Source organism: Haematospirillum sp. 15-248 (assembly GCF_012102665.1).
In the GTDB taxonomy this organism is placed as follows: Bacteria; Pseudomonadota; Alphaproteobacteria; order Rhodospirillales; family Rhodospirillaceae; genus Haematospirillum.
Genome location: NZ_JAAVTF010000003.1, coordinates 1 through 57,671, shown reverse-complemented (window position 1 = coordinate 57,671; position 57,671 = coordinate 1). Strand labels below are relative to the sequence as shown.

General features: G+C 56.7%; 48 protein-coding genes (1 of these 48 running past the window's edge). 29 read left to right on the top strand and 19 right to left on the bottom strand.

Translation table 11 applies throughout. The features are described from left to right. Together HEQ72_RS04795 and HEQ72_RS04790 are read right to left on the bottom strand one after the other, a co-directional pair. On the bottom strand, positions 1–189 hold the beginning of the coding sequence (locus HEQ72_RS04795; protein WP_245184162.1) for an SLC13 family permease. 1,623 nt of this gene lie to the left of the window's left edge; the window shows 189 of its 1,812 coding nt (coding positions 1–189); the start codon lies at positions 187–189; its stop codon lies beyond the left edge, outside the window. 54 nt (positions 190–243) lie between these two features. Continuing rightward, complete coding sequence (locus HEQ72_RS04790) at positions 244–609, bottom strand: hypothetical protein (protein WP_209316189.1); 366 nt, start codon at positions 607–609, stop codon at positions 244–246. A gap of 326 nt (positions 610–935) precedes the next feature. Between HEQ72_RS04790 and HEQ72_RS04785 the strand changes: the two genes are divergently transcribed. The 6 genes from HEQ72_RS04785 to HEQ72_RS04760 all read left to right on the top strand — a co-directional run bounded on the left by HEQ72_RS04785 (position 936) and on the right by HEQ72_RS04760 (position 8,165). Beyond that, on the top strand, positions 936–2,114 hold the full coding sequence (locus tag HEQ72_RS04785) for an ExeA family protein (protein ID WP_168020151.1): 1,179 nt from the start codon (positions 936–938) through the stop codon (positions 2,112–2,114). Beyond that, positions 2,114–3,955, top strand: coding sequence for an extracellular solute-binding protein (locus HEQ72_RS04780; RefSeq protein ID WP_168022717.1), 1,842 nt, complete (start codon positions 2,114–2,116; stop codon positions 3,953–3,955). The genes HEQ72_RS04785 and HEQ72_RS04780 overlap by 1 nt, the downstream gene beginning before the upstream one ends. 14 nt (positions 3,956–3,969) lie before the next feature. Then, a complete protein-coding gene (locus HEQ72_RS04775) occupies positions 3,970–5,025 on the top strand; it encodes a microcin C ABC transporter permease YejB (protein ID WP_168022716.1) in 1,056 nt (351 codons plus the stop codon). Next, positions 5,022–6,065 (top strand): ABC transporter permease, encoded by a 1,044-nt coding sequence (locus HEQ72_RS04770; protein ID WP_168022715.1) that lies wholly within the window; start codon positions 5,022–5,024, stop codon positions 6,063–6,065. Before HEQ72_RS04775 ends, HEQ72_RS04770 begins: the two co-directional genes overlap by 4 nt. Further along, positions 6,062–7,747 (top strand): ABC transporter ATP-binding protein, encoded by a 1,686-nt coding sequence (locus HEQ72_RS04765; protein ID WP_168022714.1) that lies wholly within the window; start codon positions 6,062–6,064, stop codon positions 7,745–7,747. Before HEQ72_RS04770 ends, HEQ72_RS04765 begins: the two co-directional genes overlap by 4 nt. A 106-nt stretch (positions 7,748–7,853) precedes the next feature. Next, the gene (locus tag HEQ72_RS04760) at positions 7,854–8,165 is read left to right on the top strand and encodes a FliM/FliN family flagellar motor switch protein (protein ID WP_066132936.1); all 312 of its coding nucleotides are present in this window, start codon (positions 7,854–7,856) and stop codon (positions 8,163–8,165) included. A 41-nt stretch (positions 8,166–8,206) separates the two neighbouring features. Here the strand turns inward: HEQ72_RS04760 and HEQ72_RS04755 are convergent, their stop codons facing one another. The 3 genes from HEQ72_RS04755 to HEQ72_RS04745 form a co-directional block, all read right to left on the bottom strand. Beyond that, on the bottom strand, positions 8,207–8,566 hold the full coding sequence (locus HEQ72_RS04755; RefSeq protein WP_066132937.1) for a MarR family winged helix-turn-helix transcriptional regulator: 360 nt from the start codon (positions 8,564–8,566) through the stop codon (positions 8,207–8,209). A gap of 172 nt (positions 8,567–8,738) precedes the next feature. Continuing rightward, the gene (locus HEQ72_RS04750) at positions 8,739–10,112 is read right to left on the bottom strand and encodes a leucyl aminopeptidase family protein (protein ID WP_168022713.1); all 1,374 of its coding nucleotides are present in this window, start codon (positions 10,110–10,112) and stop codon (positions 8,739–8,741) included. A gap of 47 nt (positions 10,113–10,159) precedes the next feature. Continuing rightward, positions 10,160–11,224: a TAXI family TRAP transporter solute-binding subunit gene (locus HEQ72_RS04745; protein ID WP_168022712.1), complete on the bottom strand. Its 1,065-nt coding sequence runs from the start codon at positions 11,222–11,224 to the stop codon at positions 10,160–10,162. A gap of 343 nt (positions 11,225–11,567) precedes the next feature. Here HEQ72_RS04745 and rpmI point away from each other — a divergent pair, with 343 nt between their 5' ends. The 4 genes from rpmI (at position 11,568) to pheT (ending at position 15,842) form a co-directional block, all read left to right on the top strand. After that, on the top strand, positions 11,568–11,762 hold the full coding sequence (gene rpmI, locus HEQ72_RS04740; RefSeq protein ID WP_082811810.1) for a 50S ribosomal protein L35: 195 nt from the start codon (positions 11,568–11,570) through the stop codon (positions 11,760–11,762). A 37-nt stretch (positions 11,763–11,799) separates the two neighbouring features. Beyond that, entirely contained in the window at positions 11,800–12,156 is a 357-nt protein-coding gene (gene rplT / locus HEQ72_RS04735; RefSeq protein WP_167805394.1) for a 50S ribosomal protein L20, read from the top strand. A gap of 210 nt (positions 12,157–12,366) precedes the next feature. Next, positions 12,367–13,443, top strand: coding sequence for a phenylalanine--tRNA ligase subunit alpha (gene pheS / locus HEQ72_RS04730; RefSeq protein WP_168020141.1), 1,077 nt, complete (start codon positions 12,367–12,369; stop codon positions 13,441–13,443). Further along, on the top strand, positions 13,440–15,842 hold the full coding sequence (gene pheT / locus HEQ72_RS04725; RefSeq protein WP_168022711.1) for a phenylalanine--tRNA ligase subunit beta: 2,403 nt from the start codon (positions 13,440–13,442) through the stop codon (positions 15,840–15,842). The genes pheS and pheT overlap by 4 nt, the downstream gene beginning before the upstream one ends. On the opposite strand, the gene fhuF is transcribed toward pheT, so the two are convergent. Genes fhuF through HEQ72_RS04710 form a run of 3 tightly spaced genes read right to left on the bottom strand, consistent with a single transcriptional unit; the run spans position 15,843 to position 18,927 of the window. Then, positions 15,843–16,640 (bottom strand): siderophore-iron reductase FhuF, encoded by a 798-nt coding sequence (fhuF, locus tag HEQ72_RS04720; protein WP_168020139.1) that lies wholly within the window; start codon positions 16,638–16,640, stop codon positions 15,843–15,845. Between the two features lie 55 nt (positions 16,641–16,695). Then, the gene (locus HEQ72_RS04715) at positions 16,696–17,172 is read right to left on the bottom strand and encodes an NUDIX hydrolase (protein ID WP_168020138.1); all 477 of its coding nucleotides are present in this window, start codon (positions 17,170–17,172) and stop codon (positions 16,696–16,698) included. A gap of 15 nt (positions 17,173–17,187) precedes the next feature. After that, complete coding sequence (locus tag HEQ72_RS04710; RefSeq protein ID WP_245184161.1) at positions 17,188–18,927, bottom strand: HD family phosphohydrolase; 1,740 nt, start codon at positions 18,925–18,927, stop codon at positions 17,188–17,190. 191 nt (positions 18,928–19,118) lie between these two features. Between HEQ72_RS04710 and HEQ72_RS04705 the strand changes: the two genes are divergently transcribed. From HEQ72_RS04705 to HEQ72_RS04685, 5 genes are all read left to right on the top strand, one after another. After that, positions 19,119–20,627 carry a UbiD family decarboxylase gene (locus HEQ72_RS04705; protein ID WP_168022709.1) on the top strand — a complete coding sequence of 503 codons (1,509 nt, stop codon included), beginning with the start codon at positions 19,119–19,121 and terminating at the stop codon, positions 20,625–20,627. A 280-nt stretch (positions 20,628–20,907) separates the two neighbouring features. After that, positions 20,908–21,927 carry a glycosyltransferase family 4 protein gene (locus tag HEQ72_RS04700; RefSeq protein WP_322099215.1) on the top strand — a complete coding sequence of 340 codons (1,020 nt, stop codon included), beginning with the start codon at positions 20,908–20,910 and terminating at the stop codon, positions 21,925–21,927. Between the two features lie 25 nt (positions 21,928–21,952). Then, positions 21,953–23,887 (top strand): polysaccharide biosynthesis protein, encoded by a 1,935-nt coding sequence (locus HEQ72_RS04695; protein ID WP_245184159.1) that lies wholly within the window; start codon positions 21,953–21,955, stop codon positions 23,885–23,887. After that, entirely contained in the window at positions 23,877–25,694 is a 1,818-nt protein-coding gene (gene recQ / locus HEQ72_RS04690) for a DNA helicase RecQ (protein ID WP_168022707.1), read from the top strand. Before HEQ72_RS04695 ends, recQ begins: the two co-directional genes overlap by 11 nt. A 110-nt stretch (positions 25,695–25,804) precedes the next feature. Further along, positions 25,805–28,213 (top strand): ATP-binding protein, encoded by a 2,409-nt coding sequence (locus HEQ72_RS04685; RefSeq protein ID WP_168020126.1) that lies wholly within the window; start codon positions 25,805–25,807, stop codon positions 28,211–28,213. Between the two features lie 178 nt (positions 28,214–28,391). Here HEQ72_RS04685 and HEQ72_RS04680 read toward each other — a convergent pair whose 3' ends face one another. Next, positions 28,392–28,964: a DUF721 domain-containing protein gene (locus HEQ72_RS04680; RefSeq protein WP_168022706.1), complete on the bottom strand. Its 573-nt coding sequence runs from the start codon at positions 28,962–28,964 to the stop codon at positions 28,392–28,394. A gap of 72 nt (positions 28,965–29,036) precedes the next feature. Between HEQ72_RS04680 and mutY the strand changes: the two genes are divergently transcribed. Continuing rightward, a complete protein-coding gene (gene mutY / locus HEQ72_RS04675) occupies positions 29,037–30,095 on the top strand; it encodes an A/G-specific adenine glycosylase (RefSeq protein ID WP_168020120.1) in 1,059 nt (352 codons plus the stop codon). A 42-nt stretch (positions 30,096–30,137) separates the two neighbouring features. On the opposite strand, the gene HEQ72_RS04670 is transcribed toward mutY, so the two are convergent. Then, on the bottom strand, positions 30,138–31,211 hold the full coding sequence (locus tag HEQ72_RS04670; protein WP_168020117.1) for a DUF3426 domain-containing protein: 1,074 nt from the start codon (positions 31,209–31,211) through the stop codon (positions 30,138–30,140). 252 nt (positions 31,212–31,463) lie between these two features. On the opposite strand from HEQ72_RS04670, the gene HEQ72_RS04665 reads away from it, so the two are divergent. From HEQ72_RS04665 to HEQ72_RS04650, 4 genes are read left to right on the top strand one after another with little or no spacing between them, the layout of a single operon-like run. After that, positions 31,464–32,162: a cell division ATP-binding protein FtsE gene (locus HEQ72_RS04665; RefSeq protein WP_322099216.1), complete on the top strand. Its 699-nt coding sequence runs from the start codon at positions 31,464–31,466 to the stop codon at positions 32,160–32,162. Then, positions 32,159–33,058 carry a cell division protein FtsX gene (locus HEQ72_RS04660; protein ID WP_168020114.1) on the top strand — a complete coding sequence of 300 codons (900 nt, stop codon included), beginning with the start codon at positions 32,159–32,161 and terminating at the stop codon, positions 33,056–33,058. Before HEQ72_RS04665 ends, HEQ72_RS04660 begins: the two co-directional genes overlap by 4 nt. A 43-nt stretch (positions 33,059–33,101) precedes the next feature. Next, positions 33,102–33,788, top strand: a complete 687-nt coding sequence (locus HEQ72_RS04655) for a YdcF family protein (RefSeq protein WP_168020113.1) — start codon at positions 33,102–33,104, stop codon at positions 33,786–33,788. Beyond that, positions 33,785–34,573, top strand: coding sequence for a lysophospholipid acyltransferase family protein (locus tag HEQ72_RS04650; RefSeq protein WP_168020112.1), 789 nt, complete (start codon positions 33,785–33,787; stop codon positions 34,571–34,573). The genes HEQ72_RS04655 and HEQ72_RS04650 overlap by 4 nt, the downstream gene beginning before the upstream one ends. 15 nt (positions 34,574–34,588) lie before the next feature. Here HEQ72_RS04650 and polA read toward each other — a convergent pair whose 3' ends face one another. Both polA and HEQ72_RS04640 read right to left on the bottom strand, forming a co-directional pair. Beyond that, a complete protein-coding gene (gene polA, locus HEQ72_RS04645) occupies positions 34,589–37,345 on the bottom strand; it encodes a DNA polymerase I (RefSeq protein WP_168022705.1) in 2,757 nt (918 codons plus the stop codon). Between the two features lie 133 nt (positions 37,346–37,478). Next, a complete protein-coding gene (locus tag HEQ72_RS04640) occupies positions 37,479–37,679 on the bottom strand; it encodes a zinc-finger domain-containing protein (protein WP_168020110.1) in 201 nt (66 codons plus the stop codon). A 113-nt stretch (positions 37,680–37,792) separates the two neighbouring features. Between HEQ72_RS04640 and HEQ72_RS04635 the strand changes: the two genes are divergently transcribed. Together HEQ72_RS04635 and HEQ72_RS04630 are read left to right on the top strand one after the other, a co-directional pair. Beyond that, on the top strand, positions 37,793–38,770 hold the full coding sequence (locus tag HEQ72_RS04635; RefSeq protein WP_168020109.1) for an ABC transporter ATP-binding protein: 978 nt from the start codon (positions 37,793–37,795) through the stop codon (positions 38,768–38,770). Between the two features lie 29 nt (positions 38,771–38,799). Further along, complete coding sequence (locus HEQ72_RS04630; protein ID WP_168022704.1) at positions 38,800–39,609, top strand: alpha/beta hydrolase; 810 nt, start codon at positions 38,800–38,802, stop codon at positions 39,607–39,609. Here the strand turns inward: HEQ72_RS04630 and HEQ72_RS11695 are convergent. Next, positions 39,606–41,096: a PAS domain-containing protein gene (locus HEQ72_RS11695; protein WP_168022703.1), complete on the bottom strand. Its 1,491-nt coding sequence runs from the start codon at positions 41,094–41,096 to the stop codon at positions 39,606–39,608. The two genes, HEQ72_RS04630 and HEQ72_RS11695, sit on opposite strands and share 4 nt — an antisense overlap. Before the next feature lie 460 nt (positions 41,097–41,556). Here HEQ72_RS11695 and HEQ72_RS04620 point away from each other — a divergent pair, with 460 nt between their 5' ends. The 6 genes from HEQ72_RS04620 to gcvPB all read left to right on the top strand — a co-directional run bounded on the left by HEQ72_RS04620 (position 41,557) and on the right by gcvPB (position 48,074). Further along, positions 41,557–42,924 (top strand): TldD/PmbA family protein, encoded by a 1,368-nt coding sequence (locus tag HEQ72_RS04620; protein WP_168022702.1) that lies wholly within the window; start codon positions 41,557–41,559, stop codon positions 42,922–42,924. Positions 42,925–43,004: 80 nt separating this feature from the next. Beyond that, positions 43,005–43,565 carry a hypothetical protein gene (locus HEQ72_RS04615; RefSeq protein WP_168020104.1) on the top strand — a complete coding sequence of 187 codons (561 nt, stop codon included), beginning with the start codon at positions 43,005–43,007 and terminating at the stop codon, positions 43,563–43,565. Positions 43,566–43,681: 116 nt separating this feature from the next. Beyond that, the gene (gcvT, locus tag HEQ72_RS04610) at positions 43,682–44,818 is read left to right on the top strand and encodes a glycine cleavage system aminomethyltransferase GcvT (RefSeq protein WP_322099479.1); all 1,137 of its coding nucleotides are present in this window, start codon (positions 43,682–43,684) and stop codon (positions 44,816–44,818) included. Positions 44,819–44,824: 6 nt separating this feature from the next. Next, on the top strand, positions 44,825–45,205 hold the full coding sequence (gcvH, locus tag HEQ72_RS04605; protein ID WP_168020103.1) for a glycine cleavage system protein GcvH: 381 nt from the start codon (positions 44,825–44,827) through the stop codon (positions 45,203–45,205). 20 nt (positions 45,206–45,225) lie between these two features. Beyond that, positions 45,226–46,572 (top strand): aminomethyl-transferring glycine dehydrogenase subunit GcvPA, encoded by a 1,347-nt coding sequence (gene gcvPA, locus HEQ72_RS04600; protein ID WP_168022701.1) that lies wholly within the window; start codon positions 45,226–45,228, stop codon positions 46,570–46,572. Continuing rightward, positions 46,569–48,074 carry an aminomethyl-transferring glycine dehydrogenase subunit GcvPB gene (gene gcvPB, locus HEQ72_RS04595; protein ID WP_168022700.1) on the top strand — a complete coding sequence of 502 codons (1,506 nt, stop codon included), beginning with the start codon at positions 46,569–46,571 and terminating at the stop codon, positions 48,072–48,074. The genes gcvPA and gcvPB overlap by 4 nt, the downstream gene beginning before the upstream one ends. A 208-nt stretch (positions 48,075–48,282) precedes the next feature. On the opposite strand, the gene HEQ72_RS04590 is transcribed toward gcvPB, so the two are convergent. Genes HEQ72_RS04590 through hemC form a run of 3 tightly spaced genes read right to left on the bottom strand, consistent with a single transcriptional unit; the run spans position 48,283 to position 52,521 of the window. After that, entirely contained in the window at positions 48,283–49,632 is a 1,350-nt protein-coding gene (locus HEQ72_RS04590; protein ID WP_168022699.1) for a heme biosynthesis HemY N-terminal domain-containing protein, read from the bottom strand. A 4-nt stretch (positions 49,633–49,636) separates the two neighbouring features. Continuing rightward, positions 49,637–51,544, bottom strand: coding sequence for a uroporphyrinogen-III synthase (locus HEQ72_RS04585; protein ID WP_168022698.1), 1,908 nt, complete (start codon positions 51,542–51,544; stop codon positions 49,637–49,639). A 32-nt stretch (positions 51,545–51,576) separates the two neighbouring features. Next, the gene (gene hemC, locus HEQ72_RS04580) at positions 51,577–52,521 is read right to left on the bottom strand and encodes a hydroxymethylbilane synthase (protein WP_168020098.1); all 945 of its coding nucleotides are present in this window, start codon (positions 52,519–52,521) and stop codon (positions 51,577–51,579) included. A gap of 54 nt (positions 52,522–52,575) precedes the next feature. Here hemC and tsaD point away from each other — a divergent pair, with 54 nt between their 5' ends. Next, the gene (gene tsaD, locus HEQ72_RS04575; protein WP_168020096.1) at positions 52,576–53,649 is read left to right on the top strand and encodes a tRNA (adenosine(37)-N6)-threonylcarbamoyltransferase complex transferase subunit TsaD; all 1,074 of its coding nucleotides are present in this window, start codon (positions 52,576–52,578) and stop codon (positions 53,647–53,649) included. A 53-nt stretch (positions 53,650–53,702) separates the two neighbouring features. Here tsaD and rfbB read toward each other — a convergent pair whose 3' ends face one another. From rfbB to rfaH, 3 genes are all read right to left on the bottom strand, one after another. Beyond that, complete coding sequence (rfbB, locus tag HEQ72_RS04570) at positions 53,703–54,767, bottom strand: dTDP-glucose 4,6-dehydratase (RefSeq protein WP_168022697.1); 1,065 nt, start codon at positions 54,765–54,767, stop codon at positions 53,703–53,705. A 28-nt stretch (positions 54,768–54,795) separates the two neighbouring features. Continuing rightward, on the bottom strand, positions 54,796–56,730 hold the full coding sequence (locus HEQ72_RS04565; RefSeq protein ID WP_168022696.1) for a polysaccharide biosynthesis protein: 1,935 nt from the start codon (positions 56,728–56,730) through the stop codon (positions 54,796–54,798). A gap of 96 nt (positions 56,731–56,826) precedes the next feature. Continuing rightward, positions 56,827–57,324 carry a transcription/translation regulatory transformer protein RfaH gene (rfaH, locus tag HEQ72_RS04560; protein ID WP_168020093.1) on the bottom strand — a complete coding sequence of 166 codons (498 nt, stop codon included), beginning with the start codon at positions 57,322–57,324 and terminating at the stop codon, positions 56,827–56,829. Positions 57,325–57,671: the final 347 nt, after the last annotated feature.

Genomic DNA, 57,671 nt, shown 5'->3' with positions numbered 1-57,671 from the left:
CGAAAAAACTTCCTTGATGGTCAGCAAATCAAGGATCAAAAGCAAAGCCACGGCCGCGACAGCAACAACATCCGGCGGCCACTTCTCCCATACGAAGGCGGCAAGCAGAAGCACCAAGAAGCCAAGAGCCACATAGGGAGCAAGGGCACCGAACCCATATAACATGCCCTTCAGCCCCCCGACAGTCATGATACCCAGGGCAGCAATGCTACCAAAGAGTGCGTTATTGGGGCAATAAAACTGTTAGCGCGAGGACCTGTCGGAAACAACAGGCTCTGCCACCAGCGCAGATCCCTCGAGATCCTTACCGGAATGGCTTGCTCCCTCACTCTGCGGCTTGACGGGAACGAACACACAACGAGGGGAACGCGCAACAGCAACAACCATGATGGTTGCCGCCACCGCACCGTAGTCCGCATTGTAAAATACCAGCGCCATCAGAGTCAGAGCCAAAGCAGGAACCATGACAGCCGGGCGCCGGATCCAGAGCGCCAACCCGGCCACCGGGATCGACAGGATGCCCAGCGCCTTGGTGTACATCAGGATGCCCAGACTGGACCGCAGGGAACATTGAAATGACACGGACCCAAGAGCACAGGCGTGGGACATTGCTTCATCCTGCAGCCAGAAATAACGCGCCGAAAGCAGCAAGATCAGGAGAAAAAAGAAAGCCGGGACAACAGGCATCCGGGCCGGATGTAACAATGCCTTCGCAAGATCTTTCCACAACATGCAAAACCTGCCACTGTGTCAATGCAATACACGCCGAACATGGACAGAGCGTTGATAACCTCATAGATCCTGGCCAAAGCTCTGAAATAAACTCGACACTTTGAACAAAAAACACGTGAAAGAGGTTATAAACGTCCAATGATACACGCGAGAAGGGTTATCGCGGTTTTGCGCTGCCATGTCAAAAGACAAAGCGGGATAGCATGAGCCTCATGAACCGGTTTGGCTTGTCCGGATCTCCTTTTCCGCTGTTCCCGGATCCACAGCGGTGGTTTCCTTTGCGATCGTCTGTGGCTACACTGGAACATTTGCAGGCTCGCTTGCATGACGGGGATAGGCTCCTGACCCTGACAGGGCCGGAAGGCATCGGTAAAAGCACACTGTGCGCCAAGCTGCTGCGTGAAGTACCCTCACCCCTCTCGGCCCTCTGCATAACCATTCCCGGCGACAACAACAGCAACAGCCTGGAACGTCTCCTTCTGGGCGCTCTGTCACACGGCGTACACCCGGAGGGTGAAGGCGAAGAACATGACATGATCATCAGGCTTCTGCTCGGCCGACGCCTTGGCCGGACACCGTGCCTGGTCATTATCGACGATGCCCATTATCTGCCATCCCGCGCCTTGCTGTTTCTGCACAGCCTTCTGGCCATGCACCGGGAAGGAGGCCCCATCCTGAGAGTTGTTCTGTGTGGTGCGGATGACCTCCTTCCACGACTGACACACCCCCTCTTCCGCGCACTGTCCTCACTCCCGACGCACTTTCTCAGCTTGCAGCCGATGAATGCAGGAGAAACAATTGCGTATATAGACCATCACCTGAACCTGGCTGTCTTGCCGGATCATCCACCAGCACGCCCTTTTTCTCCCGAAGCACTGGGCATCCTGGTTGTGGACAGTCAGGGGCTGCCAGGACGCATCAACCGGCTGTGTGACAAGGCGTTGCACGCCGCAGCACAACGCGGGGATACACTCGTCCGGCCTGAAGATCTGGGATACCAATCCGCCTTCACATCCACCCATGGTCAGAAGAAACAGGTGGGCATAACCCACGCCTCAATTCTTGCAGGATTGGGCGGTATGATTGCGGGGGCTCTGATCGCGGCACTCTTCACGGGAATAATCCCGTGGCTTGATAGCAACAGTGAACTGGAACCGATAGCCTTGGACAAGGACGGTTCCTCCCTGTTGACAGGGACCCGGGCACACCCGCCTCTTTCGATTGTACTGACCGAGAAACCAGATCCCATGGCACCACCGCCGCAGCTTGACGGTCATCAGGACGAGACCGGATCCAGCACAGCCTGCCGCGATCAGCAAGGCCGCTGGTTATGGTCATCAACAGCTTGCCCCAACAACCCCGATTCAGCAGTAAAACCCTGATGTACGCCGCCATCCGTTCATGCCTGCTCCTGCTTGCCCTTGTCACCGGGATTGCCGCACCATCCGGTGCCACAGAGCACACAAGCTCCCGAAAGGCATCCCCGACACATGCCCTTGCCATGCACGGGGCACCCAAATATCCGGAACACTTCCAGCATTTTGACTACGTCAACCCGGATGCGCCAAAAGGCGGCATCCTGCGTATGACACATGCTTATGCCTTTAACAGCCTGAACCCCTTCATCATGAAAGGGATAGCCGCACCGGGACTTGCACCGCTTGGCAGCAGCTATCTCTACGCATCCCTTATGGTCCAGAGCAAGGATGAACCCTTTACTGAATACGGATACCTGGCAGAAAGCGTCGAGCTTGCCGACGATCGCAGCTGGGTTGCCTTCAACCTGCGGCCACAGGCCACGTTCCACGATGGAACACCTGTTATGGCCGATGACGTTGTTTTCAGCTTCAACACCCTGCGCGAGAAGGGACGGCCGCTGTATCGTTCCTACTGGGGCAACATAACACGTGTGGAAGCAACCGGACCAAGACGGGTGCTGTTCACCTTTGACGGCACACGCAACCGCGAGCTTCCCTTGATTTTGGGGCAACTTCCCGTCTTCTCCAGGGCAGACTGGAATGGACACGACTTTGAACGCAGCGGCCTACGGATTCCCCTTGGGAATGGGCCCTATCGCATTGCCACGGTCGAAAGCGGGCGGCGCATCGTGTGGGAACGTGTTGAAAACTGGTGGGGACATACGGTCCCGGCCCTGCGCGGCCACTACAACTTTGATACAATCCGGGTGGATATTTATCAGGATGACACGGTAGCCAAGGAAGCCCTGAAGGCTGGAAAAGTTGACATCCGTATCGTTCGCAGCGCACGGGAATGGGCACGGGACTATCCGGAAACCGGGAAAGCAGACAGCCCACTGACCCGAATTGCTATCAAGAACCATAGCCCATCTGGTATGCAGGGGTTTGTCTTCAATACACGCCGCCCACACTTCGCTGATCCCAAGGTACGTGAAGCCCTGATCCAGGCATTTGATTTCGAATGGACCAACGCCAACCTGTCTTTCGGGCTTTACAAACGGACCCGAAGCTACTTTGGAAACTCCGACCTGGAAGCAACAGGGGAGCCAGGTCCGGAAGAACGAATCCTGCTGGAACCTTGGCGTGACCAGATCCCTGCACGTGTTTTCGGACCAGTCTGGGAACCTCCCCGCACAGACACCCCGGGTGGCCTGCGCGCCAATCTGAAACGGGCCCTGACCCTGCTGGACGAGGCCGGTTACGAGGTGCGCAACAACGTTATGGTGTCCCGCAAAACCGGACAACCACTGACCTTCGAGATTCTGCTCCACCATCCCGCTTGGGAGAAGGTAACGCGCCCCCTGCTCCAGAATCTGTCACGGCTGGGCATCCACGCCACCATGCGCACCATCGATCCGGCACAACACCTGACCAGACGAAACCAATATGATTACGACATGATTGTTGATGCCTGGTTCCAGAGCCTTTCACCCGGCAATGAGCAGTATGACTTTTTTGCCAGTCACGGGGCGGACAATCCCGGAGGACGCAACTTGGCTGGAATAAGGAATCCGGCCGTCGATGCCATGATCGGAAAAATGGTGCAGGCCAATACCCGCACCGAGCTTGTAGCCGCAAGCCGGGCCCTGGACCGGATCCTGCGCTGGAGCTTTCTGTGCATCCCGCAATGGTACAAAAATGAAACCCTGTACGTAGCAACCCGACAGATCCAAACGCCCGAGATGAATGTCCTGCACCCCGTCACCGACCCGGATATTTTCTGGTACGCCCCGCAATCCTCCTGACGGAACCAAGCACCATGGTATCCTATATTCTGCGCCGTCTAATGCTTATACCATTGACCCTGCTGGGAATCATGACGGTCAACTTCTTTGTCATCCAGACCGCACCCGGGGGACCGGTCGAACAGACACTGCTGATGATGGCCGAAGCAACCGGTGGCTTGGCTTCTGAATCCGGGGCGGGGGACACAACCCTGTACCGCGGGAAACAGGGGCTGGACAATGAACACATTGAACACATCCGCAAACAATTCGGCTTTGACCGCCCGCTTCACGAACGCTACCTGATGATGCTGGCTGACTATGCCCGCTTCGAGCTGGGTGAGAGCTTTTATCAGTCCAAACCCGTCACCGAGATGGTGATCGATGCTCTTCCGGTTTCGATCTCCCTTGGGGTGTTGTCGACCCTGATCATCTATATCATTTCCATTCCCTTGGGCATCCTGAAAGCCATTCGCAGCGGCAGCCGCCTTGATGGTATCAGCAGCTGGATTGTTGTTGTGGGTTATGCAGTTCCGTCATTTATGTTTGCGATCCTGTTTATTATCTTTCTGGCCGGTGGTCGCTTTCTGGACTGGTTTCCGATGCGAGGAATGGCTTCGGATGACTTTCATACGCTGTCATGGGCAAGACAGGTCCTGGACTGGTTATGGCACATGACCCTGCCCGTTACAGCCATGGTGATGAGCGGCTTTGCCAGCCTGACCCTTCTGACCCGCAACTCTTTTCTGGAAGAAATCAGCAAACAGTACGTCATCACCGCACGGGCCAAGGGTCTGATCGAGCGGCGGGTTCTGTACGGGCATGTCTTCCGCAATGCCATGCTGATTGTGATCGCCGGCTTCCCCGCCACGCTGATTGCCATGTTCCTGACCGGAAGCATCCTGATCGAGAGCATCTTCTCGCTCAATGGTCTTGGTCTTCTCGGCTTTGAAGCTGTTGTCCGGCGCGACTATCCGGTCGTATTCGGCAGCCTGTATATTTTTGGCCTGATCGGCCTTGTCATGAATCTGACCAGCGACATCGCCCTGCACCTGGTTGACCCGCGGATCACATTCGAGTCTGCCCCATGAGCACAATCCATCAAACACCTTGGCAAAGACGGCTGGACGCCTTCCGTGCACAAAATCGCAGCCTGTGGAGTCTGCGCATTTTGGGCATCCTGTTTCTGCTCAGTCTGTGTGCCGAGTTCCTGTCCAACGACCGCCCCCTGCTTGTTTTCTACGATGACAGGATCTATACGCCGGTGATAACCGATTACCCTGAAACAACGTTCGGCGGCTTCCTGCCCACCTACACAGATTACCACGACCCGGAGGTCGGGGGCCTGATCAATGCCAAAGGGTTTGCCCTGTGGCCTCCCCTGCGTTTTTCCTACAACACCATAGACACACGCACACACGAACCCCCACCGGTCCCTCCCGGCTGGCTTCACCCCCTGGGAACCGATGGGCAGGGGCAGGATATTCTGGCCCAGATACTGTACGGTTTCCGCAGCTCCATGCTTTTCAGCCTGACCCTGACCACCCTGTCGGTTGGCATCGCCATTATGATCGGAGCCCTGCAGGGTTTCTATGGCGGTCACATTGATCTTTTCGGCCAGCGCGCCCTGGAAATATGGAGCGGGCTTCCCCAATTGTTCATCCTGATTATCCTGGCCAGCCTGATTGCTCCCTCATTCTGGAGCATTCTTCTGGTATTGGCCCTGTTTTCCTGGACAAGTCTGGTTGGTCTGGTCCGGGCCGAGGTTCTGAAAGTGCGGGCGCAGGACTACGTGCGTGCAGCGCGCGCCCTTGGTGCCGGCAATACCCGTATTCTATGGTGTCACATCCTTCCCAACGCCCTGACAGCATCCCTGACCATGGCTCCTTTCCTGCTGGCCGGCAGCATTGTGACACTTGCCGCGCTGGATCTGATTGGCTACGGGCTGCCCTCGACATCCGCCTCTCTCGGTGCGCTGCTGAAGCAGGGAAAAGAAAGCCTGGATGCCCCTTGGATTGGCATCAGTGGCTTCATCACCCTGGCTTCCTGCCTGACCATGCTGATCTTTGTCGGAGAAGGTATCCGCGATGCCCTTGATCCAAGGCACAAGGCCGGGCAGGGTGAGCCATGAGCCTGCAGCAGAATGCCCCATCGGCCACACAGCCGATCCTGTCCATACGGGATCTCCATATTTGTACGCACGGACGGGACATCCCTGTTGACCTCGTCAGGGGACTATCACTGGACATCGCACACGGCGAGACACTGGCCCTGGTCGGGGAGTCAGGCTGCGGAAAATCCATGACCGCCTTGTCGGTCCTTCGCCTTTTGCCACCGGGCGTCCGGATACGCTCCGGGTCAATCCACCTCAAGGGACAGGATCTTGCCGGAGCAAACGACGCAAGGCTGCGCGAAATCCGCGGCAACCGGGTCGGCATGATTTTTCAGGAACCGATGAACAGCCTGAATCCGCTTCATACCATCGGACGCCAGATTGCCGAGTCCCTGCATATCCACCAGACCATAAGGCGGAATGCTATCCGGTCTCGGGTTATCGAACTGCTGGACATGGTAGGATTGCCAAACCCGCAATCACGTCTGCGGGCTTTTCCGCACGAACTGTCAGGGGGCCAGCGCCAAAGGGTCATGATCGCCATGGCGCTGGCCAATGCGCCGGATCTCCTGATTGCTGATGAGCCCACCACAGCCCTGGATGTCACAATTCAGGCGCAGATCCTGTCCCTTCTGAAAGACATGCAAAAGCAGCTGGGAATGGCGATCCTGTTCATCACGCATGATCTGGGAATTGTGCGGCGGATTGCCGATCGGGCTTGCGTCATGAAGGATGGTGAACTGGTCGAGGAACGCCCAACGCCAGACCTGTTCTCCACTCCACAGCACCCCTTCACCCGCCATCTTTTGTCCTCTGGCCCATCCGGGCACAAAGATCCGGTTGCTCCAGATGCACCGGTTGTTCTGGACGTACAGAACATGCAGGTGCGCTTTCCGCTACGGCATGGTCTTTTTGGCTTGGCCCGACACTGGAACACGGTCGTCAATGATGTTTCCCTGACTCTGCGTCAGGGCCAGACCTTGGGGATTGTCGGGGAGTCCGGATCGGGGAAAACAACATTGGCCATGGCCATACTACGGCTGGTCAAGGCGCAGGGTCGCATCGTCTGCCTGGGTCATGCACTGGACGGACTACCAGAGAAAGCCCTGCGTCCGTTCCGACGTTCGATGCAAATCGTGTTTCAAGATCCATGGGGATCACTCAGCCCACGCATGACTGTACGGGATATCATAGGCGAGGGCCTTGATATTCACTGCCCCGGCAACAAACAGGATCGTGAGGCAGCCATTCAGGCCATCCTGGACGAGGTTGGCCTGACACCGGACCATGCAGACCGTTACCCCCATGAATTTTCCGGCGGGCAACGTCAAAGGATTGGCATCGCACGTGCCTTGGTACTCAAACCCAGACTTCTGGTTCTGGATGAACCCACCAGCGCCCTGGACGTCTCTATCCAGGCACAGATTATCGCCCTTCTGCGTAATCTCCAGCAGCGCCATCACCTGTCCTGCTTGTTCATAAGCCACGATTTGCGGGCCGTTCGCGCCTTGGCAGACACCATTCTGGTCATGAAGAACGGACAGGCGGTGGAATATGGCCCAACCAACACCGTGCTGAAAGATCCACAGCACCCCTATACGCAAACCCTTCTGGCCGCTGCCTTCCTGGATCAGACACCTGAATACGGAAAAAACGACATCCGTTTTCCGGAACCTGACAATATTATAGGAGAGTCTTAACTTTCGCGGGCGATACTCGCATACTGTGCTGGATTGTATGGCAGGCCCTGTCAACCGGTACCGGTATTGACGGGCATGTCTGCTCACCTTGGCTGCGGAAAACCGGATGACCGAGCAGTTTCGCCTGAAAGATGACCCGACGCTGCAGACCGTGGGCGGTCTGCGCCCGATTACCAATGACGCTGCATTTACAGTGCAGGTAGAGATTTCGGTTATGCTGGGCAAGTCGATGCTGCGGGTGCACCAGCTGCTGAAACTGGGCCGCGGTGCCGTGGTCGAGCTGGATCAGAAGACCGATGAGCCGGTGGAAATTTATGCCAACGGCATACTGGTAGCCCGTGGCGAGGTGGTGATTACCGAAGGGGACAAGATCGGCGTGACCCTGACAGAGCTTGTCCACTCTGTCTACGCGACCTGACACACTGTCTGTAGAGAATCAACGGCAGAAATGCAGGGTGATCAAGCATTAAGCCCTTCTGCTTCCGTCGCCGCAGCGCCGATAATATCGCCGAACTCACTTAGAAACACCGACCCCTTGACCGTACGCAAAATAAGAACGCTGCGGCGGTCATGGTCGTCCATCTTGCGCTTGAGCAAGCCATAGTCAGCAAGCCGATCCACAGCCCTGGTAATGGCGGGCTTGGAAACATTCAGTTCTGCCGCAAGCCCCCGTACGGTATGAGGAGGAGGCGTCAGATAAACCGTCAGCAACAGGGCCATCTGGCGGGCAGACAAGTCCGGTGCCTCCCGACGAACACTCTCGACAATCGCACCGCGCCATAGATCAAGCGCCTCTACAGCTGAAATCTTGATATCCATTTCCCACCCGACGTTACCAGGAAACTCGACCTCATGGCCTTGCGTCTATTTTGCATGCAACGGTCACATCGGCCAACGCCCGAAAAAAGAACAGAAACATTCAGCATCCGGAACGACTGCCTTGCCAAGGCTCAACAGAATGGAGAAAAAAGACAAACATAATTGCATGCTGCTAAATACGCTGTACAAAACGATCCTGCAGTACGGAAAAGATTGCTTTCAGCGTCATGGCTTCTCCACCAACCGGACGACCGGGACGCGCTTTCTGATTCCAGGCAAATAGATCTATATGAGCCCACGGCGTGGAATCCGACACAAAAGACTGCAGGAACAGGGCTGCCGTAATGGCACCAGCCATCCCCCCCTCCGGTGCATTGTCCAGATCCGCAATACGGCTCTCGATCATGGAGCGGTAACCATCCCACAACGGCATATGCCACAAGGGATCATGCTCGCGCTGCCCCGCTGCAACAAGGTCAGCGGCCAACGTATCCTGGTTGGAAAAAAGTGCCGGAAGTTCCGGCCCCAGGGCAACACGTGCTGCGCCGGTCAGGGTAGCAAAGTCAATCATCAGCTCCGGCTTCTCACTATCCCCTTCGGCAAGGGCATCAGCAAGGATCAACCGACCTTCCGCATCTGTATTGGATATTTCAACGGTCAGCCCCTTGCGGGTTCTTAGAATATCACCCGGACGCATGGCATTGCCTGCCACGGCATTGTCCACAGCCGGTACCAGAACCCTGAGCCGAACCGGCAGCCGGGCATCCATGACCAAGCCGGCCAACGCCATGGCATGCGCGGCTCCGCCCATATCCTTCTTCATCAGGCGCATACCGGAAAAGGGCTTGAGATCAAGACCGCCCGTATCAAAGCACACCCCCTTGCCAACCAAGGTCAGCCTGGGCGCAGATGGATCACCCCACCGTATGTCAATCAGACGCGGAGCGCGCGGCGAGGCACGCCCAACCATATAAATGGCCGGATAGTTGCGATCTGACAGAGCCTCCCCCACAATAACCTCGAGAGAAGCCCCATAGCGTTGGGCCAAACCACGGGCGGCATCCTCCAGTTCGGACGGCCCCATATCCTCCGCCGGTGTATTAACCAGGTCACGAACCCACTCAATAGCCCCAACCCAGCGACCCACAGCCGCACGATCAACGCCTGCGGGCCAGACCATACGGGCAGGTACACTCTCCTCCTGACGGCGATAGCGATTGAAGCTATAAGCTCCCAAAGCCCATGCAAGACAGAACCGTACGGCATCATCTGGATCTCGCACACCATCAAGGGACCAGATTCCAGCCGGAAGAGACAAAGGGAGATCAGACAGGGCCCACGGATCAAGGCCATTGCCAAGACCTACCAAGGCACCGGATACAGATCCATCCCCGGACGGCAAGAGGCACATCTCGCCCACCCCGGCAGTAAATCCAGATGCTGCGGCAAAAGAAGGGAGATCGTCCCCCGCCAGGACCAAACGAACCGGACGAACCACAGAAGGCGCGTCTATCTCTGTTGGGCTGACAAAAACCGAAAGAGGCATTTCTATCCTGTCTGTTTAGCGTACTTCAAAAGCAACAAGACTCGCACTCAATCGCCTTTGCCCATGTCAGTGTAAGCCTTGCGTGCCCCATCATGAAGGGGAATACCAAGCCCGTCCCGGGCCGTATCCGGAGACATGGAAGCTGCCCGCGGATGCCCCTTGCTGTAAAGGATCAAGTGACTTGGATGCCACATGGACCGGGTAATGGCCTCAACAAAATCCGCAGGCGTGCGCGTGGTCGTAACCAGAAGGGCGCCGACTGTAACGGTACGTATCGGCTTGCCACCCATACCAGCATAGACATCTTCCGGTATTTCCCCTTTTGAAAAGAATGGATAACGCCCGACAAGGCGTTCCACAGCCGGTCCTTCAATTGGAACGAGGCGTGCGGATCCGCTGTCCAGCAAACGCACAATTAGCTGCGTCGGAGCCCCGGAAACAAAAAACATGGCGTCCAGGGAACCGGCGATAAGATCATCTGCATCCTCCCCTGGTTTTTTATAAATCGGCTTGATGTCACCCATACTGATCCCGAAGGCTTCAAGAATAATGTGGGAGCCCACCAAGGTACCGGATCCCTCCTCTCCGACACCTATACGCTTCCCTTTCAGTCCCGCCACCGATGTTATGCCCGAATCCGCACGCACAGCCAGATGAACGGCTTCCGGATACAGACGGGCAATCGCCCTGAGTTCGGTGACAGCCCCCTTTCCCTTGTAAAGCCCGGAGCCACTTTGAGCCCAGAAAGCGACATCTGCCTGCACAAGGGCAAAGTCAAGGTCCCCACGCGCCAGTCCTTCCACGTTCTCAACGGATCCATTTGTTGATTGTGCAACTGCAATCAATCCGGGCACCCCACAACTCCCGCCCCGGTCGCAGGGGCGCGAGCCCGGTGGGTTGGATAGTGCGTTTGCAATCAATCCCCCAACGGGAAAGTACGTTCCACCGGTTGGACCCGTACCAATACGTACAAAGCGGACATCCGCGCTTCCCTTGGCCTTGCTGTCAGACTCGCCGGCACAAGCAGGGTAGATCAAAGCCATGGCGCAGGCGAGAATCACACCAGCGACCACCAGTCCCCGCCATCCGGAAAACGCAGACACAACAAACACGATAAACCTCCGGAAGGAAAAAACGACCGGGACCAAGCACCAGGGCGAGGAGACACCCTGAAAAAACAATGACGAAACAGATAGTAATACAAACATGAGCCCATCAAAACGGCCATAGACATTTTTGGTCCACCGGGACCAGAGAATTCCCGCAAAAGTAGTTTCTCTTTGAGGGATTGTCTTTCCCCTGACAATCCTGTATAGGGATCGGCTCTGTTTGCGAGCGGCGAGGCTGTGCATCAGGCTGCGCGGCAGTCAAGGTGCCGGGCATGCCCACCCGCAGCAACAGAAGCCCGGCCCACATGTGGAACCGGGCAGGACCAGAACTGTCAAGGACTGAAAAATGCCCAAGATGAAGACCAAAAGCGCTGTCAAGAAGCGCTTCCGCCTGACCGGTACCGGCAAAGTCCGTGCCAACGTTGCCTACAAGCGTCACATGCTGCGCAACAAGCCCCAGCAGATGAAGCGTCAGGCTCGTGGCACCATGATCCTGTGCGACAGTGACGCCCGGATCGTCAAGCTGTACATGCACGGCTGACGCCGTCATTCACCGTTCAGGATAAGGAAATCGTATCATGTCTCGTGTGAAACGCGGCGTTACCTCCCATGCCCGTCACAAAAAAGTCCTGAAGCTCGCCAAGGGCTATCGGGGCCGCAATTCCACCAATTTCCGGATTGCGATTGAAAAAGTCGAAAAGGGCCTCCAGTACGCCTACCGCGATCGTCGCAACAAAAAGCGCGACTTTCGTGGACTGTGGATCCAGCGTATCAACGCCGGTGTTCGTGAGCTGGGCCTGACTTACTCCCGCTTTATCGATGGCCTGCACAAGGCCGGTATCGAGCTTGACCGCAAGGTCCTAGCTGATCTCGCCGTGAGAGAGCCGGAAGCCTTTGGCAAGCTGGTCGAAAAAGCCCGGGCTGCTCTTGGCTGATCAGAGGGCACCCATGGTGCCCTGACATGCCGGACGGTCGTCTACCATGCAGACGGCTTTTCGGTGTAGTGCCTGAGAAGGGTTGCTCGCTACGGGGCAGCCCTTTTTCTTTGTCTTTGCTGAAAACTATCCGGAAGCATAGCCCTCCGGTAGCCCGTTCGGGGCATCCGCCCCTGTTCCCCCTGACTGTTCCGGGAAGGTTCTGGATCCATGGATACTCTGGATACCCTGCGTAACGAGCTTCTGGACGCGGTCCAATCCGCCCCTGATGCCGACACTCTTGAAGCCGTGCGCGTTGCCGCGCTGGGCAAGAAAGGGCGCATTACCGATCTGATTAAAACACTCGGCCACATGACGCCCGAGGAGAGACGCAGCTTTGGCCAAGCGATCAATGCCGTCAAAGACGAGGTTGCGGCCCTTCTGGAAAGCCGTAAAGCCACTTTTGCCGAAGCCGCCCTGGAAGCACGCCTGACGTCTGAGCGGGTTGACATAACCCTGCCGGTGCGCCCTGAAACATCTGGCACCCTGCACCCGATCAGTCAGACCTGGGATGAGGTAGTCGCCATTTTCGGCCAGATGGGCTTTACCGTTGCTGAAGGCCCGGACATCGAGGATGACTTCCATAACTTCACGGCCCTGAACTTCCCGCCGGGGCATCCTGCCCGCGAGATGCATGACACGTTCTTTCTCTCCGAACAGGAAGACGGAACACGGAATCTGCTGCGCACCCATACCAGCCCGGTACAGATCCGCACCATGCTGGCACAAAAACCACCCATCCGGGTGATCATTCCCGGACGAACCTACCGGTGTGATTCCGATATGACCCACACCCCGATGTTTCATCAGATCGAGGGCTTGGTCATCGACAAGGCCGTACACATGGGGCATCTGAAAGGATGCCTGAAGGAATTTGTAGAGGCTTACTTCGAATTACCCGATGTTCCGGTCCGTTTCCGGCCCTCCTTCTTCCCGTTTACGGAACCATCTGCCGAGGTGGATATCGGATGCTCCCGCAAGGGGGGTGAGCTGAAAATTGGTGAAGGCACTGACTGGCTGGAAATTCTGGGCTGCGGCATGGTGCATCCCAATGTGCTGAAAGCCTGCGGGCTGGATCCGGAAGAGTATCAGGGCTTTGCTTTTGGCATGGGGCTGGAGCGGATTGCCATGCTGAAGTACGGCATCCCCGACCTGCGAACCTTTTTTGAATCCGACGCACGCTGGCTGAAGCACTACGGCTTTGCCCCACACGACGTACCAAGCTTGACCGGAGGGCTGACCCGATGAAATTCACCCTGTCCTGGCTGAAAGATCATCTGGAAACCGATGCCTCATTGGATGAGATCGGAAAAACCCTGACCTCGATCGGGTTGGAAGTTGAAAGCATCACAGATCCGGCCGCAACCTTGGACGGTTTTACAACAGGTCATGTCAAGACAGCAGAAAAGCATCCCGATGCGGATCGACTGCGGCTGTGTACGGTTGATATCGGGGACAAGACGCTGCAGATCGTGTGCGGTGCCCCCAATGCCCGTGCAGGGATCAAGGTTGCAGTCGCGGTTCCCGGCTGCATTATCCCGGCAACCGGCGATGTCCTGAAAAAAGGGACCGTGCGGGGCCAGGAAAGCCAGGGGATGATGTGCTCCTCCCGCGAGCTGTGCCTGGGCGAGGACCACGACGGCATCATTGAACTACCGGATGACACCCCTGTCGGACTCCCACTCGCCACAGCCTTGGACCTGGACCCTGTCCTTGACATTTCGGTAACCCCGAACCGGGCTGACTGCCTGGGTATCAGGGGCATCGCACGTGACTTGGCCGCAGCAGGACTGGGAACGCTGAAGGCGGACACGCTGGCTGTTACCGCTGTACCTGCGGCGTTTACGAGTGGCCTGTCCATCATACGTGACCTGCCTGAAGACGCCGACACCGCCTGTCCTTATTTTGCTGGGCGCCTGATCCGCGGCGTGCGCAATGGTGAAAGCCCGGCGTGGCTGAAGAACCGCCTGAACGCTATCGGGCTGCGCCCGATTTCAGCCCTGGTCGATGTCACCAATTACCTCACATTTGGCTGGAATCGCCCCCTGCACGTGTTTGATGCCGGGCGTATATCCGGCCCGCTGACCGTGCGCATGGCCAAGGAAGGAGAAAGCCTTCTGGCCCTGAACAACCGCGTTTGCACTTTGGACACCTCAATGGTTGTCATTGCAGATGCAAAGGGCGTGCAGTCTGTCGGTGGCGTCATTGGCGGCATGGAAAGCAGCTGCACGGAAGACACAACAGACGTCATCATAGAAGCAGCCCTGTTTGATCCCGCACGCATTGCCACAACCGGGCGACGCCTGAACATTGTGTCCGATGCCCGCTATCGTTTTGAACGCGGGATTGACCCTGCCTCGGTCATAGAAGGCATGGAACGAGCCACCCGCCTGATCATGGACCTGTGCGGCGGAGAACCGGGCGATATCGTCACGGTTGGCACCGCGCCTTCATGGCAGAAATCCATAACCCTGCGTCCGGAGCGGGTTGAGAAACTGGTAGGCATGACCGTTGGCATTGAACAGATGCTCAGCCTGCTCGACCGTCTGGGATGTGCACCAAAACTGGAGAACGGGGTTATTCGTGCCGCCCCCCCGTCCTGGCGGGTTGACCTGGAGGCAGAGCATGACCTTGTGGAGGAAATCGCACGCCTGCATGGCTATGACAATCTTGAGGCCATTCCTCTTCCACGAAAAAGCATGCCGGTTCGTATCCTGAGTCCACGCCAGAAAATCACACGCCTTGTGGCCCGGACACTGGCATCACGTGGCCTGCATGAAACTGTAACCTGGTCCTTCATGTCGTCTGATCACGCCCACGCTTTTGGTGGCGGCCAGGATAGCGTGCGCCTTGCCAATCCTATCTCTGCTGACCTGGATGTCATGCGCCCTTCAATCTTGCCGAACCTGATTGCGGCAGCAAGCCGCAACGCTGCACGTGGCATAACCGATCTCGGGCTGTTCGAAACAGGACCCCAATTCCAGGGTGGCATGCCGGGGCAGCAAAAGTTGATGGCAACGGGCCTGCGGACCGGCAAGACGGGTCCGCGTCACTGGGACACACGCCCACGAACAGTGGATGTCTTCGATGCGCGGGCCGATGCATTGGCCGTTCTGGAAGCTGTCGGCGTTGCAACGGTAAACCTGCAAATCACGGCCGATGCCCCGGCATGGTACCACCCAGGTCGTTCGGGATCCTTGCGCCTTGGCCCAACCCTTGTCGCGACATTCGGAGAGATACACCCACGCGTCCAGCGCATGATGGATGCCAAGGGAAGCATGGTTGGCTTTGAAGTCTTCCTGGAGGCACTCCCCCTTCCACGGAACAAGCCGGGAAAGGCTCGCCCCCTGCTGAAAGCATCTCCATTCCAGCCCCTGGAGCGGGATTTTGCCTTCGTTGTGGGCAAGGACATCTGTGCAGACACCATGCTGCGCGCTGCACGCAGCGCGGACAAAACACTAATAACAGCGGTCAGCGTCTTTGATGTCTATGAAGGGCCGAATGTACCGGAAGGTCAAAAATCAATTGCCCTGTCGGCAACCCTGCAACCGATAGACAGAACCCTGACGGACGAAGACATCGACGGTGTGTGTCACAAGATTGTTGCAGCCGTCGAAAAAGCAAGCGGTGGCACACAGCGCGCCTGATCAGGCCATCCCCCTGTCGTCACTGCATGACGGGGGGCTTTCCTTCTTCGCCCCTGAATCAAGGGAAGAGGCATTGTGCACAAAGCCGGTATCACCGGGGCATATGCTGGTGCACGTATTAAAGCCAGGCAGCCGATAACGCAAACAGCAAAGCCTGCGATGGAGTCCGCCGTTATCCAGACGCACAACGGGATGATGGAGTGGATTGTCCTGACCAGACGGCCTGTACAATTCATTGGCCAACGCTTCCCGTACCGCCTCGGCACGCCGGGGACGATAGGAACGGGCAGCAAGGCATGACAAAGCCCAGTCCCCGGCCCAGGCCGCATTGCTCCACAAAAGACGGGGCGCAATATGCACCGCTTCGGAAACAGCCATAATGAACGGTTCCATGTGATCATCAACAAGAGACCACACGTAAGCAAGTGAGCCGGGAAGCCCTGTATCAACAACCAACTCTGGCTCATCCAGACGCAAGGCGACAGGAGATCCACCATCATCAAAAACAATCGAAACCTGATCCAGCGCCGTTGCGGTGTGCCGCTCCATCACCAGCGACAAACCCAGCAGGCCTGGCAAAACAATGTCGAAATACCTCTGGGCCCACAAGGATACCAAGGAACAATCATCCGGCTGAACACCATACGAACGGGAAAAACGTTCCAATACATCACGAACCACTGCCTTGTCCTGCAGGGCAGAACCGGGAACAAAGCGGCGGGTATCATCGGGAAAGACAATCGCTTGAGACCATGTTTTCAGGGGGCCCGGGAACATTTTCTTCAATGCCGTTCTCATGAAAGCTGTCCCGCCTTATACAGACGGACCGACATCCCTGTTTCCTGAATGACAATCATACCGGTTTCTCCCGGCGCAACGTTCTGGCCATACGCCATCCCATACGCGCCAGCGAAGGAACTTGCTCACCAAGCGTTCCGCCGCCCTGCCCGATCAGGGCCGGCGTGTGGAAATCCCGAACCCGGACCCAAGCCACCTCGGCCGCATCATCTCCAGCGACTCCATCACCATCTTCCCACTGGCAGTAAACCGCATTCAGCACATAGTGATACCGCACAGCACCGGCGATATCCCGATCAATGACATCAAAGGCAGCAAAGGCCACAACCCCGCGGGCACGCACACCTGTCTCTTCGTGCAGCTCCCGTTCGGCCGCAGCCAACAGCGGCTCCCCCAGCTCCAGACGTCCCCCGGGGAATCCCCAGCTCCCGGCATCAGGGGGATGACGACGACGGACAAGGAGAACGCGGTTGGCTCTTGGGACCACAGCCAGGACAGCCGGCACCGGAAAGCGGGGATAGCGACTGTTCATAGGCTGTTCCAGCAATCATGACCTTGGCAGAAATGATGTACAGGCATGATCATCCATCTGGTCCGGGTGCAGGAAACGCTGCGCATAATTACGATAAACCCCGGCTTTCAGAAAAAGTTCAAAGACATCACGATCCAGATGCCCCGCTTCTACCATGGACTGCAGGATACGAAGACATTCGCTGATCTTCTTGGGAGTTTTGTAGGGACGATCTGCTGCCGTCAAGGCCTCGAAGACATCGGCCACAGCCATCATTTTCTCGGTTACCCCCATGTCTTCCCCCCGCAGACCCCGTGGATAGCCGGTTCCGTCAATTTTCTCATGATGATTCCCCGCGATATCAGGGACTCGTTGCATCTTGCGGGGAAATGGCATCTGGGACAGCATATCCTGCGTAACAACAATGTGGTCATTGATAACCTGGCGCTCTTCGGCCGTCAGGGTGCCGCGCTCCACCGACAGATTATAAACCTCGCCACGATTGTAGATGCCAACGTAATGATCATCTCGATCCTGCAAGAGGGTTTCAACAGCAGGAACCGGGGTACGCTCCGCCTCACTCAGACGCTGTTTCTCCTCCCACGACAGCCCCAAAGTGCGATCAAACGTACGAATAAATGTCTGGGCACCGATCGCGGCAAGACGCTGGATATCCACCGGGTCGGCTCGCTCGGCCCCAACATTCAGGCGGGCAACCAAGGCGAACTGCTCATCCAGCTCCGCACAGCGGGCTGCGAAACGCGTTTCGGACTCCTCACGCGAGAGGGTGCCATCCAGACTGGACCGCAGCATGGCAATCTCGGCATCCCGTCGCAAGACCTCGAAACGGGTACGAACCTCATGAATACGGTCGTAGATCGTTTCCAGCTTGGTTGCCTTGTCAACAACATACTCCGGCGTCGTGACCTTTCCACAGTCATGCAACCAGCCTGCCAGATGCAGCTCATACCACTGGTCCGCATCCAGACTGAAATCAGCAAAGGGGCCAGATGTTGCATCACAGGCTGCCTTGGCCAACATTTCAGCCAGAACCGGTACGCGTTCACAATGTCCCCCGGTATAAGGGGACTTGGCGTCAATAGCCCGGGCAAGCACGGTAATAAAGCTGTCCAGCAGATCCCTCTGACCCTGCAGAAGCTTCTGGTTGTCAATTGCCACAGCAGCCTGACTGGCCAAGGCTTCCACCATTGGCCTTATGGCATCACCAAATGGCACCACATGCCCTTCACTGTTCCGGGCATTGATAAGCTGCAGGACACCGATCACCTCGCGAGCCGTGTTGCGAAGGGGAAGTGTCAAAAAGGAACGGGAACGATAACCGGTCCCCGCATCAAACCGACGGGTGCCGGAGAAATCAAACCCTTTCTCGGTATACGCATCGCCGATAACAATGCTTTCCCCCGTCAAGGCAACACAGGTTGCAACATTAGCGCGGTTACCGGCCCCGGTTGCCGGATCGTACAGGGGCAACGGAGGAAAGGGGATAGAAATCCCGGTTGTCCCTCCCATGGCAATCTTGAGCGTATCGTTGCGAACAATATCAAAATGCAGGCTGCGCCCGTCTTCAGACAGCAGATACAACGTGCCACCATCTGCGTTAGCCAGATTCTTGGCCTCCACCAGAATCCTTTCGGTCAACCGGTTGTGGTCGCGCTCGGCCGACAGGGCAATGCCCAGCTCTATCAGGCGCGACAGAACCCGGTCACGGTCCGCAATACCCCGGTTGTCCTGATCAGGGTTCTCCCCACGTTCCATGCCAGTCTCCCGCATGCATTCACAGCCCTTGCCTGCCATATGCATACGAACAGGTCAAGATCAGGGAACGCCAACAGGATAGGACAAAAAGGATCTGCATCCCGGGCTGGTCCGGTGTAATGTGGCCGACTGGACCAACCAAAGGGGACCTCGACCCCCTGAATCAGACAGCCAAAGTGGAAGTCCTGCCAATGCCTTATGCTTCGCTGCGCGAGTTTATGGATGTCCTGGAAAAGAAGGGACAGCTGTACCGGGTTCACGAACCTGTGTGCACAGAACTGGAAATGACCGAGATCCAGACCCGCCTTCTTGCGGAACAGGGGCCTGCCGTCCTGTTTGAGAAGCCGGTCCGGGCTGATGGAACCCCGTATGCCATGCCCGTCCTGGTCAATCTGTTTGGAACCGTGGAGCGAGTCGCCATGGGGATGGACCGCACAGCCCATGAACTGCGGGGCGTTGGCGAAATGCTGGCCTTCCTGAAGCAACCCGAACCACCGGGAGGTTTCCGCGAGGCATGGAACATGCTGCCTCTTCTGCGCACCGTCATGGCCATGAAACCGGGAAACGTGCGCTCTGCACCGTGTCAGGACATTGTTATCTCCGGGGATCAGGTTGATCTGTCAAGCCTGCCGATCCAGTCATGCTGGCCGGGCGAACCGGCTCCGTTGATCACATGGCCCCTGGTTGTCACAAAAGGTCCGGGCAAAGAACGCGAAGATGTATTCAATCTGGGCATTTACCGCATGCAGGTAACCGGAAAGAACACAACGCTGATGCGCTGGTTGCAGCATCGTGGCGGGGCACAACATTACCGCCGCTGGGGACAGGCAAAAACAGAGCCTATGCCAGCAGCTGTTGTTCTTGGGGCTGATCCCGGCACAATTCTGGCGGCTGTCACTCCGGTCCCCGAAACACTCTCGGAGTACCAGTTTGCCGGACTGCTGCGCGGCAAAAAAGTAGACTTGGTAGACTGCAAGACCGTTCCACTGAAAGTGCCGGCCGGGGCCGAAATTGTCCTGGAAGGGCATGTCATGTTGGACGAATTCGGTGACGAAGGCCCCTATGGTGATCATACCGGATATTATAACAGCGTGGAATCCTTCCCCGTCTTCCGGGTTTCCTGCATGACCATGCGCCGGGATCCCGTTTATCTGTCTACCTTTACCGGACGCCCCCCCGATGAACCAAGCGTTCTGGGAGAAGCCCTGAATGATGTCTTTGTCCCGCTGCTATCCCAGCAATTCCCCGAAATCGTTGACTTCTGGCTACCACCGGAAGGATGCAGTTACCGTATCGCTGTCGTCAGCATCAAAAAAGCCTACCCGGGTCACGCCCGCAGGGTCATGATGGGCGTGTGGTCCTTTTTGCGTCAGTTCATGTACACCAAGTTTGTGATCGTCGTTGATGATGACATCAATATCCGTGACTGGAAGGACGTCATGTGGGCTATATCAACGCGTATGGACCCCGCACGGGATATTATGGTGGTTGATGGCACGCCGATCGATTACTTGGACTTCGCCAGCCCGGAAAGTGGACTGGGCGGAAAGCTCGGCATGGATGCCACCAACAAGATGCCGCCGGAAACCCGTCGCGAATGGGGCGAGAAAATACGCATGTCCGATGACGTCATCGAAACAGTCACACGCAAGTGGGCGCACTACGGACTGCCCGGACATGGTACACCGATCTGGAAGTAGGTGATGCGGCAGAAGCCAGGAAAGGCATCTGCCATCCACCTCAAACACCATAGTAGCACGATACCAGTCAACAAATCGCTCCATACCGGCGTCAACGGGGAATAGCCCGTATCGCGACGCAGGGCTGATATATCCGCAAAAGTCGCGGACACATCACCTGCCTGCATCGGTATCAGGTTCAGAACAGCCTTGCGACACAGACTCTCTGCGAGGGATTGCATACTGTGGCACAGAGGCTGTATTCCCTATTCAGGCTCTACACTTCTGCCCCGGAGACCCCGTGCCAACGTATCCTGATCTGACAGTTATCCTGCTTGGTCTAGGCTCCCTGGCCTTCTCTGTTGCCGGTACACGTCTTGTCCTGTTCTGGTTAAAAACCAAGGCCGTCCTGGATGTGCCCAACGAGCGCTCCAGCCATACAGAGCCAACGCCCCGTGGCGGCGGACTGGCGGTAACACTGGTTGTCATTGCCGGATGGGCAGCAGCCTTGGTCATGCTTCCCGGTAATCCTCCTGTTACGGTCTGGATCACCTTGGCCATGGCTCTCCTCTTGTACGGGCTATCGTGGATTGATGATCGGATCAACCTGAAACGACGACTACGGTTTCCTATACATGTCATCGCGGTTACGGGCGCAGCCCTGAGTTTACCAGATCATGTGCTTGTCCTGCAGGGAGAAGTGCCCCTGTGGGCAGATCGCATAGTGACTATCATCAGCTGGGTATGGTTTCTGAATTTATACAACTTCATGGACGGCATTGATGGCATTACCGGCATGCAAACAGGGTCTATCGGCCTTGGGATTGTTGTTTTATCCGGTATTGCCGGACTTGATGCCAATATACCATGGGCCGGCATGGGTATGACCCTGATTGGCGCCTCCATCGGCTTTCTGCTTTTCAACTGGCACCCGGCACGTCTTTTCCTCGGGGATGTCGGCTCCATTCCGCTGGGATTCCTGACCGGGTTCCTCCTGGTCATGCTGGCAGGAACCGGTTATCTGGCAGCGGCTTTCATTATTCCGGCATATTATCTGGTCGATGCGACCCTTACGTTACTCCGACGTATTGCAACGGCAAGACCGATTGCCCAAGCACATCGTGAACATTTTTATCAGGTTGCCGTGCACCGCGGCGGGCTCTCTCACAGCGCTGTAACGCTATACATTATGGCTGGAAACATGGCGTTGCTGGCTGCAACCATACTGTCCGTGACCAGTGGCTTGGCTGCGGGAATTCTTTTTGCGTGCATTCCGGTACTCTTTCTTCTTTTCCGTTTCACGCGACGCACGCTAGTCTAGGCGCCCTATGTCCCACGGATCTGCCATGCGTCGTCTTTTGTCTCGTCCCGATGTTGTCTATCTCCATGATTTAGTCATGGCAGCCACTGGCTTTGCGGTATCTGTCTGGCTGCGATTTGGCGACAGTGCCGCAGAAGCACTCGTGTCCGGCCCCATACTAACCGGGGGGCTGATCTTCGTCGGATTGTGCGCTGTCGTATTCCGCTGGAATAACCTGTACCGTGGGATCTGGCGTTATGCATCGGTCCGTGATCTTCTGGCCCTGTCGCGTGCTGTAAGCCTGAGCATTCTCCTTTTTCTGCCAGTCCTTTTTCTCTTCACGCGCCTTGACTCCTTCCCACGCTCACTACCCTTCATTCTGTGGTTTGTCCTGCTGATCCTTCTGGGTGGGCCTCGCTTTGCCTACAGGGCTTGGAAAGACCGCAGCTTGCACAACATCATGACATCGTCGGCTGGAACAAACCGCATCCCCGTTCTCCTGATTGGTGCCGGTGACGGGGCGGATCTGTTCATCCGTGACATGGAGCGCAAACCGGATGCCCAGTATGCTGTACTGGGCATCCTGTCCTTGCATGAAGGTCGTATTGGCCGTTACATAAGGGGTGTGGAGGTTCTCGGTACACTTGACCGGTTCACGGATGTTATCAACCAATTACAGGAAAACGGTACCCCTCCTCTGCGCCTGATTATCACAGATGACGCCATTGCTCCCAGCACACTGAAAACCCTTTTTACCCAAGCCGATGCCATAGGTATTCCCATGTCGCGGCTTCCACGGATCAGTGACCTGCGCGAGGGGATTGAAGAAAAAATTACTGTCCGACCGGTTGCCATCGAAGATCTGCTGGGCCGTCCACAGGCAACGCTGGACCGGGACGCCATGCGGAGCCTGATCCAAGGGCGCCGTGTCCTGATTACCGGAGCCGGGGGATCCATCGGCAGTGAACTGGTTCGACAGGTTGCGCTGCTTGATCCATCCCTTTTGATTCTGGGAGATCACTCCGAGTACGCGCTCTATGCCATTGATCTGGAGATGCAAGAGAAATGGCCGGCGATTCCCAGGCAGACCCATATCTTGGACGTTCGTCACCGCACACGCGTCCGCACCCTGTTTGAGCAAACAAAACCCGATATCGTGCTGCATGCTGCCGCCCTGAAACACGTTCCGATTGTCGAGCAGAATCCCTTGGACGGGATCGATACCAATACACTGGGCACATCCATTATTGCGATGGCATGCCGGGATTATAACGTATCTGTCATGGTCCAAATTTCCACTGACAAGGCCGTAAACCCGACCAATATCATGGGGGCCAGCAAGCGCATGGCTGAAATGATATGCCAGAGCATGGATCTTGAGGGATGTAACAGTGGCCGAACCCGCTTTGTAACCGTACGCTTTGGAAATGTTCTGGGATCGACAGGTTCAGTTGTTCCGCTTTTCCGCCACCAGTTGGAACGCGGGGGGCCCCTGACCGTCACACACCCGGATATGACACGCTATTTCATGACAATCCGCGAGGCTGTTGAACTGGTCCTGGAAGCCTCCGCAATTGGTTATGCTGATTCTTCCTATGGCGGTAGTATCTTTGTCTTGGACATGGGAGAACCCGTGCGCATTGTCGATCTGGCAACGCAGATGATCCGGCTGGCTGGACTGGTTCCGGGGAAGGATATCCAGATTGCCTTTACGGGAACACGCCCGGGCGAGAAGCTGTTCGAGGAAATCTTCCACGGCTCAGAGCCACCGGTTCCAACCCGCTACCAAGGACTCTTGCTTGCACGACCAAGGATCGTAAATCTTGACGAGCTGGAGGACCACATAAAGAAACTGGAAGACGCCTGCCGGGATGGTGCAGAAGGGCAGGCTCTTGATATTCTTCACACGCTGGTCCCGGAGTATACCCCGACGGGATCGGTGGAGAGTGTTTCTATTGCCCGGAAACACGATGCGCGCTGATCCGCTTCACATTCTGAAGACGGTCTTCGGCTACGAACAATTCCGCGGACATCAGCGTGCTGTCATTGACCATGTTGTCGCAGGCGGGGATGCCATGGTTCTGATGCCGACCGGGGGCGGCAAATCCTTATGCTACCAGATTCCGGCCTTGTGCCGCGATGGAATCGCGATTGTTGTCAGCCCGTTGATTGCCCTGATGCAGAACCAGGTGGAGATGCTGCGGCAACTGGGCGTAAAAGCCGCAGGCCTGCATTCCGGTATGTCCTTTTCCGAGATTGTCGAGACCGGGCGATCCATGCGGGCCGGAGAGCTTGATATGCTTTATGTCGCGCCGGAACGTTTGATGCAGCCGGCATTCCTTGATCAACTGCATCATTGCCGACTGGCCCTGTTCGCCATAGATGAAGCACATTGCGTGTCCCAGTGGGGACATGACTTCCGCCCTGAATATCTGCAACTGGCTGCCTTGGCAGAGCGATTTCCGGGGGTTCCGCGCCTGGCACTGACCGCTACGGCCGATCAACCAACGCGGCTGGAAATCCTGGAGCAACTCTGTCTTGGGAAAGGCGCCCAGTTCATCGCCGGGTTTGACCGTCCGAACATACGCTACCGGGTCAGCCTGAAGAATGCGCCGAAGAAACAGCTCTTGCACTTTATACGTACGGAGCACAGCCGTAACTCCGGTATTGTGTACTGCCTGTCACGTGCAAAGGTCGAGGAAACAGCCTCGTGGCTGCGGGAACAGGGCATCCAGGCTCTGGCCTATCATGCCGGACTGGATCGCCATGTGCGGCATGCCAACCAAGACAAGTTCCTGCGGGAAGACGGTCTTGTCATGGTCGCGACCATTGCTTTCGGGATGGGTATAGACAAACCCGACGTCCGCTTTGTCGCACACCTGGATTTACCACGGTCACTGGAAGCGTATTACCAGGAAACAGGCCGGGCAGGCCGTGATGGTCTTCCTTCGGATGCCTGGATGGTCTACGGATTGCAGGATGCGGCCAAGATTCGCCAGATGATCGAGGCATCAGACGCGTCGGAAAGCAAGAAAGCAGTTGAACGACAGAAGGTCTCGGCCCTGCTGGGATACTGCGAAACCACCTGCTGTCGACGCCAGGTCCTGCTGGGGTACTTCGGTGATTCAGCATCTCCCTGTAACAACTGCGATACGTGCCTCCAGCCGGTGGATACGTTCGATGGCCTTGAAGCAGCACAACAGGCCCTCTCCGCCATTTATCGTACAGGCCAACGCTTTGGCGTGGCCTATATTGTCGATGTCTTGCGGGGAGAGGAAAACGACAGAATCCGGGACATGGGCCACCAACACCTGTCTACATTTGGAATTGGCCGGAGTCGCTCTGCAAATGAGTGGAAATCCATTCTGAGGCAGCTGATTGCCATGGGACACGCGATAGCGGCTCCCGACCAGAATGGCGCCCTGATACTGGGACATGATGTCCTGCCGGTTCTAAGGGGAGAGGCTCGGGTCTCGTTCCGACGGGATCCTGTTGAACAAAGAAGCGCGACAGGAAAACGTGTCCTGATTGAAACGCCTGCCGAGCAAATTCTGTTTGATGCCCTGAGGGCCCGTCGACTTGAACTGGCGCGTGCACAAGGTGTGCCGCCTTATGTTATTTTTCACGATGCCACCCTTCTCGAGATGGCCCGCAGAAAGCCCGTTCACCTTGATTCCCTGTCAAAAGTCCCCGGGGTCGGATGCGGTAAACTTGGTCGTTACGGCCAAGATTTCCTGGACGTCATAATCAGGGGATCTGAACCGGATACAGGACCTGAAATCACATGAATACATACAGTAGGCAAATAAGCTGAACAAAGGCTGTGCCCTTTTACAGGAGAATATCATACTCTTCTCCGGTAGACCCTGATGCAGGCCGTTACCCGGAGTAGTGGTGCATGCAGCTGAAGACCCGTGACCGACTGACACTAAGGCAGCTGCGCTACACGCTGGCCATCGCCTTGCTGCTCGGCTTGGTGCTCAGCGCTATCCAGGTAGCAAGAGACTACGCACAACACAACCATAACACAAACCTGTCGGCCCTAAGGGCTTTGGATGCCTTTCATTATGCAGGCGTCCAGGCTGCCTATACACTTGATACAGACTTGGCCAATGATGTTGTGCGTGGCCTAGTTGCCGACGGCCCCATCGTGTCGGCCCGAATCATCAGTGACCTGGGTGACCGCTTGGCTGCTATTGAAGTGGCTCCGGACGAAGAATCGGCTCTATATGAACTTCTTTTTGATAAACCCAACGTTGTACGACGGGACCTTACCAAGGTGCAGCCCGGGGGTAGAATCGAAAGCATCGGGGTTCTGGAAGCCGAAATATCGCCCAGAAGAACGGCCGGCCCGTTCCTGGAACGGGCTGTTCTCAACCTGATCAGCGTTCTGGTCCAAACCGTTGCCTTGGCCGCCCTTCTGTCGCTGGTTTACCTGCACACCACAACACGGCCATTAACGCAGATTGTTGCCCGCCTGCATGAACCGGAAGAGAATGCCGCGTTCCTGCGCGAACTTCCCATCCCACGCGGGCATGAGAACGACGAAATCGGCTTCCTTGTCCTCTCCTTCAACCGCCTGCTCCGCTCTGCCGAAGCAGAGTTGCAGGCCAGACGCCTGGCCGAAGAGAATCTCCGCAAGTCCAACGATGCCCTTGAGTTGCGCGTTGAGGAACGCACATCCCACCTTAATCAAGAAATCATGGAACGGCGCTCGGTCGAGGAGGCATTGCGCCAAAGCGAAGAGCGTTTCAAGGACCTGACCGAGGTTTCTTCCGACTGGTTCTGGGAAACAGGCCTGGATGGTCGCATCTCCCTCGTCTCGGATCGCTTCTTCAGCGTGTCCGGTCTGGCACGGGAACGCATTGTTGGCCGACGCCTGAGCGAACTGGTTGGAAACGGAACCATATCAGACGTCAGCCAAGGAGCGGACTCCATTGAAGAAATGATGGAGCAGCGCGCACCTCTCATCCGTTATGACATGAGCATGCAGGGTATAGAGGAACGGCTCTACTTCCGCATCAATGCCAAGCCCGTTTACGACTTCAACGGCGACTTTACCGGCTACCGCGGGACAGGGCGCGATATTACCCAAAGTCGCCTGTTCGAGACACGCCTGGACGAAGCAAGGACAGAAGCTGAACGTGCCAATGCCGCGAAGTCCCACTTCCTGGCCAGCATGAGCCATGAGCTGAGAACACCTCTCAATGCCATTCTTGGCTTTGCACAGCTGTTGCGGGCCGCATCGGCGAATGCACTGACTACGGCCCAGAAAAAATACGTTCAGCACATTCTGGATGCCGGTGATCACCTGCTGCGTCTGATCAACGAAATTCTTGACCTTGCACGTATTGAAGCCGGCAAAGTTGATCTTTCGGTGGAAAATGTTGACGTCAGGCTTCTGGTAACGGAATCAACAGCCCTGCTGGAACCCTTGGCCGCAAAGCGGCAAATCACCATTCATGCAGAAGGCAGTACCGACCCCGTCTTCGTCATGGCTGACCGCTCGCGTCTGAAGCAGGTGATCATCAACCTGGGCTCCAACGCCATCAAGTACAATCGTGAAGCCGGGCATGTGTACTTCAAGATCGGCCCCGCACCGGAAGCCGGGCACGTCCGGGTTACGGTCCAAGATACCGGCATCGGCATTGCGCCGGAAATGCTCAAGAAAGTCTTTGAACCATTCAACCGACTGGGTGCTGAGGCAACCAACATCGAAGGAACCGGCATTGGCCTGACCGTCACCAGCCAGATCCTAGCACATATGAATGGTAAGATTGGAGTAGAGAGCACACAGGGTGTCGGCTCTTCGTTCTGGTTTGATCTGCCTGCCGGCGACAACACCGTCAAAGCCAAGAAAGAGGAAATCGTCGAGGAACTTCCCGCCGGAAGCGGCGAGAAACCTCTCAAGGTCCTTTATGTTGAAGACAATCCAGCAAACCGGGATCTGATGCGCGACGTCATGGACCTGCGCGAGAATGTCACCTTGGTCATGGCCGAAGACGGCGCCACCGGTATTTCAATGGCACTGTCCGAAAAACCCGATCTCATTCTTCTGGACATACACCTGCCAGACATGACCGGTATTGAAATTGCACAAAGGCTGCGTGGCGGTGTTCTGGATCGCCCCGTCCCGATCATTGCTGTCAGCGCCGGTGCCATGAAGAAAGATATCGAGCGGGCACGCGATGCCGGCATCGATGACTATATCTGCAAACCCTTCAATATAAGCCAGATGCTGACCCTGCTGGATCAGGTTGCAGATGGAAGCTACAAGTCCGGAACCCTGTCATCGGACAAGACATAGGGCTGAGCACCACATCTCTGGCAGGATTTTTATCCTCAGCATCTGTGGATAAGTTCGGTCTTTTCCTGTTGGCAGTGCTGTTCACCACAGCCGGACTGAGAGAATCACGGGGATGCCTATAAAATAGGCAAATTCCTGACGGAAGCCAGACGATAGAATCCGCATAGGCGCTACAGCACTATGCATCCGATGAACGCGCCACCACATGACGGCCCAACCGATCCAATATTGCTCGCAGCTCTGGATCGGTTACATCATCCAAGAGATCATTTAATTCCTCTTCCTCTTGATGCGAGAGCTTTCTGGGAGGAGCAACACGTGATGACCGTGGAGGAAGAGGAAGCGGAGCCTGTATGATCTTGATCCGGGCCACAGCCTGATAACCGAAATACCGATTGATTGTATCAAGAATGAACAGGCGATCGTGATCAAGCTTGAGAGCAACAGGTCCTGATGCCGCACGAATCAGCAGTTCCCCATTTGCACGCGTTCCCTTGGAAAAACGCAACTGCTCGGGCATAGTCTGTTTTGCGACAGCCTCACCGACAATGGCCGCCCAGTTGGCTATCAGACTGCCCTCGGCGAGCCCGTTTTTCCCCAGAATTGGACGTGATACCAAGTCACTGACAGCACCAACAGCCAACGGACCCCGGGCCAACCTGCGGGAGGCAGCAGCGAAAGCTGGTTTTCCAGAACCGGGCAAAGACTTGGACAAAAGACAACCATCCAACAAGAAGACACCAGAAAACATGGGACAACGCCTTGCATTTGGCAAGGCCTGCCTTCAGTGTAAGCGCCGCACAGAACCGAACAATGACCGACCATGACATCTGCATCACCGGATACCATTCTGCTTGCCTGGTATGATCGCAATCACCGACACCTCCCATGGCGCAGTCCACCGGGCATGTACGCCGATCCCTATCATGTCTGGCTGTCCGAAATCATGTTGCAGCAAACAACTGTGGCAGCCGTCCGGCCTTATTATCTGACCTTCCTCTCGCGGTGGCCAACGGTTGAAGCCCTTGCCGCAGCTGATGATGCGGACGTCATGGCTGCATGGGCGGGCCTTGGGTACTACGCACGGGCGCGTAACCTGCTGTCCTGCGCACGCATCATTGTCAGGGATCATGGCGGCCATTTTCCCGGTACAGAGCAAGCCTTGCTCATGCTCCCCGGAATCGGGGCCTATACGGCTGCGGCCATTGCGTCCATCGCTTTCGGACAGCGGGCCGTGGTTGTGGATGGCAACGTCGAACGTGTCATGGCCCGACTGCACGCGGTAACAGACCCTCTCCCCGGGGCAAAGAAACACCTGCGCACCCTTGCAGATGCCCTTACTCCACAGCAGCGCTGTGGTGATTATGCACAGGCTGTTATGGACCTGGGAGCCACGCTGTGCTCCCCACGCAGCCCGAATTGTCAGATATGCCCGTGGGTCAGTCTGTGCAAGGGGTACCACCAGGGCATAGCAGCAGAACTACCGTACAAAACGGCCAAGGCAAAGCGGCCCGGCCGCTACGGAACCGTGTTCTGGATCACCGAGCCCAAAGGCGCTGTCCTGCTGAGGCAACGCCCACCAAAAGGGCTTCTGGGCGGCATGACCGAAATTCCGTCCACTCCATGGCAGGAAACTCCATGGACACTGGAAAATGCAACATCCCACGCCCCGATACAGGGAGAGACATGGCACACAATTGCGGGAACGGTGCACCACACGTTCTCTCATTTTGACCTGGAGCTAGAGGTTATTACCGGAACAGTCGCACAGACAGGAAACATCGCCGGACGCTGGGTCAAGCCGGAACACTTTGATCAGGAAGCGCTACCCAGTGTCATGCGGAAAGTGATCCGGCACATGCAGAAACAGGACACAGGCTGAACAGACAACGCACCTCCAACCCCGGTCACAAGGACAGGGCAATCAGGGGACAGACGCGCCGGCAGGAGCGGTATCCCCCGCACCGGATGAAGAGGAGGGCATGCGGCCACGCGCCCACTCAACCTCAAAACGTCGCGCCGCAGCCGATGGATTCTGGAGCTGAACACGGAAACCCGTTGTATCACCGGCTGCCAGTTCGGTAACCGGGGCCTGCGCGGCCAGCTCCTGGACAACACGACCGGTCCCGTCAAAGAGCACAAGGCGAATAAAAGGAACAAGACGGGAACTAGAGGAGGTATTGGCCACAAAACCACGCACAACCAAGTTATCAACCCCGCCATGCAGGACACGTTCCCCGGTCACCTCGCGGAAGGTAAGACCAAGACCGGGGATATCAATCTCTATACCAACCATCCGGAACAGGGCCTCGGCATCCTCATAGGTCTTTACAATCGGCACACGCCAGAACCAGGCCGCACCAGCCATAACCCCAACAACAATGACTAGGAACAGGATCGAGGAGAACAGAGTCCGGATCCACCCGCCACCACTTGTCTTCTTGCGCACAAAGGGTGACGCAATATCATCGCCGTCGGGGAAGTCCGGAAAATCGGGAATGGCATCGTCATCGCGACTGACAAGACCAGAAAATTCCTCAAGCGCATCGTCACCATGACGCGGCGAGTCAGAATCGTCCGCTTCCAGTGGATCGAGACGAGCCAAGGCGTCATCATCTTCCGCATCATGGGCGCTGGCGGCGTCAACAGGCCCCATGGGATCAAAATCCGGATCCTCGCCGATATCACCGATGATATCAGAGGCAACCGGATCAATATCAACCTCGGCATCGTCATCAGGGGATGGCGGCGGCTCGGCCTCCATTGGAAGATCGGACACCGGTGGCAAGGGTTCCGGGGGCAAAGGATCAGGAGGGAGCGGAGCCGGCGGCTCGACAACAGGCGCAGATTCTGCAGGCGCCTGGACAGGCGCCGCAGAGGGCGGCATCTGCCGCCACAAATGGCCGCACTGCGAGCATTTCAGCCTGCGCCCGTTCGGACCGATCGCCCCTTCGGGCACGGAGAAAAGAGTCGCGCAATTGGGACAGGTAATATCCATGAACGTATCTGTCAGCCCCGGTGTATCTTGTCTCTTATAGAACGGGGTCTGCCCTGAAACAAGCATAGCGGTATCGAACAGAAAAACATGGCTGCCGATTTGACTCTCCGCTCCCTGTGGACGCAGACGACAGCCTGTGCCAATCTGCGCTCCGGCCCGCATGGAACAAAGGACAGGGTCTGCGTGACATACCTACCCAGAGGTCAGGACAAAAAAACCGTAAACGTTGCAGGTGAGCGCGGTGGCTCGGCCATCCGCCTCGAGTGCGTTGGCCTGCGCTATGGCAACGGGCCAGAAGTCCTGCAGGATATCAGCTTCAATCTCCCCCCCGGCTCCTTCCATTTCCTGTGCGGGCCTTCGGGGGCTGGAAAAACCTCGCTTCTCAGCCTGTTATACTTGGCAAGGCGCCCCTCGCGCGGGCGGCTGTCCCTGTTTGATATCGACGTTGGTGCCATCAGTCGAAAAGATCTTCCTGCCCTGCGGCGACGGATCGGCGTTGTATTCCAGGAGTTCAGGCTTATGGACCACCTATCAACTCTTGATAACGTGGCCCTCCCCCTGAGAGTTGCCGGCGTATCGGAAGCCAGCATACAACGGCATGTTCCTGAACTTCTGGAGTGGGTTGGTCTGGAAAAATACATGCACACCAAGCCGGCAATTCTTTCTGGCGGGCAAAAACAACGGGTTGCCATTGCACGGGCCGTCATCAACAGACCCGACATCCTGGTGGCTGATGAAGCGACAGGCAATGTTGACGCAGAAACAGCAACCCGGCTGATGCATTTGTTCATGGAACTAAACCGGCTTGGCACCACCATTGTCATGGCGACCCACAACGAAGAGCTTTTACGGCGTTTCCCCGCACCTTGCCTTATGCTTCAGGATGGCCACGTCAGTATTTCAGAAAGCCCTGCCACCGCGTTCATACCCGGGGGAGAATCTGTATCATGATAGCTGGATGGTTCCGTACCGATCTGCCTGTTGCAACAGACCCCGCAGGTCACTTTCTGCCTTGGCTGGTCGCTATCATGACATTTCTGGCTGCCATGGCGTTAACGGGTGCTCTGACCCTCAGCAGTCTGTCCACACGGTGGGAGAGCACGATGACCGGCACCCTGACCATACAAATCCCTGCCATGGCGGGGGATACAGGGCCGGGCAGTGCAACGCATAAACGTATCGACCACATTGCGCGGAGCCTTGAAACACTGCCGGGCGTACAACGTGCAGAGCCTATTCCAGCAGAACACGTCGCAACGCTTCTGGAGCCATGGCTTGGTGCCGGGAACTTGGCCCACGAACTCCCGCTTCCACATTTGATTGATGTATCGTTGGATGGAGGAAGTGGCAGTGACCTTGCCGTGCTGGAAAAGCACCTGCAGGCCATAGCCCCCGGAACAACAATCGATGATCACCGGGTATGGCTGTCACGGCTGATCAAGGCTTCGGTTATCCTGCGCCTTCTGGCCTGGATTATGCTCTCCCTTGTTGTGGGTGCAACAACGGCCACTGTTGTCCACGCAACCCGGGCGTCGCTGGCCGTTCATCGTCCACAGATCGAAGTGATGCATCTGGTGGGAGCAACAGACAGCTATATTGCAGGGCAGTTCGCCCGCCGGACCTGCATACATGCCGTGGCGGGCAGCCTTCTGGGGCTTGTACTGGCATGGCCTGCCCTGTGGGGTGTACGCTCCATCCTGGCCGACATCGACGGCGGCCTGATACCGGAAACATCTGTTGATGCCTTGCATGTTGTCGCATTATGCAGCCTGCCATTCCTGGCCGCCGGGCTTGCTGTCCTGACGACACGGATCACCGTACGTCGGCAGCTGGCACACATGCTCTGAACGCCCTGCTCACCTCCTGTCGCCACCAACAGGAACAACGCCCATGGTTCTGACCCGGTTTCTTCTCCGCCTTTGTGCAAGCCTGACCATAACGGGGCTGGCTTTTTTGGCTCTATGGCTTCCGGGGCTTGTCTGGTTCACAGCCACCATGCCGGACCAAGTGGAAGACAGCAGCACCCGAACCGACGCAATCGTAGTACTGACCGGTGGCAGCGAGCGGATGCAGACCGGCTTCCGACTTCTGGAACAAGGCATGGGGTCCGTGCTGTTCATTTCCGGGGCCGGGCCAGGCACCACACCGGGAGAGCTTCTGCGCGACTCCGGAACCCTGAAACCGGAAGCCCTGCGGAGTCACATAGAACTGGGGCACATTGCTGCTGATACAGTTGGGAACGCTTGGGAAACCGCCATATGGTTACGGAGTCACGGCTTGAGCTCCATGCGTCTGGTAACCGGCAGCTACCACATGCGGCGCAGTCTTCTGGAATTCCAGGCTGCCATGCCAGAAGCCACCATTATTCCACATCCTGTATTTCCCGGGCTTGTAAAGCAGGATAACTGGTGGCAATACCCTGGAACAGCAGCTCTTTTTGCCACAGAGTATACAAAGTATCTGTTGGCACGGCTCCGCTTGTCCCTTCCCGATGCACCGGGAATACCAAAACCGGTCACGGGGATACCGGTTGCAAAGCTACATATGTTTCAAAAAGACGGAGCCCATCCACAGTGATCCTGCTTGTTGTTCTGCGTTCGCTTGTCTTCAATATTTTTTATGTCGTGTGGACAGTCGCAATCGGCGTTGTGCTGATGCCTCTTTTGCTTGTACCCGGGCGACGGTCAATGCTGGCAGCACGGTGGTGGGCCTATGGCCTGGTTTTCGGCGCACGCTTCCTGTGCGGTATTCGCTGGCGTGAGGAAGGACGGGAGCACCTGCCCCAAGGGCCCTGCATTATCATGAGCAAGCACCAGTCAACATGGGAAACACTGTATTTCCCGATGGTTCTGGGAAAGCCTGTTTATGTTCTGAAGAAAGAACTGCTATCTGTTCCGATTGTTGGCTGGCATATGCGGAAATCCGGGATGATCGCCGTCGACCGCAAGGCCGGGGCAACGGCCATGAAGGTCATGCTGCGGGGTGTAGAAGAGGCCCTTGGGCGCGAATCCCAGATCATCCTGTTCCCCGAAGGAACACGCACCCAGACAACCGAATACATGCCATTCCAGCCGGGAGCAGCTGCCTTGTATTCACGCTTTGGCAAGTCTGTTCCCGTTGTTCCGGTTGCTCTCAATACCGGCATGTTCTGGGCCCGCAGTTCATTCATGCGCTATCCGGGAGAGATTGTGGTCCGCTACCTGCCACCTGTTCCGCCGGGACTGGACCGCGAAACCTTCAACAGGACGATCGAGGACGCAATCAACAACACATCCCGTACACTGTGCGGCCTGCCCCTGCCGATGGAAAGTACAGCGGGGGCAGACAGCTCAACAGACCCGACACACCTTCAGGCTTCATGAACAAGGTGACGTCCTCTAGTGCGCGCCAGCCCATGTATCCGCAACGCCCGTATCCACGATCAGCGGAACCGACAATACAGCCGCACGCTCCATGACCGATCGCACGACAGAACGGGTCTCATCGACCTGATCCCGGGGCACATCGAAAACCAGCTCGTCATGAACCTGCAACAGTAACTGTGCCCGCAGCCCTTTCTCCTCCAGAGCCAATGGCAGTGCAATCATCGCCTTCTTCAGGATATCGGCCGCACTGCCCTGTATCGGGGCATTCACAGCAGCCCGTTCGGCAAAGGCACGCTGGGCCGGGTTTTTGCTCTGGATATCCGGTGTAAAGCACTTGCGGCCGGACAAGGTTCTTACAAATCCCTGCCGGCGCGCCTGCTCGATTGTCTGCTCCATATAATCGCGAATTTCCGGGAACATGGCAAAATACGCATCGATGAACGCCTTGGCCTCTCCGTTGGAAATGCCAAGCTGACGCGCAAGGCCAAAGGCCGATATGCCGTAAATAATCCCGAAATTGATCGCCTTGGCCCGCCGGCGCAGCATCGGATCCATTCCCGCAACAGGCACCCCGAAAACACGGCTTGCCGTCATGGCATGAATATCCTGGTCGTTGTGGAAGGCGTCCCTGAGAGCGCTAACAGAAGCAACATGGGCCACCAAGCGCAGTTCGATCTGTGAATAGTCTGCCGACAGCAACACGCAGCCCGGACGCGCCACAAATGCTTGCCGGATTTTGCGCCCCTCCTCGGTCCGTATCGGAATATTCTGCAAATTTGGATCATTGGACGACAGCCGCCCCGTGGTCGTGACTGTCATCGCAAAACGCGTATGGACCCTGCCGGAACGAGGGTTGATCTGACGCACCAAGGCATCGGTATAGGTGCTTTTCAGCTTGGCAAGGGCCCGCCAGTCCAGAACCTTCTGCGGCAACGCATGCCCTTCGGCGGCCAGAGACTCCAGTACCTCGGCATCTGTTGACCATGCACCAGTCCGGGCACTTTTCCTGCCGCCTTTCAGCCCCATCCGACCAAACAGGATATCACCCAGCTGTTTGGGAGAGGCCACATTGAAAGCCTCACCCGCCAGATCCTGTATGTCAGCCTCCAAGGTCACCATGCGTCCTGCAAAGTCAGATGACAGGGACTCGAGCGCCGTACGATTGACGGCAATCCCCTCCTCTTCCATGGCGAACAAGACAGGTATCAGGGGACGGTCGAGCATCTCATAAACAGCCACCATACGTTCCGCTGTCAGCCGGTCACGAAACAGTGTATGCAAGCGCAGGGTGATGTCGGCGTCTTCGGCAGCATAGGACAAGGCCTTGTCCAGAGGAACCTGATCAAAGGTAACCGCAGCCTTGCCCTTCCCGCACACATCCTCATAGCGGATGGTCTGGTACCCCAGATGGCGCTCCGCCAGTTCATCCATACCATGACCGTGGCTGGCAGCATCCAGCACATAGGACAACACCATCGTATCATCCACCGGCGTCAACACGAGTCCCTCGCGGGCTAGGACATGAAGGTCAAACTTGATGTTGTGCCCAACCTTGAGAACACTGCGATCCAGAAAGAGAGACTGCAGGATGGCGACCGCATCTGCTATTGCAACTTGCTGCGGTTTTTCCGGCACTGGTCCTGCCAGAAGATCACCCTGTTGCTGCTGCATTCCATGCCGCAGGGGAATGTAGCAGGCCTGCCCCGGACCAACCGCCAAAGAAATGCCGACAAGACGCGCCTGCATGGGATCCAGGCCATCGGTTTCAGTATCCACGGCCACAATGCCTATCTGCATGGCCCGGTCCACCCACCGCTGCAGAGCCTGAAGGTCCTGTACCAGTTCATAGGACACCGACTCTTCTGCCTTGCCTGCAGCAGCCCCGGTCTCTGCTTCTCCGTACGGAACAACAGAGGCTGTGCGGGCACGCACCATCGACAGCAGCCGGCGGAATTCCATCGTCTCAAGAAATGGAACCAGAACATCCGGGTCCGGAGCACGCCGGGCAAAAGACTCAAGTGGCACCGGTACCGGCACATCCTGACGCAATGTCACCAGCTGACGCGAAATACGGGCAGCATCAGCATGCTCGATCAAACTTGCCCGCCGCTTGGGCTGACGAATCTCGGGCGCACGCAACAACAGGGTATCCAGATCACCGTATTCCGTAATCAAGGCGGCTGCAGTCTTGATCCCGATCCCCGGCACCCCGGGCACATTATCGGAAGCATCGCCGGCCAAAGCCTGCACATCAACGACCTTCTCCGGCGCAACGCCAAACTTGTCGAGCACGGCCTCCGGACCGATCGTCTTGTTCTTCATGGCGTCGTAGAGCGCGACCCCCTCCCCGACCAGCTGCATCAGATCCTTGTCGGAGGAGACAATCGTCACCCTCATTCCCTGCTGACGGGCCATAAGGGTGTAGGTTGCGATCAGGTCATCGGCCTCGAATCCATCCATTTCCACATGAGCCACGCCAAGCGCTGCTGTTGCCTCGCGAATCAGGGAGAACTGGGGAACCAGATCCTCGGGCGGGGGAGGACGATGCGCCTTGTAATCCGCATAAATATCGTTCCGGAAAGACCGGCGAGCGGCATCAAAGATAACCGCCACATAGTCCGCATCCGTGTCCTCGACCAGCTTCATCATCATGCTGGTGTACCCGGACACCGCATTTGTCGGGGTACCGTCGCTACGGGACAGGGGAGGCAAGGCATGATAGGCGCGAAAGATGTAACCAGATCCATCAACCAGAAAGAGATGCTTCATATCACGCCCTTGCGCCTCAAAAACCACAACGCCCCGCAAGATCGTCCTGCAGGGCGGACACACAAAACCAAGGTAATGCCATTAAAAAGACATCATGCAGGACCCGGAATCAGACACCGTCCCATAGCGGGTATCAATGCCCCCCGGCTGCCGAGGCACCAGCCTTCAGGACAAATTTGCGGGAACAATACGGGCAAACAATGTCATGGCTGTCTGGATCCAGATGCAGATATACCCTGGGGTGACCTTGGGCAGGCGAACCCCCGTCGCAGGACGTTTCCATGGATTCGACCTCGACCGTCTCGGTCACAGTGACTGTGGCAGTATGGGACATTGTTTCCTGTCTCCGTGTATAATGAACCACGCCCGGATACAAATGATACCCGGTATAACCCTGCGATCAATGCCACAGTCACAGCAACCCAGCCAACCGGAAAAGTCACAGCAATGCCCGTTTCACACCAGGACTGCCCAGATAACGCGATCTCGCTGCACAACGTCTGCAAGGTTTACCCGGCCAGAGGCGGTGCCGGACCAAAAGTTGCTCTTGACAACATCACCCTGGACATCCCGCGCGGGTCTTTTTTTGCTCTTCTCGGACCGAACGGAGCCGGTAAGTCAACATTAATCAATATTCTGGCCGGACTGGTGCGCAAGACCTCGGGCACGGTACGGATCTGGAACAACGACCTGGACCAGCAGGAACGGCAGGCCCGCCTGTCCATCGGGGTCGTGCCACAGGAACTGAACCTTGACCCCTTTTTCAGCCCGCGCGAGCTTCTGGAAGTTCAGGCAGGCCTGTATGGCGTACCGGCCAAAGAAAGACGCACGGATGACATCCTGGCCACGGTCGGACTCAGTGACAAAGCACATTCCTATGCCCGGACCCTCTCCGGGGGCATGCGCCGCCGCCTTTTGGTAGCCAAGGCCATGGTCCACAGTCCGCCGATTCTTGTTCTTGATGAACCAACAGCCGGCGTTGATATCGAACTGCGTCAACAGTTGTGGGAACAGGTGCGGGCCATGAACCGTAGGGGAACAACCGTCATCCTGACAACCCATTACCTGGAAGAGGCCGAGGAGTTATGCGACCGGATTGCCATCATCAATCGCGGTAAACTCGTTGCGTGTGACACGACATCCGCTCTTCTTGGTCGCCTGGACAACAAGACACTGACAATCATGGTCCATGAACCCCTCAGTTCCCTGCCGGATGCCATTGCCCTTGTAGGAGGAGACATTGATACAACACGCAATGCTGTTGTCTTTCGTTACCGTCCCTCCGAGGCAAAAATACCTGAGTTTCTGGAAGCCGTCCACCGGGCCGGCTACAGCATTCGCGACCTGAGCACGGATGAAGCGGATCTGGAGGATATCTTCCTGCAGCTGACTGGCACCGGGTGTCAGACACGACAAAGCGCCTGAACACCATGCACAGCACCGGCACCTTTGTCATGAGGGACGGCAAGGCTCTGCCCATGCAGGCGTGGCTGCCCGATTTGGCTGAGCCAGACAGCATCGTGCTGGGCCTGCATGGCTTCAATGACCATAGCTCTGCCTTTGCCGGCGCCGGTGCATGGTTGTCAGAACAGGTCATAGCCCTATACAGCTATGACCAGCGGGGATTCGGACGAAATCCTGATGCAGGCCATTGGCCGGGAGATGCTGCACTGGTTCAGGATGCGACCTGTATTCTGAACCAGATACGTGCACTGTGGCCCCAAAAGCCCCTGTTTCTTTTCGGGGAAAGCATGGGCGGAGCTGTCGCTCTCTGTCTTCTGACGCAAACAGAAAAAATTCATGTGGACGGGGCTATCCTCTCTGCACCCGCTGTCTGGTCCAAGGCATCCATGCCGCGTACATACCGAGCCTTTCTTTTCGTCATGAATCGCCTGTTTCCCAAAAAAACGCTGAACACACGGACCTCACGGATACGCCCGAGCGATAATCCGGACACCCTCGCGTACTGGAAAAATGACCCTTTCGTCATAAGAGATGTCAGGATAGACGCCCTGCACGGCGTTACAGCTCTGATGGACAAGGCTTGGTCAGTCTGTCCAACCGTGACAACACCGCTGCTGTGGCTACACGGGAAGCATGATCCTGTCATCCCACTGAAAGCCGTGCAGACTGCAATGTGTGTTATGCCGGCGCAATCCTGCAAGATCGTTGTCTACCCGGAAGGCTGGCACCTCCTGTTCCGCGATACCTGTCGGGCAGATGTGCTCCGCGACGTAACACACTGGGTCAAGAACATAACCTAAGAGCAAACTCTCTCCGGCAGCACCACGTTCTTGAAAGGCGACTGGCGGCTCCACAGTGATTTTGTCGCGACACCAGAGTCACGCACCAGCATCAGCGCCTTGCGGCGCCCGTTATACGGGAAGCGCGTAATGCAAAGACTGGACGGGCCTGCCATTCCCGTGGCCCGCGGCAGAACCTTGGTAATGCATGTACGAGTCTCTTCTGTTTCGCACGCGATCGCACACAAAAGCGAGGCAAGACTCCAGGATACATCGACGGCATCGGTTTTGTTCTGGAACACGTCACCAAAGAAAATCCTCGCACTGGCATTCACTGCCTCGATTCGACCAATATCGAGATCAAGGATCACGATCGGATCGGGCATGTTTTCGAACAGAAGGCGCCAACGATCACTCCCTTCTTTCAAGGCTGCCTCAGCCTCCCGGCGGCGGGAAACATCACGTATCATCAGCATGACAGCACGAGCTCCGCAGAATGTCACGGGACGCCCACCAACCTCGACATGCGCAATAGATCCATCACGACATAACAAGCGTTCTTCAACATAAGGCAAGGGATGCCCTCCCATGGCCAGTCGTGTGCGAGCCGAAGCACGGTCGTGCAAATCATCCGGCACTAATGTCATGAAGGTCACACCAATCAAGCTGTCGGCATCTGGATAACCCAGGATTCTGGCTGCTGCCGCATTGGCGGAAACAATAGAACCACTGACGTGAACGAGCAGCGCATCAGGGCACAAATCTGATAGTGCGTTGTAGCGACTTTCCGCTTCCTCCAGGGTTCTGGAATACTCACGAACCCGCTTCTCCAGTGCCTTCCTGTGCGTCGCAGACTCGGATGCCGAAGAAGATCCAGTTCGTAGAGAAGAGACAGAGGAACCCAGTTCCCGGCGCATAAAAACCAAGGTTCCCATAAGGAGAAGGCCCGTCGTCAGTGCCACAGCCGTAATTTCAAAGACAACAACATCGACAGGAACGGAAGGAGCAGCGATGAGGCAAGAACCGACAGAGACAGCAGATACTATGGCAGAAGCGACAAAACCGACAGACAGCACATGGCTCGGTGTACGACGCCTGTAGATCACTCCAAGCCCAAGGCCAAGACCGCACAGAACAAGATACGAAACACATCCCCCACTGGCTACGTGACGCAGCATGTCGACCGGCAACGCAGCCAGTGCAGCACCGAATCCCACCAGAGGACCAACCAGAATGGACAGACAAAAGCTGACAACCATTCCGGCCACATCTGTAGCATCTATCCCTGTGATCACAGATCCATATGCCAAATCAGGAACCCGCAAGGAGACAGCTAGTGTCAGCAGCGTAGCCACAATAATAATCATGGCACCATACACTGAAAACACGACCAAACGTGACCACCCCACAAGGCAATCCAGGAAACGCAAGGCAAACCCAAGCGAGAAAACGGTTGCGGCGACCGTTAAAAGACAGAAAAGCGCACTGCTACCCGGAATCTGAGACACCGGAGAATCCCCCATGCTTGTATGGCTGTGTTTTGTCTGGCGGAATCTACCGATAAATCAGGGCTGGCTCCACACCACCAATCATAATTGCCACATAATAGACATATAATCACAATATGCTGTTTACAATAACTATTAATGATTTTAATCACATGAATTCAGCGAATGTCTCATGCTGATACAATATGGATTGTATATACTATTTGTTTATTACGCATCCTTCTCATGCCATACACACACACCTGCATATCACCCCTATATAAAGTGAAAACGTTCACCAGGGCAGCTGGAACAAGCCGACCACAAACAAGGCTGAACAAACAAGGCCGCGTCACACTCTCTGTGCAGGGTTTCCCATGCTCAACAACAGCAATACATGCTGAAAAAAAACTGCTACACATGTGCCCTGCACACACGGCGCTCACTCGCCTGCCTCCGCAAAAAAAAACGGATCCATGCCATGACTGCTTTTTCCATTCCGACTGTTCGCCACCCTGACGCCAGAGGCATCCTGGATGACTTGGTACAGTCTGCCCGTCGTGCAGGTGCCGATGCTGCTGACGGTCTCTTGATTGACGGTCGGTCCATTTCCGTAACCTGCCGGAATGGAAAACTGGAAACCTTGGAACAAGCGGAAGGCGGCGATATCGGGCTTCGGGTCCTGATCGGCAAACGTCAGGCTATCGTCTCATCAGGAGATCGCAGCAAGGCAGCTCTTGCAGAACTGGTAGAACGCGCCATGGCCATGGCGCGCACCGTCCCCGAAGATCACTTTGCCGGACTGGCTGACCCATCTGACCTGGCCCGCACCATTCCGGATCTGGACAGTTTTGACCCAAGGGAAGCTTCTGCAGACGAATTGATCGGCATGGCACGCGCCGCAGAAGAAGCCGCGCGCTCTGTATCAGGCGTTACCAACTCCGAAGGCGCAGATGCTTCGTGGGGTGCATCAACGGTCACGCTGGTCGCATCCAATGGCTTCGAACACAGCTACCGCACTTCAGGTTCCTCACTGTCTGTATCAGTCATTGCCGGAGAAGGTAGTGACGGTATGGAACGTGATTATGAGTGGACCTCTGCGGTCTGGTTGTCTGATCTGGTTGATCCACAGAGCGTGGGGCGCAAGGCAGGAGAACGCACGGTACGCAGGCTGGGGGCACGCAAGATCAAGACGTGCAAGGTGCCCGTCGTGTTCGAGTCACGGGTTGCCCGCGGGCTGGTTGGAAGCCTGTGCGGAGCCATCAATGGAGCCTCCATCGCACGTGGCACATCGTTTCTGAAAGACTCTCTCGGCCAGATGGTGTTTTCGCCCGGCATACACATCACTGAAGACCCTCACCGTCCGCGGGGGCTGCGATCACGCCCGGTTGATGCCGAAGGTCTGCCAACGGTGCGACGCCGCCTGATCGAGGACGGGGTTCTGACCACCTGGACCATGGACCTTGCATCCGCCCGGCAATTGGGTCTCAAAAGTACAGGACATGCCGTACGCGGGGTTTCCGCGCCACCGTCGCCCGGGGTTTCCAATGTCTGGCTGGAACCCGGCAAGGAAAGCCTTGATGCCATGCTGGCCCGGATCGGGACAGGGCTTATGGTCACGGACCTGTTCGGACAGGGTGTCAACATGGTTACCGGGGATTATTCCCGTGGATGTTCAGGGTTCTGGATTGAAAAGGGACAAATCGCCTTCCCGGTCCATGAAATTACTATTGCCGGAAACCTGAAAGACATGTTCCGCACCATGGTTCCGGCCAATGACCTGGAATTCCTTCAGGGAACCGACTCTCCATCTGTCTGCGTGGAGGGTATGACGATCGCAGGATCATGACATCCAGTTCCGGCACCATGCGTTGCAGGGAAAACAGAAACACGTTACACCTTCACTCCTGTCTGGTTTGATCGAGAGATATGATGAGTCCTTCGCGTGCCTTGGTTCTGTGTCGTCAAGCAACTGCTATCACCTTCTCCATGCTTTCTCTTGCCTTGGCGGGATGCTTCGGAAAAGATACGTCCTCACCGACATGCCCTGATGTCCGTATTGACAAGGATACGGCCAGCCTGACCCGTTTCCGCAACGACAGGGGACAGGATTTGACGGATATCGTATTCCAGTCCGAGCTGGTCGATTTCTCCGGTGATTGCGGCTACGATGCCAAAACGGACAGCATGGATATACGGATGAAGGTGCTGTTTGCTGTCAGCAAAGGACCGGCAGCCTCTGAAGAAACAGGTACGTTCCAGTACTTTGTTGCCATTCCCGCCTTTTTCCCCGATACCGCAGGGAAACAGGTTTTCCCGGTTACGTTCCGCTATCCGGACGGCAATGTACCCACCATGATGATTCGTGATACAGAGGTACGCATCAATCTGCCTCTGAAAGGACGTAATCCTGCAGATACTCCGGTTTACGTCGGCTTTCAGCTGGAACCACATGAACTGCACCATAATCGCCGCCCCAAGACGCGTTGACCCATCAATACACACCGTCAGTGTGCGACAAGAAGTGATGTATGGAGCCATGAAGAAAGCATAATCCGATCGTGCCAACCTCAAGATCGGGTAACCTGACCCCGGAGGCTGTGACTGTGTCTGAGACCGTGGTTGATCTTCATCAGTGTCAAGACCTTGCCCTGGATGGACTGCACCGTTCGCTGGGTGCGCGCATGGGGCCTTTTTCCGGCTACACGATGCCCCTGCATTACGAACAGGGCATCCTTGCCGAACATCTCCACTGTCGCAGGTCTGCCGCGCTGTTCGATGTCTCACACATGGGACAGGCTGTCCTGTCCGGCCGCAACATTGCCGAAACACTGGAAACTGTCTGCCCGGGTTCACTGAAAGAGCTGAAACCAGGCCGTCAGCGCTATACTCTTGTCCTCAATGACCGTGGAGGCATTCTGGATGATATTATGGTTGCCAATATGGGGGCAGGAAGCGATGGGCAGCACCGGTGGCTTTGCGTAACCAACGCAGGCAACAAACAGGTCATTTTCCCAGTCCTGAAATCTCTGGCAGGGCCAGACATCAGCATCACGTTTCCTGACCGTATCCTGCTTGCGCTGCAAGGCCCTCGTGCGGGGCGCGTCTTGTCGCACTTTGCACCGGCTGCAGCGTCAATGGTGTTCATGGATGCGGGGCCACTGACACTGGATGGTATCCCGTGTTTCGTAACCCGGTCTGGCTACACGGGGGAGGATGGATTCGAGATTTCGGCCCCGACATCCCATGCCGAACGCCTGATGCGCCATCTTCTTGAGCATCCGGATGTCAACATAGCGGGTTTGGGGGCCCGGGATACCCTGCGGCTTGAAGCCGGGCTTCCCCTGCACGGGGCAGACATCACTCCAGAGACAACCCCGGTCGAAGCAGACCTGACGTTTGCCATCGGAAAACGACGGCGCAGCAATGCTGGGTTTCCTGGTGCAGACATCATCCTGTCACAGATACAAGATCGCCCACCGCGTCTCCGGGTCGGAATCCTGCCGGAAGGACGGGCCCCCGCACGGGCTGGAACCGTTATACAAGCCCCCGATGGAACGCCGGTTGGAACGATAACCAGCGGCAGTTTCTCTCCGACGTTGGAACGTCCCATTGCCATGGGATACGTGGACACCGCATTCAGCAAGCCCGGCACCAACCTGAATCTACTGATCCGGGGCCGTACGGTGCAGGCACATGCTGTAAAACTGCCTTTTGTCGCTCATCGTTATCATCGGGGATAGGAACGGATGGCTGACGTGTATTTTACCAAGGAACATGAGTGGATCCTGGTCGACGGACAACAGGGAACGGTCGGCATTACCAATTTTGCACAGGGTCGCCTGGGAGATATCGTATTTGTCGATCTTCCAGACTCCGGCCATACGGTCACGCAGGGACAGGAAACAGCCGTTATCGAATCCGTCAAAGCTGCATCCGATGTATACACACCCGTCTCGGGCCGCGTTACAGAGACCAATGTGCAGCTAACGCAGGATCCGGGGCTGGTCAACAGGGCCGCCGAATCTGATGGCTGGTTGTTCCGCATCACCCTGTCCAACCCGGGTGAACTCGCCTCCTTGATGAGGCGGGATGAATATGCTGCCCTTACAGGCACGCTCCAGGACTGACCATAACGCAGGAGCGGGCTATGCGTTACCTGCCACTCACAGAAGAAGACCGGCGACAGATGCTGGATTGTATCGGGGCCGGGTCCATCGAAGATCTGTTCCGATCTATCCCACAAGCCGCACGGGACAATGCACCATGCCATCTACCAGGGTCACGCTGCGAAATGGATGTGGAGCGGGAAATCCAGGCGCTGGCAGCACAAAATCTGGATCGTACCAAGGGACCTGCCTTTCTGGGAGCCGGGAACTACTTCCACCACGTTCCTGCCGCACTGGATTATCTGATCCAGCGGGGCGAGTTCATGACCGCCTATACCCCATACCAGCCCGAAATCGCCCAGGGAACCCTACAGGTCCTTTTCGAATTCCAGACCCAGGTAGCCATGATCACCGGCATGGAGGTGGCCAACGCCTCGCTGTATGACGGTGCAACCGCCTGTGCCGAGGCTGCGGCCATGGCAGCACGGATTACCGGGCGTTCGCGGGTTGTGATATCCGGTCAGGTGCACCCGCACTTCTCGTCCACAACACACACCTTCCTCAAACACACCGCCATAGACGTCGAGACCCTGCCCCCGGATCCGATGAATCAGGAAGATCTGCTGAAGTATGTCGAGACAGACGTTGCCTGTATCATCGTACAGACACCGGGTTTCTTCGGGCACCTGTATGACACCACAGACTTGGCCAATGCCCTGCATGCCGCAGGGGCTCTTTTGGTGGTTGCTGTCTGTGAACCGCTGAGCCTGGGCATAGTGAAACCGCCCGGCGCAATGGGGGCTGACATCGTGGTTGGAGAGGGGCAGAGCCTCGCCATACCGCCCGGATTCGGGGGGCCTGGGGTCGGGCTGTTTGCAACCCGGAACGCATTTGTCCGTCAAATGCCTGGACGCCTGTGCGGAGAGACCGTCGACAGCGAAGGGCGGCGAGGCTTTGTCCTGACTCTTTCCACGCGGGAACAGCACATCCGTCGTGAGAAAGCGACCTCCAATATCTGCACAAACTCTGGCTTGATTGCCACAGCCTTCTCAATCTTCATGACCCTCCTGGGCGACAAGGGCTTTACAGAACTCGCGGAGCTGAATCATGCGCTGGCCTGTACTGCGGCTGATCGCCTGGCAGCTATCCCGGGCGTCTCACTTCTGTCCGGGACATTCTTCAACGAATTTGCACTGATGCTGAAACAGCCGGCAGCACCGGTTGTCGATGCCCTGGCAGGACGCAATATTCTGGCCGGCATTCCGGCAAGTCGTTTCTGGCCCGGTGACAAGACTGTCGAGAATATTCTTCTGATGGCCGTCACAGAAACCAACACCGACGCTGAGATACGGACTCTGGTCCATCATCTGGGGGACATACTGGCATGACCACCCCGTCTACGTTTACCGGTAACAAAGGGCTTCAGACAGAAGAGCGCCTGATCTTCGAGTACGAGCACGCGGAACGAACCGCTGTTGACCTACCCCCTGCCCCTGCACACCACCCCAGACTGGGATCAATGCGACGCACCACAAAGATTGGTCTGCCCGGATTGGCCGAGCCTCAGGTCGTGCGCCACTATACACGGCTGTCACAGAAGAACTTCGGAATCGACACGGGCTTCTTTCCCTTAGGCTCGTGTACCATGAAACACAATCCCCGGCTTAACGAGAAACTGGCCCGGCTTTCTGGTCTGGCCGCCATTCATCCGTTCCAACCCGTTTCAACGTCCCAAGGGGCCTTGGCCCTGATGGACAGGTTGGGGAACTGGTTGAAAGAACTGACAGGAATGGCTGCTGTTGCTCTCTCACCCGCCGCAGGGGCGCACGGGGAGCTGTGCGGGATGATGGCCATTCGGGCCGCACTGGATGAAAGGCAGGATGAACGCAGAACGGTTCTTGTCCCACAAAGCGCACATGGAACCAACCCGGCCACAGCCACCCTGTGCGGATTCCGGGTGGAAGGGATTCCTGCAGAAAGCAGTGGACGTGTTTCGGTCAAGGCCGTGCGAGAGCGTATGGGCCCCCATGTAGCGGCCATCATGATTACCAACCCGAATACCTGCGGGCTGTTTGAGAGTGAGATGGCGGCGATTGCTGAAGAAGTCCATCGTGCCGGCGGGTTTGTGTACATGGACGGGGCAAACTTCAATGCCTTGGTCGGACGGGTCCGGATTGCGGATCTTGGCGCGGACGCAATGCATATCAACCTGCACAAAACCTTTTCCACACCACATGGGGGCGGCGGACCAGGATCTGGTCCAACGGTCCTGTCCGAGGCACTGGCACGTTTTGCCCCAGTACCCTACGTCAAGCGATACCCCGAGGGATTCCGCCTGATTGAGACGGAGGACGAGGCACGCGCAGACGGGAACAACCCCTTTGGACGGCTCAAGGGGTACCATGGGCAGTTTGGCATGTTTGTACGCGCCATGGCCTACATGATGTCCATGGGGCTGGACGGGCTGCAGCAAGCCTCCGGTGATGCCGTGCTGAACGCCAACTATCTTCTGGCCCAACTGGGCGATGTATTGTCAGCGCCCTTCACAGGACCGGTTATGCACGAAGTCCTGTTCGATGACCGTTTCCTGAAAGATACGGGCGTCAGCACACTGGATTTTGCCAAGGCCCTGATTGATGAAGGGTTCCACCCCATGACCATATACTTCCCTTTGGTGGTTCAGGGGGCCTTGTTGATAGAACCAACAGAAACCGAGAGCAAAGCAACCCTGGATACATTCATCGAAACCGTCCGCAGCCTGGTTGCCGCAATCCGGCAAGGCCAGGCCGAACGCTTTCATCAAGCACCCGTCTACACACCACGGCGGCGGCTGGATGAAACCCGTGCAGCCCGTACACCTGTTCTTCGCTGGTCTCCCCACGAAACCTGACATATCAAGACACGATAAAACCCAAAGACCCCGCGACCGGGAAGTATGCCGCAGATTTGCACCTTGGTTTGCATTTTGCGAAGACTGGTCATGAAAAATCGGGACCTCGGGCAGAATCCTGCCATACCCCCATCTGGCCCGCCTTTTGCTGGTAAAGGGGTGAGAGCAGAGAGAAGGGCACTTTACCCCGGTTACCCGTCGAGACATCTCAGGGCAGTGAGATATCTCCGGGTGCCGGGGTTTTTCTGTCTGCCTCATCCCCTGTTTCCGGATGCGGAGCAGGCAGAGCAGACAGTGAGGCAGGGGCTGAAGTCAGAAACACGGAATAAAGCCAAGCCCGGGCTGAGACAGGAGTCGGATCAGGGGAACGGCCAAGGGACCATTGGGCAGCACGCCGGAGCCAAAGAGCCGCCTTGGCAGAGTCTTTCTTTTCGTCCTCTTCGATCAAAGCCATCAAGGATGCAAGGCGCGGATCTTCAAGTCCGTTGCGATGCAATCCCTCCAAAGCTGATCGCGCTTGCCCCCACAGCTTGGCTTCCAGGGAAACCGTAGCCAGAAGAAAAGCGCTTTCCGGATGTGAAGGAGCCCTGTCGGCCAATGTCTTGACCCGGGCCACGCGCTGCAACTCCGGCTCGCGTGCGCATAACTCCAGAAAAGCGGTGGCAAGTGCAGGATGTGCCATATCCGGCCAGACATCACGGATCAGGGACATAGCCTTGACTGGGGCTCCTTCCCTCCCCAAGACACGCACAAGCGTCAGGACAGCTGGCAGGAAATGACGGTCCTGACGCATGGCCTTTCGGGCATTCCGTCGTGCGGCGCTGGTATCACCGCGTTCCAACAGGATTTCAGCATATGCCGTCCGGAAAGCAGACACAGCACTGACGCTCTGCCTCCACTCCAGAACACCAAGTTTCTGTCCAAGCTCTGCCGTAGACAGGGCTCCCTCCCAGTCGTGGTCCCGAACCTGGCACTCCAACAACATGGAAGCTGCCCAGTCCAGACGCGGATTAAGGTCAAAAGCCTCTTGGGCCAGGCGCTTCTGTTCCGCATGGTGCCCGGAACGCCCGGCCATTCTTGCCAAGGATTTCAAGGCAGCAGGGCGTACCTCGGGGACATCGAGAAGACCTGCCAGAATGTTGGCAGCTGCCGCATGATCCCCCGCAATCTCGGCCGACTGCGCTGAAAGAAAAAGCACCGCAGAATCACTGCCCAAATCACGACGGGCAGTACGAACCGCACGACGCAAACCAACAGCATCACCAGCCAAGGCCGCAGCATAGCCATAGCCAAGAGCGGCTACCCCCTCTCTCAGACGGCGACGCTCCATCCAGCTCCCAACCGTTGACGGCAGCGATACAATCCGGCGAAACATACCGTAAAGCCAGAAGACAAGCCCCACGGATAGGACCAACAGGATCAGAAGAAAAGGGACGTTGGTATCTGCCCGCCACCCCAGCCACTGCACGGAAACCATTCCTGGATTCCGGGCCAACCAGACGGCCAAGGCAACAAAAATCGCAACCGTGACCAGCCAACGCAGCAAACCGAAAACCATCCCCTTATCCCTCCGACTTCCGTGGAGGCAATGGATCACCAGTCCCCAGGCGCACAACAGCCTCGTCAGTCAACACCTCAAGGGCTGCATTGGCGGCAAGACGGGCTTGAGCCATCTGGATCCATGGCTGGGCAACCTCGACAGCCTGACCGGACAGGCGCGACAACTCCGCCACAGCAGAGGCAAGATCACCACCGGAGGCTGCCTCAACCGCACGGGCTGTCACAGCCGCCGGAAATTCGGCCACATCAGCACCATCAACGCGACGAACAGAAACAACAGAGGTCAGAGCATCCACGGTCCGCGCCCACCATGCCGACTGATCATCCGGTCCATAACCGGCACGGATAATCGCCGGGACCAGGTCTGAAAGCTGACGATCCAGTGCAACCGGCGTAGCAATACCGCTGTCGGCATAATCGTGCAGTGTAGAAAGAGAAAGAGTCGGGTCAACACCTTCAGGCATAAGGGCCCGCACTGTTCGCAGAGACAAGCCATAAGGCCTGCCTGTATCGATAGCCTCACGTAGCTGACCGACAGCCAGCAGAAAAGCCACCACACGTTCCTGACGGCCGGAGGTCCGACGCACCTGTTCCTCCATTGCCGCAACACGATCGGCAAGACCAAGAACAGTCCCTGCGCCAATTCGGTCACGTGACAATTCATCAATCCGGCGCCCCATGGCATTGATCGCATCATCGCGGGGGGGCAGCATGCGCGCCTCTATACCCTGCAAGGCTGCCTGAAGGGCATTCATCCTCTCTTGCAGGGAATTGTCATCGGCTCCCGGCTCAGACTCACCCTCTGGATCCAAGGTAAGATCGGAAAGACCCTGCTGTATCTGCTGCTCGGCCAAGGCCAACCGGTACCGGGTCTGGTCAAGCGTCTGGCGCATATTGCCCAGCGCCGCACGCACATCATCCAGCTCCCCGCGCAAGGCAGCGACATCTGCCATTTCCGGCACAGTTGCATCCCGTGAGATCAACGGAAGATCAAGGGGAACAGACAAACGCGGGAACACAGACGACAGCCATCCCGAACCAACCAAAACCAAAGCAACGAGCACACCAAGAGCAAGAACAGGAATACGCCAGCGCGTCGTCCCGCCCTGTTTGGCACGCCCGACACCTCCGTCAGGCTCAGTCGCCCCAGTTGGCGTTCCTTCCTGCCCTGCCCCGGCAACGCTCCGGAAAAGATCCAGAAGGGAATCCTGTTGCGGGGCTTCCGCGATATGCACCTTGTCAAATTTGAGATCTGATACCGCATCGGCAACAGCCCTGGACAAGCACCAGGCCGTAACCGATGCCATATGACTTTCCAAGCCGGCCTGACGCACCAGTGAGATAAAAACCTTCGCGGTCCGCGCCGAACACAGCACAACCCCATCCAGATCCTTGGTGCGGAACGCAGAAACGACCTCGGATGGCAAAAGGGGAATGGGCTGTGTTTCGTACAGCGGAATATGAGTGCAGTCGTAGCCCTTCTTCCGCAGATCACCGGCCAGATCACCCGCAATCTCGGCTCCTGCCAGATGGTACAGAGGACCGGCATCCGGACCAAAAGTCCGGCAGACCAACTCAAACAGGGCCGCACCATCGCCATCTGCAGACTGCACGTTGTTGAATCCTGCATCCTGCAGCACGCAAGCCGTATGCTCACCAACCGCGAGAACCGGAACAGCATAAACAGCGTCACCAACAGCCGGGGAGCGATGCAGAAGACGCTTCAGGGCACGGGCGCCATTGGCGCTGGTCAGAAGAAGACCACCCGCAGCCCCAAGATCCGGCAACGAATCAGGGGTATGATCAACAACCGCCAACAACGGTGCTGTCATTACGCCTATGCCCAGCGCACGCAACGGGACTGCCAGGCGCTCCGCATCCTCTGTTGGCCGTGTTACCAGAACCCGCATTGTCTGCTCCCCTTGACCTTCCGGACAGATCATCATCCACCCATACCATACGTCGTGCCACGAGGACTGGCCGCAAGCTCCATCGCCAGCTCACGCCCCAGACGGATCGCATCTTCCGCCAAACCAGTACGGACACCGGCGCGAACACCCGATCCATCCGGATTGGCAACAAATCCCCTCAGAAAGAGACGTGTTCCATCCTCTATCAACTCGGCCAATCCGGCAATCGGGGTCCGGCAGGATCCATCCAGGATTTGCAGGAAAGAACGTTCGCAGGAAACACGAATCATGGTCGGCAGATGGCTCAGGGGCTGGAGGATATCATACATGGCCCGGTGACTGGCACGGCATGTTATACCAATAGCCCCCTGCGCAACAGCAGGCAGCATTTCATCCGCATCAAGAACAGACGTTGCACGGTTATCCAGACCCAGCCGACGCAAGCCAGCCAAGGCCAGCAGGGTTGCATCCACAACCCCTTCTTCCAGACGCTGCATTCTGGTCTGGACATTACCACGCAGAATCTGAACCCGGAGATGAGGAAAACGCGCGAGAATCTGGGCCTGGCGCCGCAGGGAGGCCGTCCCCACCACAGAGCCGGACGGCAAGTCTGCCAAACACGACGCCCTCAGGGACAAAAACGCATCGCGCGGATCTTCACGCTCCAACATGCAGGGCAGGTCAATACCATCAGGCAGAACCGTCGGCACATCTTTCATCGAATGGACAGCCAGATCAATATCGCCACGCAACATGGCTTCATCCAGCTCACGTGTGAAAAGGCCTTTGCCCCCGATTTCGGAAAGTGGTCGGTCCTGAATGGCGTCCCCTGTCGTCCGGATTACAACAACATCAACAGCCCCCGACGCGGCCAGAGACGGACAGGACGCTGCCAAACGGGCGCGTACCTCGTGTGCCTGTGCAAGCGCGAGGGGACTTCCGCGGGTACCGATGCGTACTTTCTCTGTGGCATTCATAGCTCCTGTGTTGTAAGGGCTTGCTTCGGGCAAGTGAAGGACTAAATCAGCATCATGCGTGTTCTGGGCATTGAAACCAGCTGCGATGAAACAGCGGCCGCAATCGTGGACAGCCATGCACCCTGTGGCCAGCGCATACGCGGTGAATCCATCCTGAGCCAGCTGGATGAGCACAGGGCATATGGCGGCGTTGTGCCCGAGATTGCCGCGCGGTCCCACCTCGACCACATTGATCGCATGGTACACGAAGCCATGGCCCAGGCCGGATGCACATTTGCGGATCTGGACGGTATTGCCGCCACCGGCGGGCCGGGTCTGATCGGGGGGGTCATTGTGGGGGTCATGACGGCCAAGACCCTGGCCATGGTCCATAAGCGTCCCTTTATCGCGGTCAACCATCTTGAAGGTCACGCCCTGACCCCACGCCTGAGTCATGACGTCGCATTCCCGTACCTGCTGCTGCTGGTTTCAGGCGGACATTGCCAAATTCTGGTGGTGGAAGATGTTGGTCACTGCCACCGGCTGGGCACCACAATTGACGATGCCGCGGGGGAAGCCTTTGACAAGGTAGCCAAGATGCTTGGCCTGGGCTACCCGGGTGGGCCAGCCCTGGAGCAAGCTGCCGCCTTGGGCAAGGCTGGCCGCTTCCGGCTGCCTCGCCCCATGAAAGGGCGCCCGGGATGTGACTTCAGTTTCTCGGGGCTGAAAACCAGCGTACGACAGACCGTGGAGAAACGACCACCAGGCCCCCTGTCCGAAGAAGACCGCCAAGATCTGGCTGCCGAATTCCAGGCCGCGGTGGTTGATGCCGTATCCGACCGCATACACCGCGCCATCCGCCTGTTCCGGGATCAATGGCCGGAAGGGCAAACCTTGGTTGCAGCCGGTGGCGTCGCCGCCAATATAGCACTGCGCCAGATGTTGCAGGATGCGGCAACACGGCACGGCCTTGAATTTGTCGCCCCTCCCCTGCGATGGTGTACGGACAACGCCGCAATGATCGCCTGGGCAGGGGCAGAGCATCTGAAACGGGGACACACGGACCCTCTGGATTTCCGGCCCAGACCACGCTGGCCACTGGATCCGAACGCCCCACAATCAACCGGGGCCGGGGCCGTCAAAGCCTGAAAGGTGAAACAAAAGGCACTACGCCATACCTGGGGGCAAGGTCCAAACCAGCCCTAGCTGCTTGGCTCGTAATGATAACGGACCCATTCACGATAGGCACCGCTTGTAACCTGCAACAACCAGTCCTGATGCTCCAAGTACCAGCGCACCGTCTTGCGCAAGCCTGTATCAAGGCTTTCGGCAGGACACCATCCAAGCTCATAGCGAATCTTTGTAGCATCGATGGCGTAGCGGTGATCATGCCCGGGACGGTCCCGAACATATGTGATCTGCTCAAGGTATGAAGCACCATCGGCACGGGGACTCTGCTCGTCCAGGATCCCGCACAACATCCGGACAAGATCCAGATTTGTACTCTCGCTGCATCCGCCAATATTATAGGTCCCACCCGGCACACCAACCTCCAGAACCCTGCGGATCGCTGCACCGTGATCCTTCACATACAGCCAGTCACGGATATTCCGCCCGTCCCCGTAAATCGGCAACGGCTTGCCGGCCAGTGCATTATGGATGCAAAGGGGAAGCAGCTTCTCAGGAAACTGGAACGGTCCATAATTGTTGGAACAGTTGGTTGTCAGAACTGGAAGACCATAGGTGTGGTGATACGCCCTGACAAGATGATCAGAAGCAGCCTTGCTGGCAGCATACGGACTGTTGGGCATATAACGGTTGTCCTCTGTGAACGCTGGCGCCTTTTCGTCCAGAGACCCGTAAACCTCATCTGTCGATACATGGAGAAAGCGAAAACGCGCCTGCATTGCGGCGGTCATGCACCCGTAGAAAGCACGAACCGCCTCCAGAAGACGGAACGTCCCCACAATGTTGGTCTGGATAAAAGCATCTGGCTCATCAATCGAACGATCAACGTGGGACTCGGCGGCAAAGTTGATAACGGCGCGCGGTTGGTAGCGAGACAACAAATCCGATACAAGATCATGATCACCGATATCACCCCGAGTAAAGATATGGCGGGTATCATGGCGCAAAGCATCCAGATTCTGGATATTCCCGGCATAGGTCAGCTTGTCTAGATTGACGATTGGCTCATCAGAAACGGCAAGCCAATCGAGAATGAAATTTGAACCTATAAACCCGGCACCACCAGTGACCAGAAGCATTCCCCCCTACCCCTTCAAACGATCTTAATCACCCACGGTCACCATTACCCTCCAAGGTGTCGGCTTCTGCTTCCTGTTCAAGGAGAATCCAATCCACAATCTCCTGACTTGGCTGATAGGATGGAACCATTTGTTCAAGCATACGGCGCCCCACACCTACATCATTTACGGCAAGCGCCAAGGAAAATGCATCCAGCTTGTCCTGCAAAGACGACCACACTGGAACATCCGGTTCATAATCCATCAAGATACGGGGATGAGACGTGCGGATAGCAGAGTCAGATTCAGAGCAGGGCCTCACCGTGGGACCAAGGGCAGTTGCATCAATCCTTATAGTCCCGTCCGGGTCCCCGTCTTCCCGGACAGTTAGACCAGCGAAGGCAATCATACGTCGGGCAAGGTCACTCAAAAGAACTGGCTGCCCCATATCCAGACGAAAAATCTCCCCCCCACGGCTTAATGCAGCAGCCTGAATGATCAGACAAGCGGCCTCCTCCACTCTCATGAAACAGCGGGCATCCTGCGGATGAGAAATCAGCACCGGGCCACCTTCACGAATCTGGCGATACATGCGAGGCAAAATGGCATCAGAGGGATCAAAGACCACACCAAACCGAACAGATGAAAAACAGGTCGCACCCTTTTCCATTGCCAAAGACTGCAAAATCATTTCCGCCAACCTTTTGCTGGCACCCATAATTTTTGTCGGGCACATGGCTTGGTCTGTGCTGACCAACACACAATTTGGAACACCATGTTCCAGAGCGGCCCTGGCAACGGTCAATACCCCCAGCGTATTGACCTTGATCGCCTCGACCGGGTTATGTTCAACCAAGGCATCATTCTTGTAAGCGGCAGCATGATAGATGATATCAGGCTTCCAGGTTACCATAATTTCATGCATGCGATCTTCATCACAGACCGATGCCAAAAGTGGAATCAGACGAACGGAAGTCTCATCTGTAACGTGAAGCAAGGACCGATACAAAGGCGCAAGTGTATACTCACTGTGATCAACCAGAAGAATCGTCTGCGGTTCAAGACGCATCAGCTGGCGGCACAGCTCACTGCCGATCACTCCCCCCGCGCCTGTTACCAGAACAACTCTTCCTGACACATAGCGCGACAGAAGAATATGGTTTGGCGCTGTCGTCTCCCGCATCAGAACATCATCAACATCCAGATCCACGACTATAGCAGGATGAGAAGGGTCCTCAGGAACAGTACGGACAGCGACACCGGCCTTCAGCAGGTGCGCGAGTATCTGGTTGCGACGGTCACGCGGTATGGATGGCAGGGCAAGGATAACCTCACGAATATCAAGGGTCGCGACCAGACTGGACAGATCATCAGGGCCGTACAGAGGGAGTCCATCCAGCCTATGGCCGTGCAGGCGGTCATCATCATCCAAGAAACCGATTACGCAGCGATCCTGACTATTGGCGATTGCGGCAGCAAGGCGGCGCCCGGTCGATCCTGCACCATAGATCAGCGAACGGGGCAAGGCGGCACGACGCATCTGATCCTGATACAAACCACCAAGCCAAAGACGGGCCATGGCTCGTGACGCACCGACACATAACAAAACAAGGACAGGAACAAGAATACCGACCGTACGCGGAATACCCGGAATACCAATCACCGCGACACACGTCGCATAGACAAGACCAAAAACAGCGGTTGCCGAGGTCATGGCTATCAGGGCTTGCCACCCCGCATACCGAAAGACGGCCCGATACAGTCCAAAAACAACAAAAACAGGGAGAGCTGTCGCCGCAGCAAGAAGGCTGGCCCACAGCGCAGGCCCGGACAATTCGACAAAAGACCCCAGCCGTATTCCCAGCGCCAACCACACGCAAAGAACACACAAGCCGACATCAACCGCCAGAACAACGAACCTCTTGGCCGTCCGGGAGAGAGACAGTACGGGCAAGGCCGCCTTGGTCAAGATGCATCGAATCAAGAAGCTAACTCACCTGTTGGTGGGAGAGTCTACCACAAGGAACGATACAGACAAACCGACATCTGGACTCTTCACGGAAAACAGGCCCCAGCCAGATCAGACAATCTTGCGCAGACTGGCTTGGGACACGCGCAACATAACGGGCTTGCTCAGAAACTCGATGAGCACCATAGCCCTCTGTTCACCGTCATCTATCTGATACACAGCCTCTATACCAGCAAAAGGCCCATCCGAAAGAAGAACGCGCTCGCCAGACTGGAAAACAGATTCAGGACTCGCCAGCGACCTAGATTCCCTGAGCTTCAAGAACTCTACTAACTGCCCGTCAATACGCGCCGGCTCAGCCCCAAAACTGACCAAGCGACTCACACCCAAAGTAGAGCGCACAGGGGCCAATCCCCTTGCCGGACTTCCCCCATCCAAGCGGACAAACAAATAGCGGGGAAAGAGCGGTTCCTGGACAACTTTTTTCTCTCTCTGGATGATTCTTTCACGAGAGAGAAGCGGCAAGTAGCAAGAATACCCCTGACGTTCCAAATTAAGAAGGGCACGCTGTTCTTGCCTTGGCTTGGCGTGAATCAAATACCACTGCATACTCGTTGTCCCTGTTCCGAGCAGACTAGGCCGGATATCGGCTGACGCATAAAGATCAGCCACACGTGCTATCATTGGCAGGCAGTGGTATCAAGAGGGATCTTGCGACGGCGCACCGCCTATAGATGTAATGGCGCAAAGACCGTGATTATACATGATCAACCCAAACGCACTGAGACTTATAAGCTATATAATGCCAGGAACCCCCAACACTCTAGGCTCCAGCCTTACTCATATGCCAGAATGCGAGGAGGGTTGCGAGAGCGACGTCGGAGAGGAAGTTTCTGTCGAGTTTGTCATAGCGGGTTGCGACGCGGCGGAAGTCCTTGATGCGACAGAAAGCGTTT

Bases quoted from the DNA above. Each gene is read 5' to 3' on its own strand.
- HEQ72_RS04790 (WP_209316189.1), bottom strand. From the start codon at position 609: ATGTCCCACGCCTGTGCTCTTGGGTCCGTGTCATTTCAATGTTCCCTG.
- HEQ72_RS04785 (WP_168020151.1), top strand. From the start codon at position 936: ATGAGCCTCATGAACCGGTTTGGCTTGTCCGGATCTCCTTTTCCGCTG.
- HEQ72_RS04780 (WP_168022717.1), top strand. From the start codon at position 2,114: ATGTACGCCGCCATCCGTTCATGCCTGCTCCTGCTTGCCCTTGTCACC.
- HEQ72_RS04775 (WP_168022716.1), top strand. From the start codon at position 3,970: ATGGTATCCTATATTCTGCGCCGTCTAATGCTTATACCATTGACCCTG.
- HEQ72_RS04770 (WP_168022715.1), top strand. From the start codon at position 5,022: ATGAGCACAATCCATCAAACACCTTGGCAAAGACGGCTGGACGCCTTC.
- HEQ72_RS04765 (WP_168022714.1), top strand. From the start codon at position 6,062: ATGAGCCTGCAGCAGAATGCCCCATCGGCCACACAGCCGATCCTGTCC.
- HEQ72_RS04760 (WP_066132936.1), top strand. From the start codon at position 7,854: ATGACCGAGCAGTTTCGCCTGAAAGATGACCCGACGCTGCAGACCGTG.
- HEQ72_RS04755 (WP_066132937.1), bottom strand. From the start codon at position 8,566: ATGGATATCAAGATTTCAGCTGTAGAGGCGCTTGATCTATGGCGCGGT.
- HEQ72_RS04750 (WP_168022713.1), bottom strand. From the start codon at position 10,112: ATGCCTCTTTCGGTTTTTGTCAGCCCAACAGAGATAGACGCGCCTTCT.
- rpmI (WP_082811810.1), top strand. From the start codon at position 11,568: ATGCCCAAGATGAAGACCAAAAGCGCTGTCAAGAAGCGCTTCCGCCTG.
- rplT (WP_167805394.1), top strand. From the start codon at position 11,800: ATGTCTCGTGTGAAACGCGGCGTTACCTCCCATGCCCGTCACAAAAAA.
- pheS (WP_168020141.1), top strand. From the start codon at position 12,367: ATGGATACTCTGGATACCCTGCGTAACGAGCTTCTGGACGCGGTCCAA.
- pheT (WP_168022711.1), top strand. From the start codon at position 13,440: ATGAAATTCACCCTGTCCTGGCTGAAAGATCATCTGGAAACCGATGCC.
- fhuF (WP_168020139.1), bottom strand. From the start codon at position 16,640: ATGAGAACGGCATTGAAGAAAATGTTCCCGGGCCCCCTGAAAACATGG.
- HEQ72_RS04715 (WP_168020138.1), bottom strand. From the start codon at position 17,172: ATGAACAGTCGCTATCCCCGCTTTCCGGTGCCGGCTGTCCTGGCTGTG.
- HEQ72_RS04710 (WP_245184161.1), bottom strand. From the start codon at position 18,927: ATGGAACGTGGGGAGAACCCTGATCAGGACAACCGGGGTATTGCGGAC.
- HEQ72_RS04705 (WP_168022709.1), top strand. From the start codon at position 19,119: ATGCCTTATGCTTCGCTGCGCGAGTTTATGGATGTCCTGGAAAAGAAG.
- HEQ72_RS04695 (WP_245184159.1), top strand. From the start codon at position 21,953: ATGCGTCGTCTTTTGTCTCGTCCCGATGTTGTCTATCTCCATGATTTA.
- recQ (WP_168022707.1), top strand. From the start codon at position 23,877: ATGCGCGCTGATCCGCTTCACATTCTGAAGACGGTCTTCGGCTACGAA.
- HEQ72_RS04685 (WP_168020126.1), top strand. From the start codon at position 25,805: ATGCAGCTGAAGACCCGTGACCGACTGACACTAAGGCAGCTGCGCTAC.
- HEQ72_RS04680 (WP_168022706.1), bottom strand. From the start codon at position 28,964: ATGTTTTCTGGTGTCTTCTTGTTGGATGGTTGTCTTTTGTCCAAGTCT.
- mutY (WP_168020120.1), top strand. From the start codon at position 29,037: ATGACATCTGCATCACCGGATACCATTCTGCTTGCCTGGTATGATCGC.
- HEQ72_RS04670 (WP_168020117.1), bottom strand. From the start codon at position 31,211: ATGGATATTACCTGTCCCAATTGCGCGACTCTTTTCTCCGTGCCCGAA.
- HEQ72_RS04660 (WP_168020114.1), top strand. From the start codon at position 32,159: ATGATAGCTGGATGGTTCCGTACCGATCTGCCTGTTGCAACAGACCCC.
- HEQ72_RS04655 (WP_168020113.1), top strand. From the start codon at position 33,102: ATGGTTCTGACCCGGTTTCTTCTCCGCCTTTGTGCAAGCCTGACCATA.
- polA (WP_168022705.1), bottom strand. From the start codon at position 37,345: ATGAAGCATCTCTTTCTGGTTGATGGATCTGGTTACATCTTTCGCGCC.
- HEQ72_RS04640 (WP_168020110.1), bottom strand. From the start codon at position 37,679: ATGTCCCATACTGCCACAGTCACTGTGACCGAGACGGTCGAGGTCGAA.
- HEQ72_RS04635 (WP_168020109.1), top strand. From the start codon at position 37,793: ATGCCCGTTTCACACCAGGACTGCCCAGATAACGCGATCTCGCTGCAC.
- HEQ72_RS04630 (WP_168022704.1), top strand. From the start codon at position 38,800: ATGAGGGACGGCAAGGCTCTGCCCATGCAGGCGTGGCTGCCCGATTTG.
- HEQ72_RS04620 (WP_168022702.1), top strand. From the start codon at position 41,557: ATGACTGCTTTTTCCATTCCGACTGTTCGCCACCCTGACGCCAGAGGC.
- HEQ72_RS04615 (WP_168020104.1), top strand. From the start codon at position 43,005: ATGATGAGTCCTTCGCGTGCCTTGGTTCTGTGTCGTCAAGCAACTGCT.
- gcvH (WP_168020103.1), top strand. From the start codon at position 44,825: ATGGCTGACGTGTATTTTACCAAGGAACATGAGTGGATCCTGGTCGAC.
- gcvPA (WP_168022701.1), top strand. From the start codon at position 45,226: ATGCGTTACCTGCCACTCACAGAAGAAGACCGGCGACAGATGCTGGAT.
- gcvPB (WP_168022700.1), top strand. From the start codon at position 46,569: ATGACCACCCCGTCTACGTTTACCGGTAACAAAGGGCTTCAGACAGAA.
- HEQ72_RS04590 (WP_168022699.1), bottom strand. From the start codon at position 49,632: ATGGTTTTCGGTTTGCTGCGTTGGCTGGTCACGGTTGCGATTTTTGTT.
- HEQ72_RS04585 (WP_168022698.1), bottom strand. From the start codon at position 51,544: ATGCGGGTTCTGGTAACACGGCCAACAGAGGATGCGGAGCGCCTGGCA.
- hemC (WP_168020098.1), bottom strand. From the start codon at position 52,521: ATGAATGCCACAGAGAAAGTACGCATCGGTACCCGCGGAAGTCCCCTC.
- tsaD (WP_168020096.1), top strand. From the start codon at position 52,576: ATGCGTGTTCTGGGCATTGAAACCAGCTGCGATGAAACAGCGGCCGCA.
- rfbB (WP_168022697.1), bottom strand. From the start codon at position 54,767: ATGCTTCTGGTCACTGGTGGTGCCGGGTTTATAGGTTCAAATTTCATT.
- rfaH (WP_168020093.1), bottom strand. From the start codon at position 57,324: ATGCAGTGGTATTTGATTCACGCCAAGCCAAGGCAAGAACAGCGTGCC.